At 68.7% G+C, this 57,671-nt stretch carries 48 protein-coding genes, 1 tRNA gene and 1 riboswitch (2 of these 50 running past the window's edge); of the genes, 24 read left to right on the top strand and 25 right to left on the bottom strand.

Going from position 1 to position 57,671, the window contains the following annotated elements; genetic code table 11:
- The 8 genes from ITJ49_RS06795 to ITJ49_RS06760 all read right to left on the bottom strand — a co-directional run.
- Nucleotides 1-1,225: the 5' portion of a DUF2142 domain-containing protein gene (locus ITJ49_RS06795; protein ID WP_194603155.1), read on the bottom strand. The gene continues 365 nt to the left of window position 1, outside the view; only the first 1,225 of its 1,590 coding nucleotides appear in the window; it begins with the start codon at nucleotides 1,223-1,225; its stop codon lies off the left edge, out of view.
- A complete protein-coding gene (locus ITJ49_RS06790) occupies nucleotides 1,215-2,156 on the bottom strand; it encodes a glycosyltransferase family 2 protein (RefSeq protein WP_194603153.1) in 942 nt (313 codons plus the stop codon). The genes ITJ49_RS06795 and ITJ49_RS06790 overlap by 11 nt, the downstream gene beginning before the upstream one ends.
- A gap of 117 nt (nucleotides 2,157-2,273) precedes the next feature.
- Nucleotides 2,274-3,398, bottom strand: coding sequence for a glycosyltransferase family 2 protein (locus ITJ49_RS06785; RefSeq protein ID WP_194603150.1), 1,125 nt, complete (start codon nucleotides 3,396-3,398; stop codon nucleotides 2,274-2,276).
- A gap of 51 nt (nucleotides 3,399-3,449) precedes the next feature.
- Complete coding sequence (locus ITJ49_RS06780) at nucleotides 3,450-4,331, bottom strand: glycosyltransferase family 2 protein (protein WP_370544403.1); 882 nt, start codon at nucleotides 4,329-4,331, stop codon at nucleotides 3,450-3,452.
- On the bottom strand, nucleotides 4,328-5,497 hold the full coding sequence (locus tag ITJ49_RS18165) for a glycosyltransferase family 4 protein (protein ID WP_370544402.1): 1,170 nt from the start codon (nucleotides 5,495-5,497) through the stop codon (nucleotides 4,328-4,330). The genes ITJ49_RS06780 and ITJ49_RS18165 overlap by 4 nt, the downstream gene beginning before the upstream one ends.
- A gap of 4 nt (nucleotides 5,498-5,501) precedes the next feature.
- Nucleotides 5,502-6,749 carry an ABC transporter ATP-binding protein gene (locus ITJ49_RS06770; protein ID WP_194603143.1) on the bottom strand — a complete coding sequence of 416 codons (1,248 nt, stop codon included), beginning with the start codon at nucleotides 6,747-6,749 and terminating at the stop codon, nucleotides 5,502-5,504.
- 15 nt (nucleotides 6,750-6,764) lie between these two features.
- Nucleotides 6,765-7,721, bottom strand: coding sequence for an ABC transporter permease (locus ITJ49_RS06765; protein WP_228514183.1), 957 nt, complete (start codon nucleotides 7,719-7,721; stop codon nucleotides 6,765-6,767).
- Nucleotides 7,722-7,837: 116 nt separating this feature from the next.
- On the bottom strand, nucleotides 7,838-10,408 hold the full coding sequence (locus ITJ49_RS06760; protein WP_194603140.1) for a glycosyltransferase: 2,571 nt from the start codon (nucleotides 10,406-10,408) through the stop codon (nucleotides 7,838-7,840).
- 152 nt (nucleotides 10,409-10,560) lie between these two features.
- Here ITJ49_RS06760 and ITJ49_RS06755 point away from each other — a divergent pair, with 152 nt between their 5' ends.
- The 3 genes from ITJ49_RS06755 to ITJ49_RS06745 all read left to right on the top strand — a co-directional run bounded on the left by ITJ49_RS06755 (nucleotide 10,561) and on the right by ITJ49_RS06745 (nucleotide 16,038).
- Nucleotides 10,561-11,583: a glycosyltransferase family 2 protein gene (locus tag ITJ49_RS06755; RefSeq protein WP_194603137.1), complete on the top strand. Its 1,023-nt coding sequence runs from the start codon at nucleotides 10,561-10,563 to the stop codon at nucleotides 11,581-11,583.
- A 265-nt stretch (nucleotides 11,584-11,848) separates the two neighbouring features.
- Nucleotides 11,849-13,930 carry a lysozyme gene (locus ITJ49_RS06750; RefSeq protein WP_194603134.1) on the top strand — a complete coding sequence of 694 codons (2,082 nt, stop codon included), beginning with the start codon at nucleotides 11,849-11,851 and terminating at the stop codon, nucleotides 13,928-13,930.
- Nucleotides 13,927-16,038: a hypothetical protein gene (locus ITJ49_RS06745; RefSeq protein WP_194603131.1), complete on the top strand. Its 2,112-nt coding sequence runs from the start codon at nucleotides 13,927-13,929 to the stop codon at nucleotides 16,036-16,038. The genes ITJ49_RS06750 and ITJ49_RS06745 overlap by 4 nt, the downstream gene beginning before the upstream one ends.
- A 211-nt stretch (nucleotides 16,039-16,249) precedes the next feature.
- Here ITJ49_RS06745 and ITJ49_RS06740 read toward each other — a convergent pair whose 3' ends face one another.
- Nucleotides 16,250-17,566, bottom strand: coding sequence for an exopolysaccharide production protein (locus ITJ49_RS06740; RefSeq protein ID WP_194603129.1), 1,317 nt, complete (start codon nucleotides 17,564-17,566; stop codon nucleotides 16,250-16,252).
- A 35-nt stretch (nucleotides 17,567-17,601) separates the two neighbouring features.
- On the bottom strand, nucleotides 17,602-18,978 hold the full coding sequence (locus ITJ49_RS06735) for an O-antigen ligase (RefSeq protein ID WP_194603127.1): 1,377 nt from the start codon (nucleotides 18,976-18,978) through the stop codon (nucleotides 17,602-17,604).
- Nucleotides 18,979-19,113: 135 nt separating this feature from the next.
- Here ITJ49_RS06735 and manA point away from each other — a divergent pair, with 135 nt between their 5' ends.
- Nucleotides 19,114-20,325: a mannose-6-phosphate isomerase, class I gene (manA, locus tag ITJ49_RS06730; protein ID WP_194603125.1), complete on the top strand. Its 1,212-nt coding sequence runs from the start codon at nucleotides 19,114-19,116 to the stop codon at nucleotides 20,323-20,325.
- Nucleotides 20,326-20,502: 177 nt separating this feature from the next.
- On the opposite strand, the gene ITJ49_RS06725 is transcribed toward manA, so the two are convergent.
- Nucleotides 20,503-21,456, bottom strand: coding sequence for a GlxA family transcriptional regulator (locus ITJ49_RS06725; protein ID WP_194603123.1), 954 nt, complete (start codon nucleotides 21,454-21,456; stop codon nucleotides 20,503-20,505).
- Nucleotides 21,457-21,577: 121 nt separating this feature from the next.
- Here ITJ49_RS06725 and galE point away from each other — a divergent pair, with 121 nt between their 5' ends.
- The 4 genes from galE (at nucleotide 21,578) to ITJ49_RS06705 (ending at nucleotide 27,683) form a co-directional block, all read left to right on the top strand.
- Nucleotides 21,578-22,540: a UDP-glucose 4-epimerase GalE gene (gene galE, locus ITJ49_RS06720; protein WP_194603121.1), complete on the top strand. Its 963-nt coding sequence runs from the start codon at nucleotides 21,578-21,580 to the stop codon at nucleotides 22,538-22,540.
- 506 nt (nucleotides 22,541-23,046) lie between these two features.
- On the top strand, nucleotides 23,047-23,325 hold the full coding sequence (locus ITJ49_RS17970; RefSeq protein WP_055962080.1) for a WhiB family transcriptional regulator: 279 nt from the start codon (nucleotides 23,047-23,049) through the stop codon (nucleotides 23,323-23,325).
- Nucleotides 23,326-23,422: 97 nt separating this feature from the next.
- On the top strand, nucleotides 23,423-26,257 hold the full coding sequence (locus tag ITJ49_RS06710) for a glycosyltransferase (RefSeq protein ID WP_194603119.1): 2,835 nt from the start codon (nucleotides 23,423-23,425) through the stop codon (nucleotides 26,255-26,257).
- Nucleotides 26,250-27,683, top strand: a complete 1,434-nt coding sequence (locus ITJ49_RS06705) for a DUF5719 family protein (protein ID WP_194603117.1) — start codon at nucleotides 26,250-26,252, stop codon at nucleotides 27,681-27,683. Before ITJ49_RS06710 ends, ITJ49_RS06705 begins: the two co-directional genes overlap by 8 nt.
- A gap of 145 nt (nucleotides 27,684-27,828) precedes the next feature.
- On the opposite strand, the gene ITJ49_RS06700 is transcribed toward ITJ49_RS06705, so the two are convergent.
- Nucleotides 27,829-28,326 (bottom strand): metallopeptidase family protein, encoded by a 498-nt coding sequence (locus tag ITJ49_RS06700; protein WP_194603115.1) that lies wholly within the window; start codon nucleotides 28,324-28,326, stop codon nucleotides 27,829-27,831.
- Between the two features lie 59 nt (nucleotides 28,327-28,385).
- On the opposite strand from ITJ49_RS06700, the gene ITJ49_RS06695 reads away from it, so the two are divergent.
- From ITJ49_RS06695 to ahcY, 6 genes are all read left to right on the top strand, one after another.
- Nucleotides 28,386-28,598: a DUF3499 family protein gene (locus tag ITJ49_RS06695; protein ID WP_194603113.1), complete on the top strand. Its 213-nt coding sequence runs from the start codon at nucleotides 28,386-28,388 to the stop codon at nucleotides 28,596-28,598.
- Nucleotides 28,588-30,009, top strand: coding sequence for a phosphomannomutase/phosphoglucomutase (locus ITJ49_RS06690; protein WP_194603111.1), 1,422 nt, complete (start codon nucleotides 28,588-28,590; stop codon nucleotides 30,007-30,009). Before ITJ49_RS06695 ends, ITJ49_RS06690 begins: the two co-directional genes overlap by 11 nt.
- 178 nt (nucleotides 30,010-30,187) lie before the next feature.
- Complete coding sequence (locus ITJ49_RS06685; protein ID WP_055959363.1) at nucleotides 30,188-30,484, top strand: metal-sensitive transcriptional regulator; 297 nt, start codon at nucleotides 30,188-30,190, stop codon at nucleotides 30,482-30,484.
- Nucleotides 30,485-30,509: 25 nt separating this feature from the next.
- Entirely contained in the window at nucleotides 30,510-30,752 is a 243-nt protein-coding gene (locus ITJ49_RS06680; RefSeq protein WP_194603110.1) for a heavy-metal-associated domain-containing protein, read from the top strand.
- The gene (locus ITJ49_RS06675) at nucleotides 30,749-33,073 is read left to right on the top strand and encodes a cation-translocating P-type ATPase (protein ID WP_194603108.1); all 2,325 of its coding nucleotides are present in this window, start codon (nucleotides 30,749-30,751) and stop codon (nucleotides 33,071-33,073) included. Before ITJ49_RS06680 ends, ITJ49_RS06675 begins: the two co-directional genes overlap by 4 nt.
- Nucleotides 33,074-33,150: 77 nt before the next feature.
- On the top strand, nucleotides 33,151-34,641 hold the full coding sequence (gene ahcY, locus ITJ49_RS06670) for an adenosylhomocysteinase (protein WP_194603106.1): 1,491 nt from the start codon (nucleotides 33,151-33,153) through the stop codon (nucleotides 34,639-34,641).
- A gap of 113 nt (nucleotides 34,642-34,754) precedes the next feature.
- On the opposite strand, the gene ITJ49_RS06665 is transcribed toward ahcY, so the two are convergent.
- Entirely contained in the window at nucleotides 34,755-35,651 is an 897-nt protein-coding gene (locus tag ITJ49_RS06665) for an RDD family protein (protein ID WP_194603102.1), read from the bottom strand.
- 18 nt (nucleotides 35,652-35,669) lie between these two features.
- Between ITJ49_RS06665 and ITJ49_RS06660 the strand changes: the two genes are divergently transcribed.
- Nucleotides 35,670-36,665 (top strand): stage II sporulation protein M, encoded by a 996-nt coding sequence (locus tag ITJ49_RS06660; protein WP_194603099.1) that lies wholly within the window; start codon nucleotides 35,670-35,672, stop codon nucleotides 36,663-36,665.
- Between the two features lie 80 nt (nucleotides 36,666-36,745).
- Here ITJ49_RS06660 and ITJ49_RS06655 read toward each other — a convergent pair whose 3' ends face one another.
- From ITJ49_RS06655 to ITJ49_RS06635, 5 genes are read right to left on the bottom strand one after another with little or no spacing between them, the layout of a single operon-like run.
- Complete coding sequence (locus ITJ49_RS06655; protein WP_194603096.1) at nucleotides 36,746-38,038, bottom strand: DUF58 domain-containing protein; 1,293 nt, start codon at nucleotides 38,036-38,038, stop codon at nucleotides 36,746-36,748.
- A 2-nt stretch (nucleotides 38,039-38,040) separates the two neighbouring features.
- Nucleotides 38,041-39,069 carry a MoxR family ATPase gene (locus ITJ49_RS06650; protein ID WP_194603093.1) on the bottom strand — a complete coding sequence of 343 codons (1,029 nt, stop codon included), beginning with the start codon at nucleotides 39,067-39,069 and terminating at the stop codon, nucleotides 38,041-38,043.
- A gap of 31 nt (nucleotides 39,070-39,100) precedes the next feature.
- Nucleotides 39,101-40,303 (bottom strand): DUF4350 domain-containing protein, encoded by a 1,203-nt coding sequence (locus tag ITJ49_RS06645; protein ID WP_194603090.1) that lies wholly within the window; start codon nucleotides 40,301-40,303, stop codon nucleotides 39,101-39,103.
- Nucleotides 40,300-40,938, bottom strand: a complete 639-nt coding sequence (locus ITJ49_RS06640) for a DUF4129 domain-containing protein (RefSeq protein WP_194603087.1) — start codon at nucleotides 40,936-40,938, stop codon at nucleotides 40,300-40,302. Before ITJ49_RS06640 ends, ITJ49_RS06645 begins: the two co-directional genes overlap by 4 nt.
- Nucleotides 40,935-42,179, bottom strand: coding sequence for a hypothetical protein (locus ITJ49_RS06635; RefSeq protein ID WP_194603084.1), 1,245 nt, complete (start codon nucleotides 42,177-42,179; stop codon nucleotides 40,935-40,937). The genes ITJ49_RS06640 and ITJ49_RS06635 overlap by 4 nt, the downstream gene beginning before the upstream one ends.
- A gap of 167 nt (nucleotides 42,180-42,346) precedes the next feature.
- Here ITJ49_RS06635 and mtrA point away from each other — a divergent pair, with 167 nt between their 5' ends.
- Genes mtrA through ITJ49_RS06620 form a run of 3 tightly spaced genes read left to right on the top strand, consistent with a single transcriptional unit; the run spans nucleotide 42,347 to nucleotide 46,372 of the window.
- Entirely contained in the window at nucleotides 42,347-43,027 is a 681-nt protein-coding gene (mtrA, locus tag ITJ49_RS06630) for an MtrAB system response regulator MtrA (protein ID WP_055962072.1), read from the top strand.
- Nucleotides 43,028-43,052: 25 nt separating this feature from the next.
- Nucleotides 43,053-44,657 (top strand): MtrAB system histidine kinase MtrB, encoded by a 1,605-nt coding sequence (gene mtrB / locus ITJ49_RS06625; RefSeq protein ID WP_370544401.1) that lies wholly within the window; start codon nucleotides 43,053-43,055, stop codon nucleotides 44,655-44,657.
- Nucleotides 44,654-46,372, top strand: a complete 1,719-nt coding sequence (locus ITJ49_RS06620; RefSeq protein ID WP_194603079.1) for an LpqB family beta-propeller domain-containing protein — start codon at nucleotides 44,654-44,656, stop codon at nucleotides 46,370-46,372. The genes mtrB and ITJ49_RS06620 overlap by 4 nt, the downstream gene beginning before the upstream one ends.
- Before the next feature lie 176 nt (nucleotides 46,373-46,548).
- Here ITJ49_RS06620 and ITJ49_RS06615 read toward each other — a convergent pair whose 3' ends face one another.
- Entirely contained in the window at nucleotides 46,549-46,986 is a 438-nt protein-coding gene (locus ITJ49_RS06615; protein WP_370544400.1) for a DUF2017 family protein, read from the bottom strand.
- Between the two features lie 32 nt (nucleotides 46,987-47,018).
- Nucleotides 47,019-47,297, bottom strand: coding sequence for an ATP-dependent Clp protease adapter ClpS (gene clpS / locus ITJ49_RS06610; protein ID WP_055965199.1), 279 nt, complete (start codon nucleotides 47,295-47,297; stop codon nucleotides 47,019-47,021).
- A 57-nt stretch (nucleotides 47,298-47,354) separates the two neighbouring features.
- Nucleotides 47,355-47,438, top strand: a riboswitch (ZMP/ZTP riboswitch).
- Between the two features lie 68 nt (nucleotides 47,439-47,506).
- Between clpS and glyA the strand changes: the two genes are divergently transcribed.
- Both glyA and ITJ49_RS06600 read left to right on the top strand, forming a co-directional pair.
- Entirely contained in the window at nucleotides 47,507-48,802 is a 1,296-nt protein-coding gene (gene glyA / locus ITJ49_RS06605) for a serine hydroxymethyltransferase (protein WP_194603077.1), read from the top strand.
- A complete protein-coding gene (locus ITJ49_RS06600; RefSeq protein WP_194603075.1) occupies nucleotides 48,799-49,713 on the top strand; it encodes a bifunctional methylenetetrahydrofolate dehydrogenase/methenyltetrahydrofolate cyclohydrolase in 915 nt (304 codons plus the stop codon). Before glyA ends, ITJ49_RS06600 begins: the two co-directional genes overlap by 4 nt.
- 245 nt (nucleotides 49,714-49,958) lie before the next feature.
- On the opposite strand, the gene galK is transcribed toward ITJ49_RS06600, so the two are convergent.
- Nucleotides 49,959-51,146, bottom strand: coding sequence for a galactokinase (gene galK / locus ITJ49_RS06595; protein WP_194603073.1), 1,188 nt, complete (start codon nucleotides 51,144-51,146; stop codon nucleotides 49,959-49,961).
- Entirely contained in the window at nucleotides 51,143-52,249 is a 1,107-nt protein-coding gene (gene galT / locus ITJ49_RS06590) for a galactose-1-phosphate uridylyltransferase (RefSeq protein WP_123945134.1), read from the bottom strand. The genes galK and galT overlap by 4 nt, the downstream gene beginning before the upstream one ends.
- An 86-nt stretch (nucleotides 52,250-52,335) precedes the next feature.
- On the opposite strand from galT, the gene ITJ49_RS06585 reads away from it, so the two are divergent.
- Nucleotides 52,336-53,181 carry a DeoR/GlpR family DNA-binding transcription regulator gene (locus ITJ49_RS06585; protein ID WP_370544399.1) on the top strand — a complete coding sequence of 282 codons (846 nt, stop codon included), beginning with the start codon at nucleotides 52,336-52,338 and terminating at the stop codon, nucleotides 53,179-53,181.
- Complete coding sequence (locus ITJ49_RS06580) at nucleotides 53,178-54,125, top strand: aldose 1-epimerase family protein (RefSeq protein WP_194603071.1); 948 nt, start codon at nucleotides 53,178-53,180, stop codon at nucleotides 54,123-54,125. The genes ITJ49_RS06585 and ITJ49_RS06580 overlap by 4 nt, the downstream gene beginning before the upstream one ends.
- Nucleotides 54,126-54,376: 251 nt before the next feature.
- Here ITJ49_RS06580 and ITJ49_RS06575 read toward each other — a convergent pair.
- Both ITJ49_RS06575 and ITJ49_RS06570 read right to left on the bottom strand, forming a co-directional pair.
- Nucleotides 54,377-54,449, bottom strand: a tRNA-Lys gene (locus ITJ49_RS06575).
- Between the two features lie 82 nt (nucleotides 54,450-54,531).
- Nucleotides 54,532-55,164 (bottom strand): DNA-directed RNA polymerase subunit beta, encoded by a 633-nt coding sequence (locus tag ITJ49_RS06570; RefSeq protein WP_194603069.1) that lies wholly within the window; start codon nucleotides 55,162-55,164, stop codon nucleotides 54,532-54,534.
- A gap of 575 nt (nucleotides 55,165-55,739) precedes the next feature.
- Here ITJ49_RS06570 and ITJ49_RS06565 point away from each other — a divergent pair.
- Nucleotides 55,740-56,339, top strand: coding sequence for a sigma-70 family RNA polymerase sigma factor (locus ITJ49_RS06565; protein WP_194603067.1), 600 nt, complete (start codon nucleotides 55,740-55,742; stop codon nucleotides 56,337-56,339).
- A complete protein-coding gene (locus ITJ49_RS06560) occupies nucleotides 56,336-57,169 on the top strand; it encodes an anti-sigma factor domain-containing protein (protein WP_194603064.1) in 834 nt (277 codons plus the stop codon). The genes ITJ49_RS06565 and ITJ49_RS06560 overlap by 4 nt, the downstream gene beginning before the upstream one ends.
- A gap of 80 nt (nucleotides 57,170-57,249) precedes the next feature.
- Here ITJ49_RS06560 and pstB read toward each other — a convergent pair whose 3' ends face one another.
- Nucleotides 57,250-57,671: the 3' portion of a phosphate ABC transporter ATP-binding protein PstB gene (pstB, locus tag ITJ49_RS06555; protein ID WP_055965229.1), read on the bottom strand. The gene runs 358 nt beyond the window's last position; the window shows 422 of its 780 coding nt (coding positions 359-780); its start codon lies off the right edge, out of view; the stop codon is at nucleotides 57,250-57,252.

Raw genomic sequence — 57,671 nt, 5'->3', positions numbered from 1 at the left:
TCGCGATGTAGAAGTACCGGCCCTGCACGCCGTAGACGAGGGCAGTTCGACCGTAGACGCGCCAGGTGTTGGCGATGAGGAGCAGCAGAGTCACGACGGGGAAGGAGGCGATCAAGAGCGCATCGCGGCGGAAGGGTCCGCGCCGGAACGCGAAGGCGGCGACGACGAGCAGCGACACCGCGGTCAGTAGATCGGTGAGGTACGGGGTCATGGGGTACTGCAGGCCGCCGAAGCGGCCCCAGAACGATCCCGTGACGGTGTCCCAGAAGGCCTGCATGTAGTTGCCGAGGTCGCGGCCCTCGCCCTCCGGCCAGGTGATGGTCGGGCGCTGGCCGGCGAGGCCGGACGGCTGGATGTCGTGGTAGAGCACGATGTTGCGGACGAACCACCAACCGCCGATGACACCGGCCACGGCGCCGCCCAGGAGTGTGTCGAGGATCCTGCGCCCCCACCCGACCGGCACCACGCGACGGGCGAACAGCAGCCCGAGCGCGACGAACGGCACCGCCGGCACCGCGGTGCCCTTGGTCAGGAGGAAGAGCCCGAGGGCGATCGAGACGAACACGACGTCGCGGACCCTCTGGGCGCCGGTCAGGAACCGGATCATCAGCCACGCCGTCACCGCGCCGAGGAGCACGGCCAGGGAGTCGTTGCTGACCGCCGAGACGATCTGCTGCAGCTGGGGAACGAAGAAGAGCGAGACGGCCCCGAGGAGGGCGATCTTCGGCGACTTCAGCACGCGCTTCACCGACGCGAACACGAGCCACGGCAGGGGGAGCACGAGCAGGATGTCGAAGTAGCGCAGGATCATCACGACGATGTCCCAGCGGAGGTCCATGAAGTGGACGAGCTTCAACACCACGGCGGCCATGAGGTAGAACAGCGGCGGATGCTGGGTCATCTGGTCGATGCCGGGCGAGATGCCGGGGCGATCGGCGAAGATCTCGGCGAAGGTCGAACGCTGGTCGTTGCGGAGCTGGAGCTCGCCGAACTTCGTGTAGGTGACGCCCGAGAGGTAGTGCGCCTCGCCCGGAGCGGGCCAGGTGTGCACCTGGGCGACCCTGATCGCGCTGTCGACGTGAGCGATCTCGTCGGGGGCCCCGTAGAGCGGCGTCAAGACGGCCCAGAAGACCAGCACGAGGCCGAAGGCCGCGGTGACGAGCCACATCGTGCTCGCGCGGTCGGCTAACGGTCGCTTGGCGGGCCGAGCGACCTCACTCGCCATAGCGCTGGAGCTTCTGGAAGTCGAGGGTCTCTTCGGCCAGGGTCCGGTTGATACGAGTCAGGTCGGCCACCACGCCTATGACCAGAGATAAGAGCGCGCTGATTATCAGCAGCAGGCCGAGCAGGAGCGACTGGATGTTCGCGCCGGCGTCGTGCGTGGCGAGCAGGATCAGATACCGCACGAAGGGGATGAGTCCGCCGACCGCCAGAATCGCGCTGATCCAGAGGAAGAGGGCGACCGGTCGGTACATGAGGTAGGCGCGGACGATGGCCGAGCCCGACTGGAACATGTGCTGGAAGATGTTCGAGAACAGCCGCGACTCGCGCGTCTTCGCGTTGGTGGTGATCGGGATGCTCGTGATGGCGAGGCGCTTGTAGCCGGCCTGGACGATCGTCTCCATGCAGTAGCTGAACTGCGTGACGATGTTCAGACGGATGAGGGAGTACTTCGAGTAGGCCCGGAAACCACTTGCGGCATCGGGCAGATCGAGCCCGGCGGCCTGGCTCACGACCCAGCTGCCGAGGCGCTGCATTGTCTTCTTGAACGCCGAGAAGTGCTCGATGGTCTTCGTCTGCCGGTCGCCGACGACGATCTCCGCCTCGCCGCGGATGATCGGCTGCACGAGCTCCGGGATCATCGACTGCGGGTACTGGTTGTCGCCGTCGGTGTTGACGACGATGTCGGCGCCGTTGAGCAGGGCGTAGTCGACACCGTCGCGGAACGACCGCGCCAGGCCCATGTTGGTCGTGTGCCGGACGAAGTGCGTCACGCCGTACGACTTGGCCACCTCGACGGTGCGGTCGGTGCTGCCGTCGTCGATGATGAGGATCTCGATCTTGTCGATTCCGTCGATCTCGGTCGGCATCGATTCGAGGACGGCCGGAAGCGTCGTCTCCTCGTTGAGGCAGGGGATCTGGATGAACAGTTTCACGCGGGTGGGAGTCCTGATTCAGTGCGAGCCGACGGTGCGGCTTCGAGTGGTGCCGGGACGAGGCTGGCGGGGCGAGCCTCATGGGGCGATGTAAACCCCGAGGAGTTTACATGCGGCTTACGAACGGAAACGCCGAGCGCGATCGCCCAGGGAATCAGCGAGTTTCACCACGCGACGCGCCTTCGTTCGAGCGAGTTCGTCGCGGATCCTGAAAAGTTCTCTTTCGAGGCCGAGGGCATGGCCCTCGAGTGCGGAGACGCGCGCGGCCGCTGCTGCGCCGATGGCCTCCACCTCGACGCGCAGCGCCTCGGCGTCACGATCACGCGTGGTGAGGAGCCCCCCGACCTCCGCGGCATGACGAGTCTCGTCGTCGGAGGCGCCGACGTCGGCCGGGTAGTCGCCCGTCAGCCCGTGCGAGGCGAAGAACTCGGGCAGGCTGCGGTCGAGGGTGAAAGGGCCGGTCTCGGCCTCGGCCTCGGTGACCATCCGCAGCGCGTAGTAGTAGTAGAGAGAACCTTCAAGATAGCGACGGTAGTCGAGCATGCCGTGGTGGTTCGGGCTCGGCTGGAGGGTGGGGTTGGCTTCGTAGGCCCGCCCGGAGATCTCGACCTTGTTGCGCAGCTGCTGCCAGGAGCGCCACGGCAGATGCAGCACCTCGAGGGCCAACTCAGGCGGCGGAGATCCCTGAGAAGCGATGCTGACGAAGTGATTGCCCTGGGCGACGTTGACGTCGGCACTGCCGACATGGAGCGCGTTGTGCGTCGGCTGCGCCAGGACGCCGCGCAGCTGGAGTTGCTCGTTGGTGCGTCCGTCTCGCCAGACGAGGCGCTCGAGACCCGCCCCGGAGGCGGCGACCGAGCCGACCAGGTTCACCGTCGGGGCCGTGAAGGATCCGAGACCCGGATCGATTTCGGAGAAGACGTCGTGCAGACGGCGGCTTCGATCGACGGGCATCAGGAACTCGTCGGCGTCGGCGTTGATCACCCAGTCGGCGCCGTAGCGCGCGAACGCCTCGCGAGCCATCGCCGTCACGACGGTGCCCTGCTGCTTGCGCTGAACCGGATCGTGACGCAGGTCGACGAGGCCACGCTCGGCGTAGCCGTCGAGGACTTCACTGGTGCCATCCACCGAGCCGTTGTCGGTGACGATGATCGCATCGGCGCCCTGAGCGACGTGATAGTCGACCCACTGCCGGATGATGTCGATCTCGTCACGGACCATCGCTGTGACGACGAGTTTCATCGGTACTCCTTGAATCCTGCCCACCGGGGTGCTCCGCCAGGCTCGATTCGCCTACGGAGTCGGGCGCCCGTGAATCCTCGCACGGATGCCGAGGCCTACCCGGAGGGCCCACCGGAGAGGCGCGAGATACCAGGCGCGATACTTCGAGGCGAGGAACCGGTAGGCGCTGCGGTGGTGCGCCCGACGCATGAGATCGGACGACTCCCTCGTCGAGTGCGCCCCGACGTGCGTGACGCGGGCTCGCGGCTCGTAGACGTTGGTGAATCCGGCCTTGCCGATGCGGTAGCCGAGATCGACGTCTTCGAAGTACATGAAGTAGCCCTCGTCGAACCCACCGAGCGAGTCGAAGAGCGAGCGCCGCACGAGCAGGCACGCCCCCGACAGCCAGCCAGCCTCGCGGCGGTTCTCGTGATCGCCATCGCTCCGGTACGACCGGCTCCAGGGATTCGACTTCCAGACATTGGCGAAGAGCGCGTGGCCGAGACCGGTGCGGAGCGAGGGGACCCGGCGTGCCGAGGGGTAGAACTGCCCATCGAGCTCGAGGATCCCGGGGCCTACGGCTCCGACGCGGTCGCCGCTCAGTGCGACCTCGAGAAGCGTGTCGACCGCCCCTTCCCCGACGATCACGTCGGGGTTCGAGATGAGGATCCAGTCGACCGCGCGGGGAAGCGTCTCGACGGCGCGGTTAATGGCCGAGCCGTAGCCGTCGTTCGAGCCGAGTTCGAGGAAGACGCCGCCGACGGCCTCGGTGGAGCGACGGGCGGCGTCGGGGTCACGGGAGTCGTTGTCGGCGACGACGATGATCGGCGCGGACACAGAGTCGGCCGGAGTGGCCGCGGCAGGGCTCGAGGCTCGAGCGGCTGACGCCAAGAAGTCGTCGAGGTACTTGCCGGAGTTAAAGCTGACCGTGACGATCGCCACGGTCGAACTCACGGTGTCGCTCCCTTGGCCTTGTCGGGCCTCTCGTAGGCCCGGAGATGCTCGTCGGCGCAGGCCTTCCATGTGAACAGTCTGGCACGGTCGCTGCCGAGACCCGACAGTTCGCGGCGCCGTGCGGGATCCTGAACGAGTCGGAGGATGCCTTGCTCGATCCCGTCGACGGTCGGTTCGGCGTAGTCGACGGCATCGCCCCCGACCTCGGGGATCGCGAGTCGCGGAGCGGTGAGGACGGCCCCACCCGTCGACATCGCCTCGAGCACGGGCAGGCCGAAGCCTTCGGCGCTCGACGGGTAGACGACGAAGCTGGCACCGCCGAGGAAGGCGGCGAGGTCGTCGAGATCGAGGTAGCCGAGGTAGCGCACGGGGGCTCCCGGAGTGTTTCCGGCCGCAGTGAGGAGCGCGGCAGCCTCGTCGTCCCAGCCGAGGCCTCCCGCGACCAGGAGCGGCGGAACCGCGGTGTCGATGCTTCGGGCTCTCTCATGGGCCCGAATTAGAGCGGTCACGTTCTTGCGCGGTTCGACCGTGCCGAGGAAGGCGATCCAGCCGTCCGCGGTCGACGCGTCGAGCCGTCGGGCGAACCGCGTCACCTCATCGTGCGACGGGAGGTGGAAGACGTCGGGGTCTACGCCGTGCAGGGCTACCCGGGTGGCCCGGGCGCGCCCGGCGAAGCGCTCCATCTCGTCGGCCGTGGCCCGGCTCGGGGTCACGATCACGTCAGCGAGGCGACGGGCCAGGCGCATCCACGACGTGAAGAAGGCGCGCTTGAGCGGGGAGTGGTCGGCGGGCCGACTGAAGAACGTGGCGTCGTGGACGGTCACCACGCGTCGGCCGGTGAAGGCCAGCGGAAACGTGTAGTGCGGCGAGTGCAGGGTCGTGGCGCCCAGTCGTTGGGCGAGCAGCGGAAGCCCGAGCTGCTCCCAGAGGAATCGGAGCGGGCGACTGGAGGCGATGCCGGGTGCCGTCACGTACTCGTGGTCGGGGGCCTGGGGCGACAGCCACGCCAGGTCTTCGGCCTTGACGACCACGTGGATACGGGCGCCGGCATCTGTCAGCCCCGAGAGCAGCCCCGCGAGGTAGCGGGCCACCCCACCCTTGTTGGGCGGGATCGACGTGGCGTCGAGGAGGATCGGGAGGACGGCGGAATCGGTGCGGTCGCTCACCGGCTCAACCGGCGATCTGCCGCATCGATGCCGCGACGCGAACGGTGCCCTCGCCGGTGGGATCGTCGGCCATCACGAAGCGCGCGGCCTCTCGCTTGATCGCGATGTGGAGACCGTTCGGCTCGGCGAAGTAGGCGTGCAGGAAGAAGGCGCCGCCACCGAACTGGATGTCGTCGAGCCGGTACTCGACGGTCGCCGTGCCGTGGAGGGGAGCGTGCGTGATGCCGAGGTGCTTGCTGTGGGTGCCGAAGACCGGCTGGCCCAGGTTGTTCTCGATCTTGAAGCCCGAGATCCAGCGCTCGAGAGGGGTCTCGTGGCTGAAGGTCATCGTGATCACCAGGTTGTCGCCCGGCTGGAAGTCTTCACCGGGGGCGCGGCCCTCGGCCCGGATCGTGCCGGACAGCACCTTGCCCGGGGTGATGGCGGCATCGGCCTCGCCGAGAGCGGTTGCCTCGGCCACACGGCGGTCTTCGAGGATGTCGCGGAAGTTCTTGACGGCCTCGCGAGCCGTGCCCTCGAACTGCACCTCGCCCTTGGCCAGCACGACTGCCCGGTCGCAGAGTTCTTGCACCTGGCCGAGAGAGTGGCTGACCAGGATGATGGTGCGACCCTGCTCTTGGAACTCGTGGATCTTGTCCATGCACTTTCGCTGGAACGCCTCGTCGCCGACCGCCAGCACCTCGTCGACGAGGAGCACGTCGGGGTCGGTGTGGATGGCCACCGCGAACGCGAGACGCACGTACATCCCCGATGAGTAGAACTTCACCTGCGTGTCGATGAAGTCGCCGATGCCGGCGAAGTTTAGGATGTCGTCGAACTTCTCCTCGGTCTCTTCGCGCGACATGCCGAGGATGGCCGAGTTGAGGAAGACGTTCTCGCGACCGGTCAGATCGGGGTGGAAGCCGGCGCCCAGCTCTAGGAGCGCGGCGAGGCGACCTCGGCGTTTGATGGTGCCGGTCGTCGGCTCGAGGATCCCGCCGATCGCCTTGAGCAGGGTCGACTTACCCGAGCCGTTCGGGCCGAGCAGGCCGATCGTGGAGCCCGCGGGGATCGTCAGGCTGACGTTCTTGAGCGCCCAGAACTCTTCAGAGTTGCGGCGCCCGGTACGCCCGAGAGTGACGATGCGCTCCTTGAGACTGTTGTCTTTGCGGATCACGAACTTCTTGGAGACGTTCTCGATCGTAACGACGGTGGGAACGTCCGCTTCGCCGCGGGTGGTGCGAACCGTTGCCCGGGAGGTGTCGATGGTCATGCCTGGTCCGTTCGGTTACAGCTCTTGCGCGAAGTTGCCCTGCAACTTCGAGAAGACCCGGTGGAAGACGTAGACGAGCACGAGGCCGATGAGGCCCGCGACGCCCATCTTGATCAGCATGTCGGAGGGGTAGTCGCTCTCGGAGCCGCCGAGCCAGAAGGCGCGGTGGAAGCCGAGGACCGCCAGTGTGATCGGGTTGTCGGTATAAATGTGCAGCAACCACTCCTTCGAACCAGTCGCGCGGGTAGCGACGGCCGACCAGGCGTAGACGATGGGAGAGCCCCACATGAGCAGCATGAGCAGGACCTCGACGAGGTAGCCCATGTCGCGCAGGTACACGTTGGCGGCGGAGAGGAGAAGCCCCAGAGCGGTGCCGTAGATCAGAATCAGAATGGTCGACGGGAAGAAGTAGAGCAGCTCAGCGTGGGCGGGGAACTTGCCGAACACGACGGTGGCGACCAGGAGGACGACGAGCTGGATGCCGAAGTTGAACAGCGCCGAGCCGATGCTGGCCAGCGGGTAGATCTCGCGGGGGACGTACACCTTCTTGATCAGACCGGCATTGGCGACGATCGACCCGGTCGAACCGGCCACGATCTCGCTGAACAGGTTGTAGATCGTCAGACCACAGAAGACGTAGACGGCGAAGTTCGGGATGCCCTTCGCCGCCCCGAGGATCTGACCCAGGATCACGAAGTAGATGACGAGCTGAGTGATGGGGCGGATCAGGGTCCAGACGAAGCCGAGAGCCGAGTCTTTGTAGCGCGACTTCAGGTCGCGTCGGATCAGCAGGTCGAGCAGGCTGCCGTGCGCGATCACATCGCGGATGGTGCCGAAGAAACCGGTGAAGGCTCCGATCGGCTGGCCGGCGATCTGCATCGGCTCGTCTTTGAGTCGCTCGAAGCGCGCGGCCGCCTGCGTCGCTGCCGCCTGCGTGACGGAATTCACCGTCGGTGGCGTCGTGGTGGTCATGGCTCGTACCTCATCCTTGGAAAACCTGGAAACTATACCCCGGCCTCCTGGATCGGGCGGGGCATGGCAAACGCACTGAGGGGCGCGTGGGGGCCGCTGGTCGTCTTTTTTGGAGACTACTTGCCGTACTTGCTCGCTCGGCTCGTCGCGAGGCGAGTCTGCACCTTGGTGCGGAGGCCGCCGATGCCACCGTCGGTGAGGTAGAAGCGTGCGAGAGCGATATCACGGCCGACGCCGTGCCGGCGGTTCGCGATCGCGTGGAACTTCTCTTCGCTGGTTTGCGGCGAGCGACCGCGGGGGTTCCGGACGACGCTGCCGCGGGAGGCCCCGAGCGGCTCGCCGACCAGAGCGGCCCGGTCGGGGGCCACGTGGGGGTCGCGGCAGAACTCGACCAGCGGTGCAAGCGCCCGCTCCCAGGTGAACTCCTCGCGGATCCTGGAGACGTTCTTTCGGGCTTCGGCGATCGCCTCGTCGTCGTAGAGCATCGACTCGAGGGCGTTCGCGAGGGCGTCGACGTCGCGCTCGGGCACGGAGACGCCCATGCCCTCGGCGCCGACGAGGTCGCCGAAGCTGTCGCCGCGCGTCGTGACGATAGGGAGGTTTGCCCACATGTAGTCGAGGATGCGGGTGCGGAACGAGAACGTCGTCTCGATGTGGTCGTAGTGCGTCGAGACACCGGCGTCGGCCTCGAGCAGGTAGTTCTGGCGGTCGTCGAGCGCCACCCACTGCTCGTTGAAGAAGACGTTCTTGCCGCTGACTCCGAGCTGGGAAGCCAGCTCGCGGGTCTTCGACACGATCGCCATCTCGGGAACGTCGGGGTTCGGGTGCGCGACCCCCAGGAAGAAGAGCCGCACGTCGGGGCGGCGCTCGGCCAGCTGGGCGATGGCGCGCACCAGGGTCTGGGTGTCGAACCAGTTGTAGATTCCGCCGCCCCAGATGACGACCTTGTCGGTCTCGGAGATTCCGGGAACGACGCCGCGGATCGCCTTGCGGGTCTTCTGCGGCGGCGTGCTGTCCATGCCGAAGGGGGCGATCGCGATGAGGTTCTCGAGGTTTTCGTCGGCCGCGTAGTTTTCCGGGTTGATCCGGCCGAGACCCGCGAGCTGCCCGAGCCAGAAGAGGCGCTGACGCTCGGAGGCGCAGAGGAAGAAGTCGCCGCGGAGTAGCTGCTCGTTAAGCACGTCGGTCGACGACTGCACCTGGTTCTTCCACTGGGCGAGACCCCACTCGCGGCCCTGCTCGAGCTGCTCGAGGTGCATCGGGTCGTAGAGGTCGGCGACCATGATCTTGTTGGAGTGCTTGAGCGTCGTGAAGTGGTGCAGGGCGTGACCCTGGAAGAAGATCACGTCGGCCCACTCCTCGTGGACCTTCATCTCGCGCTCGTTCTGGAGGCGGACTCGCTCGACCTCGAACTTGTCGGACTGGCGATTGGCCACGTTCCAGGTGAGGAGGCGGACGTCGCTGTGCTCGGAGAGGGCCTCCGAGATCTTCCAGGCGCGCATGGCAGGCCCGGCCATCTTCTCGCCGATGGCATCGCCCGTGATCACCAGGATGTGGCGACGCTGGGTGTGCTCGACGATGCCGAAGGCATCGACGATCGAGTGCAACCCGTCAAGGAAGTACGAGTCGGAGAAGAGCGGCTTGAAGATGTCGCCGAACAGGCGGAACAGGTCGCCGTCAGTGCGCTGACGCTGCGACTGCAGCTCGTCGCGGGTCTGCTGGAGCGACGGGAGCTCTTGCACGAACTGGTCGAGGGCGAAGAGGCCGGCAACCGTGTCTTTGTTGACGGGGGTGTCGCGTTCGAACTCGTCGGCAGCACCCGTGAAGCGCCGGATGTCGAACATCTCGGAGTCGAGGCCGCTCTTGGCGACCGCGCGGCGAGCGAGCAGGGCGAGGGCCCCCGGCAGGAACTTGGCGAGGCTGTTGTCGTCGAGGTTCTTGAAGAGCAGGATCAGGGCGTTCCGCTCGAGGAGGTACATCTCGCGGTACTCGCCGAAGCTCTTCATCGAGCCGTGGTGCTTGTGGTAGACGACTGACTCGGGGGCGAAGCGCACCCGGTAGCCGAGCAGGTTGAGACGCCAGCCGAGGTCGACGTCGTCGTAGAACATGAAGAGGCGCTCGTCGAAGCCGCCGACCTCGTGGAAGATCGCCTTGCGCACGAAGAGCGCGCTGCCAGTACCGAAGAGGATGTCGCGCGGGGTGTCGAACTCGCCGGTGTCGATCTCGGTGACGCGGTCTTTGTAGCCCATGCCGAACCAGGTGAGGCTGCCCTGGACGAAGTCGATCGCCTTGCCCTCCCAGTCGAGCACCTTCGAGCCGACGGCCGCGACCTTGGGGCTCACGGCGAACTGGCCGAGCGCGGCGCGGATCCAATCGACCGACGGCTTGGCGTCGTTGTTGAGGAACGCGACGAACTCGCCGCGAGCCTTCTTTGCTCCGAGGTTCGACCCGCCGGTGAACCCGAGGTTGTCGGGGGAGACGATCAGAGTGACGTTCTTCTGGTCGCCGAGGGCGGCGCGGAGACGGGTCTCGCTGTCGTCGCCGGAGCCGTTCTCGACGATCACGATCTCGAGCTGGTCGGTCGGCCAATCGACATCGTTGAGGCGGGCAACGCACTCGAGGGTGTCGTCGGTGCCTCGGAAATTGACGATGACGACGGAGACGACACTCGACGTGGATACTGACAAGAAGATGCTCCAACACGTTGGCGATAGGTGGTTCGGCCCCGGGAGGCGGTCTCACTATAGCCATGCGATCTTTCGAGTCGGTGGCGACCTCCCCAGGCTTCTGGAATACCTCACAGTCGTGTGAAAGATTCGATGTCGGGCAGACTTGGCGCATGCGCGCATCCGTCATCGTGGTCAACTGGCGGCAGCCCGAGCTGACACTCCGGGCGCTCGACGCCCTGGCTCGGCAGGTTCCCTCGAGCGGCTTCGAGGTCGTGCTCGTCGAGAATGAGGCGAGGCCGGGCGGCACCGACGTCATCCGGCGGGCCCACCCCGAGGTGATCGTGGTCGAAGAGCCCACGAACTCGGGCTTTGCCGGGGGAGTGGCGCGGGGCATCGCGGCGGCGACCGGCGACGTGATCGTGCTCGTCAACAACGACGCCGTGCCGGATCCTGGATTCGTCGCCGCGGGGCTTGCCGCCCTCGACGCTGCCGGGCCCACCTACGCGGCCGTGAGCGCGGCCGTGATGCTCGAGGGGCTGTTCGCCTCGACCGGCACCCCGGGCCCGCACGCGCTCGTCGGTCTCGACGGCGCCCTCTGGGCGAGAACCGAGGATCCGACGCGCGGCACCGCCGTGATGAACGGCACCGGAATCGAGATGACGCGTGACGGCAACGGCTACGACCGTGACTGGCTCGCGCCGGCCAACGACGTCTCGTTGCGCTCCGACCCCTTCGGATTCTCAGGCGGAGCGGCTTTCCTCCGTCGCGACGCGCTCGACGCGGTCGGCGGATTCGACGACGACCTCTTCATGTATTACGAAGACCTCGATGTCTCGTGGCGATTTCGACTGGCCGGGCTCCGCATCGGCTTCGCTCCCGAGGCGCGGATCGTGCACCGGCATGCGGGTAGTTCGTCGAGCGGCTCGGAGCTCATTCGGCGCCAGAGTATCCGCAATCGGCTCGCCGTCGTGCTGCGGAACGGGAGTGCGACGTTCATCATTCGAGTTGTGCTTCGAACGCTCGCACGACTCGTAAGAGACACGCTTAATCCCGGTCAGGCCTATCTTTCGCGGGACGCGTGGCGCGGGGTGCTGCGCGAGCTGCCCGGGCTGGTGGCAGGGGCTCGGCGCAAGCGGCGGGCGGACCGGATCCTCGGTTCACGCCGTCGTGAAGTAGAGAATCTGCTCGGCTGACCCTTGGCGAATCCTGAGTGCGACCTTGATGCGAGCCGAAGAATCGTCCCCCATCGCGCCCCTATCGGGGGACATTCGCGCCCTGGTGCATGTGACTCGTGTGACTTACGGTGGAGAAGTCGAGTGCTCGTGAGCACCCTCCACGCGGACGTTCGGGCGTCCACGATCAGCGTGGAACCGCCAATGGCGGCGGGTTCAGCGGGGTTCGATCCATAGCCAGATGCCATACGGGAGGCACCCCTTTGCTTACGTACCCCACCGTCGCGTGCGCGACATCCGCGCGCGCCACGGCGCCGACGTCCGGCCGCCGACGATGACCGCCCCGCGCCGCGCCACCCTTCGGGCTGTGGTCGGGGTGACCGCCGTTGTCGCCATCGCCGCCTCGGGCGTGCTGCTCGGCACCGCTGCCGTCGCCGCGACCCCCACCCCGGCGCCGACTGTCGCAGCCACGGCCCCTGCCGCCGCGAGCGGCAGCACCACCGCCGACGCTGCCGCGACCGCCGAGCCGACCCCGGCCTCGACCACCGCGCCGACCGCAGCCCCCGCCGCGCCGTCCTCGGGCGGCGCCACCTCCGACGCCGAAGCCAACGCGGCTGACGTGGTCGACGGCTCGGCCGCCGACACCGACCCGTCGCTCGCCGTTCAAGACGCCTCCGGCAACCACACGATGGGCTCGTCGCTCGCCGAGACCGAGGTCGCGCCGACCCAGCAGTTCCGGGTGCAGTCGAATGCCGCGACGACGAAGTCGGTCTCGGGCGCCTCGTCGTCGAACATCAAGGGCATGGACGTCAGCGGCTGGCAGACCAGTGTCAACTGGGCCTCCAGCTACAAGCAGGGCGCCCGCTTCGCCTACGTCAAGGCCACCGAGAACACCAGCTACAAGAGCTCGCTGTTCAGCTCGCAGTACAGCGGCGCGCGCAAGGCGGGCATGTACACGGGGGCGTATCACTTCGCGCACCCGGGCGAGACCTCGGGAGCCGCGCAGGCCGCCTACTTCGTGAACAACGGTGGTGGCTGGTCGGCCGATGGCAAGACCCTGCCGCCGCTCCTCGACCTCGAGGCGGGCTGCTGGGGCCTCAGCCAGGGTCAGATGGTCTCGTGGATTAAAGCCTTCTCCGACAAGGTGAAGAGCATGACGGGCATCACCCCGGCCATCTACACCGGCTACTACTGGTGGCAAGACTGCACCGGCGGAAGCAAGGCGTTCAGCGCCAACAAGCTCATGATCGCGAACTACGGCCGCGAGCTGTCGCAGGGCCCGTTCGCCGTGCCGGCCAACTGGAGCGACTGGACGATCTGGCAGTACTCCTCCACCGGTCCGTTCGCCGGCGACTCGAGCGTCTTCAACGGCTCGGCCGCGGCGCTCAAGGGCTTTGTGCTTCCGTCGTCGCTCGTGACGGCCGCTCATTCGCCGAAGGGCAATGTCGACGAGATCAGCACCGTGCCCGGGGGTATCCGAGTGCGGGGATGGACCCTCGACCCCGACAGCAAAAGTTCCATCACCACTCACATCTACGTCGGCTCCAAGGTCGTCTCCGTCAAGGCGAACAAGACCCGGAACGACGTCGCGGCCCAGTATCCGTCATGGGGCGCCGCGCACGGATACGACACCGTCATTCCGGTGGCGAAGGCCAGCTACAAGGTGTGCGTCTACGGGATCAACGTCGGCACCGGCGGCAACACCCTGCTCGAGCCTTGCGTGACCAAGAAGTCGATGGGCCTCAACCCGGTCGGCGTCATCGACTCCGTCACGACCACGCCGACGACCGTGCGGGTCAAGGGCTGGTCGTTCGACGGCGGCACCGCGTCGTCGATCAAGGTCAAGGTCGCTGCTGACTCCGTCTCGAAGACCGTCACCGCCTCCGTCGCGCGCTCCGGGGTGGCCTCGGCCTACCCCGCTTACGGCGGCAAGCACGGTTTCGACGTCACGCTCACCGTTCCGCAGGGCACGCCCAAGGTCTGCGTCACCGGCGTGAACGTGGGCAGCGGGAAGAACGCCACCGTCGGATCCTGCGTCCGCGCCACAGTGAACAACCTGCCCCGGGGCAGCGTCGACAGAATCGTCGCCGGCAAGGGCACCGTGACCGTGTCGGGCTGGATGGTTGACACCGACACTCCCAAGACGGCGATCCGCGGCGCGCTGCACGTCGGCAAGATCCACTCCTACTTCGCTGCCGGGAACACCCGCAACGACGTCGGGCGCAAGTACCCGGCCTACGGGGCGAAGCACGGATTCTCGTCGACCGTGAAGATTCCGAAGGGCAAGAAGCACGTCTGCGTGTACGGGATGGACTCCAGCAAGGGCAAGAACCCCGTGCTGAAGTGCGCCTACGTCACCGTGAAATGACCACCGCCGCACGACGCCTCGTCGCACTCGCCGTCGCCGCGAGTGCGGCGGCGGCGCTGCTCACCGGCATCCAGTTCGTCTCGGCGCCGAGCCCCGCCGAGGCGCTCTCCGGGTCGCAGTTCGATGCCGGAAACATCGTGAGCAACGCGGTTTTCTTCGACTCGGATGCTCTGAGCGAGGCGCAGATCCAGACGTTCCTCGCCGGTAAGAGCGGCACCTGCTCGAACACACGGTGCCTCGACATCCTGACGACCACGACGACCAGCCGCGCCGCCGACGCCATGTGCGCGGCGTACGCGGGCGCGAAGAACGAGACCACCGCGCGCATCATCGCGAAGGTCGGCCGGGCCTGCGGCATCAATCCCGAGGTGCTGCTCGTCTCCCTGCAGAAGGAGCAGGGGCTCGTCACCTCCACCGCGCCCTCGACCTACGCCATCGATCGCGCAATGGGATACGCCTGCCCCGACACGGGCAGCGGCTGCGACCCGGCCTACGCCGGCATCTACAACCAGGTCTACCGCGCCGCCTGGCAGTTCAAGCGCTACGCGAACCCGGCCGGCACCTCCAAGTCGTTCACGACCTACACCCCGGGCACGACCGTCGCCGTGCGCTACAGCCCGAGCTCCCCCTGCGGCACCAAGAAGGTGACGATCGCGAACCAGGCGACCGCGAACCTCTACTACTACACGCCGTACACCCCGAACGCCGCGGCCCTCGCGAACCTCTCCGGCACCGGCGACAGCTGCTCCGCCTACGGCAACCGCAACTTCTGGGTCTACTTCTCGAACTGGTTCGGTTCACCGACCGCGGGCACCCCCGCCAGCGGAACTCCCGCGGCCCCCGTGGCGACCACGACCGGGCACGTCGACAAGGCCGTCGGCGGCATCGGAACAATCACGCTCAGCGGGTGGGCCCTCGACCGCACGAGCACCGCGTCGATCTCGGTGTCGGTGGCTTATGGGGCGTCGACGAAGACGCTCGTCGCCTCGGCCGTGCGGGCCGACGTCGGCAAGGTGTACCCGGACTCCGGCTCGAAACACGGCTTCTCGACGACCCTGGCGGCGAGCCCCGGCAGCTACGACGTCTGCGTCACTGCGATCGGCGTCAACAAGGCTGCAAAGCTCGTCTCCTGCACGCCGGTCACGGTAGCCGACCCCTCGCCCTTCGGCGCGGTCGACGTGGTGCGAGCGGCGCCGGGCGGGATCCTCGTCTCCGGATGGGTCGCCGACCCCGAGACCACGTCGTCGATCCGGGCGCGGATCGCCGTCGACGGTAAGACGGTGCACACGATCACCGCGGCCAACTCGCGCCCCGACGTCGCCAAGGCTCACCCCGCGGTCGGAGCCCTCCACGGCTTCTCGACGGTCGTGCCCGCCACGGAGGGAGCGCGCCGGGTGTGCGTGACCGGTGTCAACACCGGACGAGGATCCGATACCCCAGTCGACGACTGCACCACCGTCGCGGTCCTTTCGTCGTCGCCCCGCGGAACGATCGAGAAGGTCACCACCACGCTCCGAACGATCACCGTCTCGGGCTGGGCCATCGACGCCGACACGGCGAAGTCGATCGCCGTGTCGATCGGGGTCGACGGTACGCGTCTCGCCAAGGTCACCGCCTCGGCTGCGCGCCCGGGCGTCGCGACGTCGTACCCGGCCTACGGGGCCGCGCACGGCTTCTCGGCCACCGTCACGGTGAAGCCCGGCACGCACACGCTCTGCGTCGGCGGGATCAACCAGGCGGGCACGGCCGGTACGAGCGGACACATCGCCCCCTGTCGCACGGTGACGACCGACACCAAGCCGAAGGGTGCGCTCGACTCGGTCACGGTGTCGAAGAAGGCCGTCACGGCGAAGGGCTGGGCGTTCGACCCCGACTCGCTTACCACCTCGATCAAGGTCGACGTCTACATCGACGGCAAGGGCTACCGGGTGCCGACGTCGGTCGCACGGGCCGACGTGGCGCGCGTCTACAAGCTACCCGGAGCGCTGCACGGGTACACGCTGACGAAGACCCTCGCCAAGGGCAAGCACACGATCTGCGCCTACGGAATCGGTGCCGACAAGGGCGCGAACACGAAACTCGGGTGCAAGGCGGTCGTGGTCAAGTAGTGCGGCCGGGCGCTCGATCGGCTCAGACCCGTACGCTCGGCTCAGACCCGATCGATCGGCTCAGACCCGCATACTCGGCATAAACAGCGCGCCTAGGAGGCGGGTTTTGGCCGGCTGTGCGGGTCTGTGCCCGTGTGGCGGGTCTGTGCCGATGTGGCGGGTCTGCACGGACGCGATGGTGCAGCGCAACGGGCCCGGGTCGCGCCGGGGATCAGCGGGTGCGGCTGGATCCTGTGTTCGCAGCGAGGTTCTGCCGCCACGAGCGCTTGCGGGCCGAGATCGTCGCGATCGCGACGAACAGCATCAGTGTCCCCTCGAACAGCGGGTAGCTCTCGGCGATCGCGGTCACGGCGACGAGCAGCAGCACGAGCGCCGGCCAGGTGTACGCGACGATCGGGTGCGCCGACGCGGTCAACCAGGAGCGGGTGAAGGCCAGCGCCCCGGCGGCGAGGAGCATGACGAGACCGGCGAGCCCGAGCTGGAACCAGGTGTCGAAGAACGCACCGAGCCCGGTCTCGGAGACACGGCCGCTGACGTTCGTCAGAGTCGAGAACGGGAAGACCTCGGTCGGCCACTGACCGGCGAAGCCCCAGCCGACGAGACTGTGCAGCGAGATGAGCTCGCGGATCTTCGCCCAGAGCTGCAGCCGCACGTCGAGGTCGGAGGTCGCGCCGATCGCCGAGATGAGCCGGCGCCTCGCGAGGTAGGCGAGTACGAGACCGAGCACCACGAGGACCGCCAGGATCACCTGCAAGAGTGCGCGGCGCTCCGGCGGGCTCTGCCGGAGGCTCCGCAGCGCGATTGCCGCGATCACCAGCGCGAGGACGGCGATCGAGGTCACCGGCGAGCTCGCAAAAGTCAGCGTAAGCAGGGCGAGCACCCCGGACGCGACCCCGACGCCGAGCGTGATCGACCGGGTGAACCACTCGACCGCGAACGTCACGAGGGCGAGCGCCGCCAGGAACCCCAGATAGTTGCGGGTGCCGGCCACGCCCTGGATGGGCCCGCCCTCGGCCAGGTTGCCCTGAATGCCGAGGATCGCGATCGGCTGATCGATCAGGATCCCGGAGAGCACTTCGAGAGACAAGGAGACAGTCAGCAGGATCCGCAGCGCATCGCCGGTGGCGCGGATCAGCTGAACCAGGTCGCGCCCCAGGGCCAGATACATGCCGAGCGCCCCGAAGGCGAGCGCGTAGATGACGCCGCCGATCGTGACCCAGGTGTACTGACTCCAGAACGACGAGAGGAAGAAGTAGCCGAACAGCGCCATCAGCGACACCGGCAGGATGCCGTGCCACTCGATGTGGTGCCGAGCACCGAAGAGCGACAACCCCGCCAGGAGCACCAGCGTGACCAGGATCGCGATGGAGCCGGGCCAGCCGATCAGCGCCCGGACGGTGTGGATGCCGAGGGCATACAGCAGGATCGCGACGGTGAGCACCTGGCTGAACGATCCGCCGGCGGAGAAGCCGATCCATGCCGACAGGTAGCGACGCAGGGGGTCGCGGGTCGAGCCGGGCATGGTCACGCCCTCATTGTCTCAGGTGGAGCGGCCGACCCTGATCAGTCGGCGGCGCGGACGACCGTGGCATCGGCGGGGACGACCGCCTCGCCGGGGCGCGTCCACCAGCGGAAGTTGTCGACCCGGGTGGCGTAGCTGACCAGCACGAGCAGCGCCCAACCCCACTCGACGTTGAGCCGCGACTCGCCGATCCCGTGCACGATCAGGATCGAGAGCAGCAGGAGCGGCAGCAGGTCGAGGGTGTTCCACGGGGCGGGCTTGCCGACGCCGAGCATGCGTCGATCGGTCGCCCACCACCACGAGCGCGCCGCGGCCGTGACCAGCACGCCGACGAAGAGCGCGAGGCCGATCCAGCCGAGCTGGAAGAACATGTCGAGGTAGGCGTTGTGAGCCTGCAGGTAGACGACGCCCTTGATCTTGGCGAGCCCCTTGAACGGTTCGAGGTACGGCTGCCACCAGCCGGTCCACCCCCAGCCCACGACCGGGTGCTCGACCGCCAACTCGTAGACCCTCGACCAGATGTAGCCGCGGCCCGTGAGGTCGCTGCTCTTGCCGAGCAGGCGGAGGAGGAGCCCCCAGCCGAGCGAGAGGGCGAGCGCCGCCACCCCGGCAAGCGCGAGAGCCAGGACGCCGACGAGCCAGCGTCGACGGAGGGGGACCCTCCGGGCGAGAACGGCGAAGCCGAGCACCACGGCCACGACCGCGAGGCAGGCGAGCACGGTGGACGACCGGGTCAGGGCGAGGGCGAGGATGGACGAGGCGAGGCCGTACCAGGCCGTGCGCCGGTCGATGACGCGGCCGTGCGCCTGAACGGCGGTGACAACGAGGGCGTACAGCGCGAAGATCGCCAGGAGATTGCTGTTGCCGGGCAGCCCCTGGATCTGGCCACCGGAGAAGAGGGCGTCGCGAGTCCAGAAGAACGCGGCGGGGTGCGGGGGAGTGCAGTCGACGTAGATCGGGCAGAACGGCTGCCGGATGAACACCGCGACAACGAGCTCGAACACCAGCGAGAGCACGACGACCGTGCGCAGGGCGCGGCCGAGGGCCTTCACGATGCCCGTCCACGACGTGGTCGCGACGATGGCGACGGGGGCGATCGTCGTCGCCAACTGGGTGCCGACGCCGAGCAGCGAGCCCACCCGGTACTCCGACCAGACGAGCGAGACGACCATCCACAGCAGCAGGAGAGCCAGGAGAGCGGGCACGCGCGAGAGGCGGGGCGGGTGACGCACCAGGATCACGACGGCCCACGCTACGAGCGCCGCGCAGACGACACCCCAGCCGGCCCAGTTGATCGAATTACGCAGCGGATCGCCGCCGAACAGCACGAGGAAAGCGGCGGTCGCGAAGGCGGTCCGCTCGGTCGCCGGCTTGGCGAGACTCGAGTCGACGCGAGGAAGTGGGCTAGCGACGGCCATGGCGGTAAGGCTAGTCGTTCAGCGCCGCCCTCTGCGGCGTTGGTACCGTGGTCGAACCGCCCGGTGGGCACGCTCGCGTCTGTGAAGACGAGGAGCCAGCGGATGCACCGCCACGAGAGCCACAAGAGGAAAGCCATGTTTCTAGCCATCACCAACGTTCCGCGCGACTACGCGTGGGGTTCGACGACGGCGATCTCGACGCTGCTCGGCCGCAAGCCGTCCGGCCGCCCGGAGGCTGAGCTGTGGCTCGGAGCCCACCCCGGTTCGCCGAGCGTCATCGTCAACCCGGCAGTTGTCGACGGAGCCGACACGCTGGCCGACTGGATCGCCGCGCAGCCTGATCGGACTCTAGGATCCGGGCGCCGCTCACTCCCCTTCTTGATGAAGGTGCTCGCCGCCGCCAAGCCCCTCTCGATCCAGGCGCACCCGACCCCGGAGCAGGCTCGTGACGGCTTCGAGCGCGAGAACCGTGCCGGCGTGCCACTGCAGGCGAGCGAGCGCAACTACAAAGACCCCTTTCCGAAGCCCGAAATCATCTTCGCGCTGAGCGATACCTTCGACGCGCTGTGCGGCTTCCGGGCGCTCGCCGAGACCCGCGCCGACGTCGACGTGCTGGCGGGGGCCGGCGCGTCTGCCGGCGGTGCTGGGTCTGACGCCTTCGACGAGCTCCGCGCCCACCTCGCCGAGTCGCTCGAGGCGACCGTTGCCTGGCTCTTCGACGGTGAGGCCGCTGCCGGCACCGTCGCCGCGGTCGGTCATGCCGCAACCGCCGCCGTGGCCCACGAGTCGGAGTCGGGCGTGCCCGTGTCTGCGACCATCCACACCATCGCCGACCTCGCCGTCGAGTATCCGGGCGATCCGGGCGTCGTCGTCGCGCTCCTCCTCAACCGGGTCACCCTGCAGCGAGGAGAAGCGCTCTTCCTTCCCGCCGGCAACATCCACGCCTACCTCGGCGGCCTCGGCATCGAGCTCATGGCGCCGAGCGACAACGTGCTGCGCGGCGGGCTGACCCCGAAGCACGTCGACGTGCCCGAGCTCCTCCGCGTGCTCGACTTCGACGAGCTCCCCCTGCCGTACCTGAAGCCCACCGAGGCCGGCGCCGGCGTCGAGCGCTTCGACCCGACCGGTGTCGGGTTCGCCCTGCTGCACGTGCAGCCCGGCGAGGCGGGTGCGGTCGTCCAGCTCGGCGGGCCGTCGATCGTGCTCGTGACCAGCGGAGAGCTGCACCTCAAGGGCCAGGACGGCAACATCAAGGTCGGAGCGGGCGAAGCGGTCTACGTCACGCCCGACGAGTGGCGCCTCGCCGTGACGGGGTCGGGCGAGGCGTTCGTGGCGACTGCCGCGTAACGGACCGCGGCGTCGGGCTGGTAGCGGCCGGGCCGGATCCTGACCTCTGCACTGCTCTCTAGGTACAACTGCTCCGTTTGCAAATTCGAAGGAAAAACGTGCGGCGGGCAACGAAGACAGCAGGATCCGGCGGGGTCGGCTTCGCAAATCACCTTCAGATTTGCAGCGGCCGCACGCCTACGACGCCAGCGCGGAGGCGAATGTCCGCCGGTACGCGGTCGGCGTCGTCTGCAGCACGCGCGCGAAGTGGTGCCGGAGCACGGCCGCCGATCCGAACCCGGTGGCCTGCGCGATCGACTCGAGCGTGTCGTCGGTCGCCTCGAGGAGCTGCTGAGCGCGCAGCAGCCGCTGCCGATTGAGCCATGCCCCGGGCGTCGTGCCCACGTCGGCGCGGAACCGCCTCGCGAACGTGCGCGGTGACATCAGCGCGCGCCGGGCGAGTTCGTCGACGGTGAGCTCGCGGTCGAGGTGCACGAGCATCCAGTCCATGACGCCCGCGAGCGAGTCGGAGCAGCGCTCGGTTATCGGCGCCGCGATGAACTGCGCCTGGCCGCCGTCGCGCTGTGCGGGCGTGACCATGCGGCGGGCGATCGCGTTGGCCGGCCCGGCGCCGAGCTCGCGCCGCACGAGATGGAGGCACGCGTCGATCCCGGCCGAGGTGCCGGCGCTGGTCACGATCGAGCCCTCGTCGACGTAGAGCACATCGGGGTCGACTGTGACGGCCGGGTACTGCGCTCGGAGCTCCTCGGCGTGCATCCAGTGGGTCGCCGCCCGCCGCCCGTCGAGCAACCCGGTCGCCGCCACCACGAAGGCTCCGCTACAGATGCTGAGGATGGTCGTGCCGGCCGCGTGGGCCCGCCGGAGAAAGTCGAGGTAGGCCGGATCGACTGCTCCCGTGCCGTGCGCCGGAACGACCACGAGGTCGACCCCCTCGGCCCGCTCCAGGCCGTCGTCGACGACGAGGTCGAAGCCGAGGCTCGTTCGAACCCGCCCCGGGTGCGCGGTGACGACCCGGAAGTCGAAGGCGGGGCCGCCAGTGTCGCGCCGGTCGATGCCGAAGACCTCGCACGCGACGCCGAACTCGAACGGCGGCAGACCCTCGACGGCGAGGACGGCGACGGAGCGGAGCATGGTGCCTCCAGGTTCATGAAGCGGGAAGTGGCGGATTCTCGATGACACCACGAATCCTGCCACAGGACACCCCTCGCCCACAGCAAAGGATCCGATAGCTCGTCACGATAGGTTGGCCACCATGGCTTGGTTGGTTACCGGAGGATCCGGGTACATCGGTTCGCATGTAATTCGCGCGTTGGCAGGGGAGGGGCTGGATCCTGTGGTCCTCGACGATCTGTCGAGCGGAATCGAGTCGTTCGTGCCGGACGGCGTGCCGTTCGTGCGCGGGACGATCCTCGATCAGGCCCTGGTCGAGAAGACCATCGACGACTACGGGGTCACCGGCGTTATTCACGTCGCCGGCTACAAGTACGCCGGGGTCTCGGTCCAGCGGCCGCTGCACACCTACGAGCAGAACGTGACCGGCACGGCGGTACTCCTCGCCGCGATGGCCGCCAAGGGCGTCGACCGGATCGTCTTCTCGTCGAGCGCCGCCGTCTACGGGGTGCCGCCGACCGACGTCGTCACCGAAGACACACCGAAGTCGCCCGAGTCTCCGTACGGCGAGTCGAAGCTCATCGGCGAATGGTTGCTGCGCGACCAGGGCGTCGCGACTGGCCTGCGCCACACCAGCCTCCGCTACTTCAACGTGGTCGGGTCGGGTGAGCCCTCGCTCTACGACGCGAGCCCGCACAACCTGTTCCCGCTGGTGTTCCAGGCTCTCCTCGACGGCCGGGTGCCCAAGATCTTCGGTGACGACTACGCCACCCCCGACGGCACCTGCGTGCGTGACTACGTGCACGTCTCTGACCTCGCTCTGTCGCACGCCGTCGCGGCGCGCAAGCTGGATGCGGGCGAGACTCTCGAGCCGGCCTACAACCTCGGGTCGGGCGACGGCTCGAGCGTGAAGCAGATCATGGACGCCATGGCCGAGGGAACGGGCATCGATTTCGAGCCCGAGATAGCCACGCGCCGCGCCGGGGACCCCGACCGGATCGTGGCCGAGGGTGTGCTCGCGGGCCGCGACCTCGACTGGAAGATGCGCCACACGCTGCTCGAGATGGTGCAGAGCGCCTGGGCGGCACGTCAGGCGGCCGAGTAGCGGAGGCTGTGGGGCTTGGCGGCTGGGGGCTGGCGGCTCCTAGCTCGCAGCCCGATGGGCTCGCGCGCACGGCCAATCGGCCCACAGAGACGCGAAAGGGCCCAAAGTGGCGCCGACAGGCCAATCAGACGCCCTTTTGGGCACTCTCGCAGGCAACCCCGGCAGCCTTGCAGACGTACCCCGGCGTGTCCCCGCAAATGCGGATCGCGACACGCCCGAGACACAAATGACCCTCATTCAGCGGTCGAGCCTTTTATGATGCTCGACTTGACGTACCCCTAGTTACACCGGTGTAATTACGTTGTTGCGACCAACCGGGAAGCAACAGCACCGAGGGGAGATGCGCAGTGGCCATTCACAATGGGGCACACGACTTCGAGTCGCCTGACCAGCGACACCTCGACGCCCAGCGTCACCTCGACAGCCAGCGGCACCTCGAGGCAGCGGCCGACGAACTCCTCGCCGGAGGGCGTGCGTCCGGCTCGATCGTTCCCGACAACTGGCACATCGACCCGGTTCAGCTCGGCGTTCCCGGTGTTCGCCGTCCCGTCGTCGACGAAGAAGAGAACCCTCTCGCCTGGCAGGCCGACTCTCTCTGCGCCCAGACCGACCCCGAGGCCTTCTTCCCCGAAAAGGGCGGATCGACCCGCGACGCCAAGAAGATCTGCGCCACCTGCGACGTCAAGTCGCAGTGCCTCGAGTACGCCCTGCAGAACGACGAGCGCTTCGGCATCTGGGGCGGCCTCTCTGAGCGCGAGCGTCGCAAACTCCGCAAGCGCGCGTAACCACACGCCGCGGTTGCAGAACCGTACCTATGAATCGCTGCGGCGCGCCCACCGGGTGCGCCGTCTCGCGTTTCCGGGCTCGTAGAGTCTCACCGTCATGCAGCCGAGAGTCACAGCGATCCTCGTCGCCCCCAGCGGAGCGACCACCCTCGACAGAACCCTCGACGGGCTGTCGCGTCAAAGCCGTCCGCCCGAGGCGCTCGTCGTCGTCGATGCCGGTGGCGAAGGATCCGCGGCAGGTCGCCTAGCCCTCAGCGGTGCGGCGCAGGTGACGCAGGCAAAGGGCGTCGACACGATCGGCGCCGGGGTCGCCCACGCGCTGCGGGTGGTGGGCCCGGCATCGGCCGAGTCGAGCGACGAGTGGCTCTGGATCCTCGGGGCCGATAACGCTCCGGAACCCCGCGCGCTCGAGTATCTGATGGCGACGGTCGAGGTCGCACCGTCGGTGGCGGTGGCCGGACCGAAGCTCATGCGGGCCGACGAACCGGGGGTCATCTCGGAGTTCGGCGAGACGGTCACGCGATTCGGCTCCTCGATCGCGCTCGTCGCCGGGGAGCTCGACCAGGGGCAGCGCGATTCGCGCACCGACGTGCTCGCGGTGGCCGCTGGCGGCATGCTCGTGCGGAGATCGGTCTGGGAGGCGCTCGGAGGATTCGACCCGGCGCTGCCGCACGTCGACTCGTCTCTCGACTTCTCGACCCGCGCGCGTCTCGCCGGGCACCGTGTCGTGCTCGTTCCGACCGCCCGGGTGCTCTCAGACGGTTACCCCGAAGACTTCGGCCGGAAGCCCGGCGGTCACGCCCGCCGCGCGCGACTCCGGAGGGCCGCTCAGCTGCATCGCCGCCTCGTCTACGCGCCCGCCGTCGCGCTGCCGTTCCACTGGCTGAGCCTCGTTCCACTCGCTCTGTTCCGATCGATCTGGCAGTTGCTCGTCAAGAACCCCGGAGCCGTGGTCGGCGAGTTCCGCACCGCGTTCGGCACCGCGTTCGGTCGTTCTCACATTCGCCAGGCGCGGGTCAACTTCGCCCGGACGAAGAAGGTGCCGTGGCGGACGCTCCGCCCCCTGCGGGCCACGTTCTCCGATCTGCGTGAGCGGCGCATCAACGAGCGCGACGCCCAGCTGGCCGGCATCGAGGACTCGACCGAGCCGCGCGCGAGCTTCATCGGATCCGGTGGGCTGTGGATCACCGTTCTGGTCGCCGTCGTCGGAGTGGTCGCGTTCTTCACGCTCCTCGGCTCGCCGGCCGTCACCGGGGGAGGCCTGCTGCCCGTCAGCACCACCGTGTCGTCGCTCTGGCACTCGGTCGGATTCGGCTGGCATGAGATCGGCACCGGCTTCGTCGGGCCCGCCGACCCGTTCGCGGGAATCGTGGCCGTGCTCGGCAGCATCACGTTCTGGTCGCCGTCGACCGGCATCGTCCTCTTCTACTTCGCGGCTCTGCCGCTGTCGGCTGTCGGCGCCTGGCTCGCCGCCCGCCGCATCACGTACCGCTCCTGGGTACCCACGGTCGCGGCCCTCGTCTACGCCGTCTCGCCTCCCGTGCTCGCCGCCCTGCAGGCCGGCCGCCTCGGCGCGGTGGTGACGCACGCCCTGTTGCCGTTCCTCGTGCTCGCGATGATCAAGTCGCACAGCCGGTGGTCGTCGGGAGCTGCTGCATCGATCCTCTTCGCCGTGATCGCTGCCGCGACCCCCTCGCTCATTCCGGCCCTCGTGATCGGCTGGCTCGGCTCGATCGCGGCGCGGCCCCGCGGCACACACCGCATGCTGGCGGTCCCCCTTCCCGCCATCGCGCTGTTCGTGCCCCTGGCGATCGCGCAGATCTCGCGTGGCACCTGGTGGGCGATCTTCGCCGATCCGGGCGCTCCGACGCGTGCCGAGGCGGCTTCACCCCTTCAGCTGGCCCTCGGCTCACCCGAGACCGGCCTGAACGGCTGGACCGACCTCGTAGCCCAGCTCGGTATCACCGGCTCGACCATGGCGATCGTCGTGGTCGTGGCCCTGCTGCCCCTCGGCCTTCTTGCGATCGTCTCGGTGTTCCTCCCCACCCGTGGACGGGCGGTCGCCTGCCTCGCACTCGCACTCGTCGGCTACCTCACCGCAGTGGCGGCGACGCATCTGCAGATCACCGGCGTGGGCAGCTCCACTACCGGGGTCTGGGCCGGCGCCGGCCTCAGCCTCTACTTCGTCGGAATGGTTGGCGCGGCCGCGGTGAGCCTCGACCGCATTCCCCGCTTCACACCGCCCCTCGGATTCCTGTTCGCCGTGCTCGGCATCGCCGCCTCGTTCCCGCTCATCATCGGGATGGTGCTGCAGACCTCTGCGATCGAGGCGTCGAGCGGTCGGATCCTCTCGGCCTACGTCACCGCCGAGGCCGTCGCCAAGCCCGACGTGGGCACTCTCGTGCTCACCCCGCAGCCTGATGGCTCCCTCGCGGTCTCGCTCGAGCGCGGCCAGGGCGAGACCCTCGACCAGCAGTCGACCCTCGACTCGACGCAGCAGCAGCTCTCGTCGACGAGCCGCGACCTCACCACTCTCGCCGGCAACCTGGTCAGCCGAAGCGGCTACGACCCGGCTCCCGTCCTCCGCGAGCTCGGTGTGGGCTTCGTGCTCCTCCGCGACAGCCGAGGTGACGACGCCCGAGCTGCGCTGTCGCAGCGGGCGAAGGAGGCGCTGGACGGAGAAGCGGTGTTCCTGCCCGTCGGCGACACCACGAGCGGCCAGCTGTGGCGCTACGTCGATGCGACCGAGCGCGGTGCGAACCACCCGGGCGATTCGATCGTGCGGCCGATCGTGCTCGGATCCTGGGCTCTGATCTTCGGGTCGGCGCTGCTGCTCGCCATTCCGACGACGCCACGGCGACGCCGGGTGCGCACGGGTGCCCCCGAATCCGAGCAACCCGCCACGACCTTCGACGAGGAGCGAGATGAGTAAGCGTTCGATGGTCTCCGCAGGAGTCCGCACCGGCGTCGGGGTGGTCGCCGTGGCCATCGGAGCGGCAGTGGTCGCGGGAGCGACGCTGCTGCCGCTGCCGACGTTGAGCGAGACGCCGGCCGGCAGGGTCGTCACGCCCGTCGCGCTCGATCAGCAGCGGGTCTGTGCCGGATCCTTGCTCCAGTTGAATGGCGACTCGGGTGCGTCGGCGACGTCGGTCACCGCCGGGTCGGCCGCGCGAACCGTCACCGCCGCCGGATCGGCAGGGTCGGGTGCGGTGCAGAAGCCCACGACCGACTCTCTCAAAGGATCCGACGGCGCGGCCTCCAAGCCCCTCCTGGTGACTGCCGAGGCGAAGGGGTCGACCACGGTTCCCGCCGTCGCGGCGGCCCAGAGCGCGGCCTCGTCGACGTCGGCCCTCAAGGGTTTCGCCGCCTCGCCCTGCGCCGACCCCACCTCGTCGACCTGGCTCGTCGGCGGATCGACCGAGACCGGCCGCACCAGCCTGATCAACCTCGTGAACGCCTCCGACGTCAACTCGACAGTCGACCTCGCGGTCTACGGCGAAGACGGCAAAGTCGAAGGACCGGGGCTGACCGGCATCGTCGTCGCCCCCGGCAGCCAGAAGGTCGTGCCCCTGTCGGGCTTCGCCACGGGCCTCGCCTCGCCGGTCGTGCACGTCGTGAGCCGAGGCGGGCAGATCTCGTCGAGCCTGCAGGTCAGCGTCGTCCGTACCCTCAAGGCTGGCGGCCTCGACACCGTCAGCGCCTCCGCGGCGCCCTCGCGGTCGGTGACCGTTCCCGGCGTCATCGTGCACAGCGACAACGCTCTGCAGACGGCGACGGGCAAAGACGGCTACGGCGATCTGCTGCCGATCCTCCGCACCTACGTGCCCGGCTCTGTGAACGCCCGCATCGCCATCGAGATGCGCACCGCCGACGGCACGGGCGCGACGTTCTCGGTCACGGCGCAGGCCGGGCAGGTGACCGACATTCCCCTCGACGGCTTGGCGACCGGTCAGTACACCGCTTTCGTCACGTCGAACGTGCCCGTCGTGGCCGGAACTCGCACGTCGACGCTGGCGCGTGACGGTGACATCGACCTGGCCTGGGCGGGGGCTGCTCCGTCGCTGAGCGGCTCCACGCTGTTCGCCGTTCCGGCGGGGCCTTCTCCTCGGCTGGTCGTCGCCAACCCCACCTCGAAGGTGGTCAGCGCGACGTTGTCGGTTCGCGGCAAGAGCGCCAAGAAGTTGCAGGTTCCGTCGGGCGGTTCGGTCGCGGTGGCGCTGTCGCCCGACGCGGTCGCATCGCTCTCGAGGGCGAACGGACTGCGCGCGGGCCTCAGCTTCAGCTCGTCGAGCCAGGTCGCCTCGTACGCGCTCTTCTCGCCCACCGCCGTGTCGACGCCGGTGACGGTTTACCCGTAGCGCTGGGCCGCGTTGAGACGCGAGACTCCACGAATGGCCGGTAGAGCGGGGTCACCATGGGTAATTAGTGAAGTCTCGGCGATCAGCGGGCGGCGAGCCGCGGCGAGCGGCGTCTAGCGGCCGAGAGGCCGGGGAGTGCGCGGCGCTAGCGGTCGCGATAGCGGTCGGGTGCCAGCTCCCAGGGATCCTTGCCGAGAAAATCGCCGACCGCCCGAAACACGTAGCCCTCGACGAGCATCCGGTGCTGCCACGGGTCGTCGCCGACCGAGCGGGTCTCGTGGGGACGCGCGAGTCGTTCGATGGGAAGACGGTAAAGAAGGATCCGCCGCCTCACCACATCCACGCGCCACCGATCGAGGCGGGGTGCTCCCGCTGAGCCGAGCGCCCTTGACCGTTCGTCTGCCGTCAGCTCGGCCGTCACTCCGGCCGGCAGCCCGGCCACTTCGAACACGACCCCCTCGAGCTCGTCGGGCCAGAGCTCGCGAAGATACTGGGCGGCGGAGGCGACGATGTCGTCGAAACGATCGATGCGTGTCTCGAGAAAGGGGAGGTGCGGGCCGGCGACCGAGGAGCGCGGGCCGCGGCCGTGGCGATCGCGGAATCCGGATCGGCCGCTGACGCGCGCACTTCGGGATCGAGCCATTCGCTCATGGTAGTCGCGCCTCGGGGAATCCTCCGTTTGTCGGGTTAGGGTGACTCGAGATGAACGCGCGACCCTGCAGCAAGGCCACCTGCCGTGACGAGGCGGTGGCTACTCTCACCTACGACTACGGCGATTCGATGGCCGTTGTCGGCCCTTTGTCGATGGTCGTGGAGCCTCACGGATACGACCTGTGTGCCCGTCATGCCGAGAGCCTGTCGGCCCCGAAGGGGTGGCAGGTCGTCCGCCATGTAGTTTTGGGGCATGACTTCTGACTCGCCCGTTGACCTCACCGCCTTCGTCAAGACGTACGACGTGCGAGGTCTCGTCGGATCGCAGCTGACCCCCGAGGTCGTCGAGGCCTTCGGCGCCGCCTTTGCCGACGAGATCGGCGGTGACGCCACTGAGATCGTGGTCGGGCACGACATGCGCGACTCGTCGCCCGAATTCGCCGACGCCTTCGGTCGCGGAGCTACCGCTCGCGGTGCCAACATCACCCTGCTCGGTCTCTGCTCGACCGACGAGACGTACTTCGCCTCCGGGTCGCGCAACGCCCCGGCCGCCATGTTCACGGCGAGCCACAACCCCGCGACCTACAACGGCATCAAGTTCTCTCGCGCGGGTGCCCAGGGCATCTCGCTCGACACCGGCCTGTCGTCGATCCGCGATCGTGCCTCGGCGTTCCTCGCCAACGGCATCGACGCGGCCCCGACCCCGGGTTCCGTTACGCCCTTCGACGCTCTGCCGTCGTACGCCGCGTACCTGCGCTCGATTGTCGACCTCGCGAAGATCCGCCCGATCACGATCGTCGTCGACGCCGGCAACGGAATGGGCGGGCTCACCGTCCCGGCCGTCCTCGGCACGGCCGCCGGCCTCCCCGAGCTGCCGATTACGATCATCCCGCTCTACTTCGAACTCGACGGCACGTTTCCCAACCACGAGGCCAACCCGCTCGAGCCGTCGAACCTCGTCGACCTGCAGAAGGCCGTCGTCGAGCACGGAGCCGATCTCGGTCTCGCCTTCGACGGCGACGCCGACCGCTGCTTCGTGGTCGACGAGAAGGGCGACGCGGTCACGCCTTCGGCCGTTGCCGCGATTGTCGCCGTGCGCGAGATCGCCCGCGTTCACGCGGCATCGCCCGACGAGCACATCAGCGTGATCCACAACCTCATCACCTCGCGCGCCGTGCCCGAGGCGATCGAGGCCGCGGGTGCCACCCCCGTGCGCACCCGGGTCGGCCACTCGCTCATCAAAGACGAGATGAAGGCCACCGGCGCCATCTTCGGCGGCGAGCACTCGGCGCACTACTACTTCCGCGATTTCTGGGGTGCCGACAACGGCATGCTCGCGGCCCTGCATGTGCTGGCCGAGTTCGGGTCGGGCTCGACGCCTCTCTCTGAGCTCACTGACCACTACACGCCCTATGCCGCGTCGGGCGAGATCAACTCGACCGTGACCGACGTGCCGGCGGCCTACGCCCGGATCGTCGAGGCCTACACGGGCAGCGGCGAGTTCGACGAGCTCGACGGCCTGACCGTCTCGGGCACGTTCGACACCGGCGAGTTCTGGTGGTTCAACGTGCGGCCGTCCAACACCGAGCCGCTGCTTCGCCTGAATGCCGAGGCGGCGACGCCGGGTGGCATGGTGCAGGTGCGGGACGCCGTTCTGGCGCTGATCCGGGCCTAGCGCGCACGGGGCATCTTCCAGGAGATTCTCGCCTTTTCCCTCCCGATTCGTCTCACTTTCGGGGGCCGGTGGGAATCTCCTGGTTTTTGTCCACGCAATACCCCTCGGGGGTACCGTTGGCGGCGGCGGCGGCGTAGGGTTGTGGTACCCCCTAGGGGTATAACCAGCAGGGAGCGGCATGGATCACAGCGCACACGTCGGCTACAGCGGCGACAAAGACCTCATCATCAAGCGCCTCCGCCGTGCCGAGGGGCAGGTTCGCGGCATCCAGCGAATGGTAGAAGACGACACCTATTGCATCGATGTGCTGACCCAGGTCTCCGCAGCAACGAAGGCCCTTGAGACGGTAGCCCTGCAGCTGCTCGACGACCATCTGGCGCACTGTGTCGCCGAGGCCGCTCGCGAGGGTGGCCCGGTCGCCGACGAGAAGATCCGTGAGGCGTCGGCGGCGATCGCCCGCCTCGTCCGCTCCTGATGTCTCCGCGATCGAGAGGAACCCGATGACACCCAGCGACAACACGACCAGCACCACCTTCCTGGTGGACGGGATGACCTGCGAGCACTGCGTCCGCGCCGTGACCGACGAACTCAACGCGGTGCCCGGTGTGACCGGGGTGTCGATTGACCTGCGCCCGGGAGCTTCGAGCTCCGTCACCGTCGCGAGCACCCGCCCGCTGGCTGAGCCCGAGGTGCGCGAAGCCGTCGACGAGGCCGGCTACGACCTGCACCCGGCCGCCTCATGAGTGAGAGCGGTGCCGGCGGCGCGCCCACCCGGATCCTCGACCTGTCGATCGAGGGAATGACCTGCGCAAGTTGCGCCGGGCGGGTGGAACGCAAGCTCAACCGAATCGCCGGGGCAGAGGCGTCGGTCAACCTCGCGACCGAGCGCGCTCGTGTCTCGCTGCCCATCGATGCCGACGATTCCGTCGCTCTCGACGCGGTCTCGGCGGCCGGCTACACCGCGCGAGTCGCCGAAGATCGGCACACCCCGAAACCGCAGGATCCGGCCCACCGCCCGGCATTGCCGACGCCCGCGGGCGCTACCGCTGACGCTCCCGCCGATCACCCCGACCACGATCACGGATCGGCCGACTCGCTTCGGCAGCGCCTCCTCGTCTCGGCTGTTCTCGCTGTGCCCGTCTTGGTGCTCTCGATGGTGCCGGTGTTGCAGTTCACAAACTGGCAGTGGCTCGTCTTCGCCCTGGCTAGCCCCGTCGCCGTGTGGGGGGCTTGGCCGTTCCACACGACGGCGTTCCGCCAGGCGCGACACGGCGGTGTGGGCATGGACACCCTCATCTCACTCGGCGTGATCGCCTCGTATGCGTGGTCGGTGTACGCGCTCTTCTTCGGCGATGCGGGGCTACCGGGGATGCGCATGACCCTGCAGCTCGTGGGGCGGGCCGACGGAGCGTCGAGCGACACGTATCTCGAGGTGGCCTCGACCGTGACGGTCTTCTTGCTCGCCGGGCGATACTTCGAGGCCCGTGCCCGCACGAGCTCGGGGCGAGCGCTGCACGCGTTGCTGTCGCTCGAGCCCCTCGAGGCACGCCGTCTCGTCGACGGGATCGAGACTCGGGTGGCAGTCGCAGAGCTCGCCGCGGGCGACGTCTTCGTCGTGCGCCCGGGCGAGCGGATCGCGGCCGACGGGGTCGTCACGCGCGGTGCCTCGGCCATCGATGCCAGCATGCTCACGGGCGAATCGGTGCCCATCGAGGTGGGCGTGGGTGACACCGTCGCGGGCGGCACCCTGAACGAGGGCGGACATTTGACCGTGCGGGCGACTCGGGTGGGAGCCGACACCCAGCTCGCCCACATCGCACGCCTGGTCGAAGACGCCCAGACCGGCAAAGCCCGCGTGCAGCGTCTAGCCGACCGGGTGTCGGCAATCTTCGTGCCCGTCGTGATCGGCCTGGCGCTCGCCACGCTCATCGGCTGGCTCGCCACGGGACACCCTCCTATCGAGGCGTTCGCCGCCGCGGTCGCGACCGTGATCATTGCCTGCCCGTGTGCACTGGGATTGGCGACGCCCACGGCCCTGCTCGTCGGCACCGGCATCGGCGCGAGCCGGGGCATCGTGATCCGCGGGCCCCAGGTCATCGAGCGAGCCGGAGCGGTCGACACGGTCGTCTTCGACAAGACCGGAACACTGACGACCGGCTCCATGGCACTTATCGAAGTCGTCGCTACGACCGGCGAGACACGGGCACACGTGCTCCGGATGGCGGCCGCCGTCGAAGCCCTGTCGGAGCACCCGGTCGGCCGGGCCATCGTCGCCGGGGCCGTCGCCGAGGGGCAGTCGGACGGCATCGCTCGGGCCGATGATTTCGAAGCGTCGGGTGGATCGGGAGTGCGTGCCCTGGTCGACGGCCACGTCGTGTTCGTCGGTCGACGCGAGTGGGTCGCGAGCGAATGGGCCGTCGACACCGCGAGCGTCTCTGCGGCCGTCGAGGTCTCGGAGGCTTCGGGCCGCACCGCCGTCGTCGTGGCCTGGGACGGCCGTGCTCGCGGCGTCGTCTCGGTGGCTGACACCGTTCGGCCGACCAGCGCTGCCGCTCTCGCCCGTCTGCGTGAGCGCGGTCTCGAACCGATGATGGTCACGGGCGACAACGCGGGTGCGGCCGCCGCAGTGGCCTCCGACCTCGGCATCGAGAGAGTGATCTCTGGAGTGCTGCCCGGAGGCAAGCTCGACGTCATCCGCGCGCTGCAGGCCGAGGGACGCGTAGTCGCCATGGTCGGCGACGGGGTCAACGACTCGGCGGCGCTTGCCGGCGCCGACGTCGGCATCGCCCTGGCAGGGGGATCAGACGCCGCCCTCGAAGCCGGAGACATCACGGTGTTGCGCGACGACCTCCGCCTCGTACCCGACGCTCTCGACCTCTCGCGCCACACCCTTCGCACGATCAAGGTCAATCTCTTCTGGGCATTCGCGTACAACGTGGCGGCTCTGCCGATCGCCATGCTGGGCCTCCTCAATCCGGTCGTGGCGGGCCTCGCGATGGCGCTGTCGTCACTCATCGTGATGGGCAACAGCCTGCTGCTTCGACGCACCGCCCTGCCGAAGTAATCCACAGGTCGCTCGACACCGCTCACAGCCCAGGATCCCAACCCGCGTATTCCGCTTCCCGGTGCGAGAATGGACACATGTCACTCGTCACAGCCCCTCGTCCCGACGCCGCTTTCCGCTATCGCGTGCGCGATCTGTCCCTCGCCGAGTCCGGCCGCCACCAGCTGCGTCTCGCAGAGAACGAGATGCCCGGTCTCATGGCCCTCCGCGACGAGTTCGCCGAGTCGCAGCCGCTCAAGGGCGCCCGCATCGCGGGGTCGCTGCACATGACCGTGCAGACCGCCGTGCTGATCGAGACGCTCACCGCGCTCGGCGCCGAGGTTCGCTGGGCGAGCTGCAACATCTTCTCCACGCAAGACGAGGCCGCGGCCGCCGTCGTCGTGGGCCCGAACGGCACCGTCGACGAGCCCGCCGGCGTGCCGGTCTTCGCCTGGAAGGGCGAGACGCTCGAAGAGTACTGGTGGTGCGCTGCCCAGATCTTCGACTGGAGCGCCGAAGCCGCCGAGTCCGGCGAGACCTTCACCGGTCCAAACATGATCCTCGACGACGGCGGCGACGCCACCATGCTCGTGCACAAGGGCCGCGAGTTCGAGGCCGCGGGCGTCGTTCCCGAACCGGCTGCTGGCGACTCGGCCGAGTGGAAGGTCGTGCTCGAGCTGCTCCGTGCCTCCCTCGACGAGTCGAGCGACCGCTACACGAAGGTCGGCGAGGCCATCCTCGGTGTGACCGAAGAGACCACCACCGGCGTCCACCGCCTCTACGAGCTCGCCCGCGACGGCCTGCTGCTCTTCCCGGCCATCAACGTCAACGACTCCGTGACCAAGTCGAAGTTCGACAACAAGTACGGCATCCGTCACTCGCTTCCCGATGGCCTCAACCGCGCCACCGACGTGCTCATCGGTGGCAAGGTCGCATTCGTGGCCGGCTACGGCGATGTCGGCAAGGGTGCCGCCGAGGCTCTTCGCGGCCAGGGTGCTCGCGTGATCGTCAGCGAGGTCGACCCGATCAACGCTCTGCAGGCGGCGATGGACGGCTACCAGGTCGCCAAGCTCTCGAGCGTGATTGGCGACGTCGACATCCTGGTCACGGGCACCGGCAACGTCAACGTGGTCACGGTCGACGACCTCCTCGGCCTCAAGCACCTCGCGGTCGTCGCGAACGTCGGCCACTTCGACAACGAGATCGACATGGCCAGCCTCGAGTCGCTCGCGGGCGCCGAGCGCATCGAGATCAAGCCGCAGGTGCACGAGTGGCGTCTGCCCACCGGCCGCAGCATCCTCGTCCTCTCCGAGGGCCGCCTCATGAACCTCGGCAACGCCACCGGCCACCCGTCGTTCGTGATGAGCAACTCCTTCACGAACCAGGTGCTCGCGCAGATCGAGCTCTTCACCAAGCAGGAGCTCTACCCGGTCGGCGTCTACACGCTGCCGAAGCACCTCGACGAGAAGGTCGCGCGCCTCCACCTCGATGCCCTCGGCGTTGAGCTCACGACGCTGACCCCCGAGCAGGCCGCCTACATCGGCGTGCCGGTCGAGGGCCCCTACAAGGTCGACCACTACCGCTACTGAGCGGCAGCACGAACCCTCAGGCGCCGAAATCGGGCGGATCCGCGAGTTTCTCGCTGGTCCGCCCGATTTTGTCGCGTGACGGTACGGCAGAGACCACAGCCGAGCCCGGGGGCTCAGCGCCGCGGAAAGCCGCTGGGCAACCCCTCGAGCGCCGGCGCCAGGCGCAGCAGGTTGGCCGCCTCGGCGTCGAGCGCCCGAGCTTCGCGCTCCCGGCGGACCACCGACACCGCGGCCACGAAGGTCTCGGCGTCGACAGCAGGCAGGGGAGAGACGTACCGCGACGCTTCGCCGGCGAGCGAGGTGGCCACCCGGATCCTGGAGTCGGGTGTCAACGACCCGGACTGCTGCACGAACGACGACAACCGCCGCGCCAGCGAGTCGGGCAGCCGGGCCACGTCGGCCGTGCGCGCCCACTCTTCGAGCGCGGGAGGCACCGCGTAGACGATCCGCCCCGCTTTCGGCGGACGCTCGTTCAGCGCGTAGGTGCCGGCCATCAGATCGCCGAGCCGCTGGGACTTCGAGTTGAGCAGGCCGACCACCACGGCGATTCCGCCGACGGTCATGACGATCTCGAGCACTCCGACGAGCGCGCGGATCACAGCGTGCCGAAGGCTGATCGCTCCACCGTCGAGCCGGACGACGCGGGCTCCGACAGCGAGTTTGCCGAGCGACTTGCCTCGGCTGGCCGTCTCGATGGCGACCGGAGCGCCGACGAGCGCGATGACTATTGAGGCGATCGAGAGAGCCTGGGCGGTCGAGCTGTCGACGAGACCGCGCGAGCTCGCGAGCGAGAGCACGACGAGCAGGCCGATCAGCAGCAGCACGTACGCGACGTAGTCGATCACCACGCCGGCCATCCGCAACACGAACGGCGCCGAGCGGATGTCGAGGCCGACCGCCTCGCCGGTGACGAGCTCGTCGTCGTCGGCCGCAAAGGTGTCGAAGGCGACGCCCTCGCCTCCGAAAGCGGCACCGCGACCGGTGCGGGGGAGCGCTCGTCGACCGGCCATGCCTAGTATCTAATCAGAATGGACATCGACGCCTACACCCGCGCCCACCAGGAAGACTGGTCTGAGCTCGACCGGCTCGCCAAGCGTCGGCGCCTCGAGGGCGACGACACCGACCGCCTCATCGAGCTCTACCAGTCGGGTGCCTCGCAGCTGTCGGCTCTGAAATCGAGCGCAGGATCCAGCGCGGTCGGCGAACGCCTCTCCCTTTCGCTCTCGAGAGCGCGGCTCCGCTTCACCGGCACCGGGCGCAACCTCGCGGGTCAGGTGCCGACCTTCTTCGCCGTGCAGCTGCCGGCCGCGCTCTACCGGGTGCGCTGGCTGTCGCTCGTGGTCGCGGCCGTGACTGTCGTCGTCGCGGTGCTCTTCGGCGTCTGGGCCGCCACCAGCCCGGCCGTTCTCGCCAACTTCGGCTCGCCCGAGTTCCGCAAGCAGTTCGCCACTCGCGACTTCGTCGACTACTACTCGAATAACGCTCCGTCGTCGTTCACGGGCCAGGTCTGGACCAACAACGCATTCATCGCCGCGCAGAGCGTCGCGTTCGGCATCACCGGCATCTACGTGCCCTACCTCCTTCTGACGAATGCGCAGAACGTCGGGATGAGCGCCGGGGTCCTCGCCGAGCAGGGGCGCCTTGAATACTTCTTCCTCTACATCGCGCCGCACGGTCAGCTCGAGCTGTACAGCCTCTTCGTCGCGATGGCAGCCGGGTTGATGATCTTCTGGTCGTGGATCGCCCCGGGCGCCCGCACCCGGGGGCAGGCCCTGGCCGAAGACGGCCGTGCGCTGGGCAGCATCGCCATCGGCCTCGTTATCTCGCTGCTGGTGTCGGGCGTGATCGAGGGGTTTGTCACCCGGCAGCCGTGGCCGTGGGCGATCAAGATCGGCATCGGAACGGTCGCTTTGGCAGCGTTCCTGATCTACCAGTGGCTGGTGGGCGGTCGGGCGTTCCGCGCGGGCCAGACCGGTGACCTCGATGAGTTCGAGGCGGGGGCGCGCCAGCTCGTCTCCGGTTAGCCGGGCGTCGCCCACGCCGAGATCGCAGTTGGGGTCGGGTGCGAGCGACCAGAAGTGCGATTTCCGCGAGCCAGCCCGACCTACAGCCTCCCCGCCGCCTTCAACGCGAGGTACCGGTCGGCCAGCGCGGGCGGCAGATCGGCCGGCGATCCAGTCACTACCTCGGCGCCGAGCTGCCGCAGCGCCGCGGAGACGCGGGCGACGTCGAGGAGCGCGCGCTCGGCGGCCGCCGCCCGATAGACCTCGTCGCGGTCGGTGCGAGTCGCCGCGAGCTCGTCGAGCACTGGGTCGACGACACTCGCCACGACCACCAGGTGCCGAGCGGTGAGCTGCGGGATCGCGGCCAGGAGTGCCCGAGCTGCCCCGGGCGAGTCGAGCGTCGTGGCGATCACGACGAGCGATCGCTGCGTGCTGATCGACCGGACGAGACCCGGCACGAGCGCCCAGTCGGTCTCGACGAGCTCCGGATCGATCGGCGCCATGGTCGTCACCATCAACGAGAGGAGGTCGGCGCCCGTCGCCCCCTGCACCCGGCCTCGCACCCGTCGGTCGACGACGGCGAGATCGACACGGTCGCCGGCCCGCGAGGCGAGGGCGCCAAGCAGAAGAGCCGACTCGAACGCGGTGTCGAGGCGGGGCTCGTCGCCGACCCGCGTGGCGGAGGTACGGCCGGCGTCGACGATCAGGACGACGCGGCGGTCGCGCTCGGGCCGCCAGGTGCGCACCATCAGGTCGGTTCGTCGGGCGGTGGCACGCCAGTCGATCGAGCGGATGTCGTCGCCCCGGACGTATTCGCGCAGACTGTCGAACTCGGTGCCCTGACCGCGGATCATCACGCTGGTGCGACCGTCGAGCTCATGGAGCCGAGCGAGGCGCGACGGCAGGTGCTTGCGCGACGAGAAGCGGGGGAGGACCCGGATCGAGCCGGGGAGCGGATGCGTGGCCTGCCGGCCGGCGAGCCGCAGAGGGCCGAGGGTTCGGATCGTCACGGCCGACGCGCGGCGCTCACCCCGGCGGAAGGGGGCGAGGGCGGTGGTCGCCCCGTGGCGCCGACCCGGAGCGACGGCCAGGCGGAAGCGAGCGGGGGAGGCGCCCGCGGAGGGTTCCCAGGCGTCGCGGGCGAGTCCGCGGATCCTTCGCTTGCCCTCGTTGACGATCGACAGCGACGCCGTCGTCGACTCGCCGAGACGGATCGCCGAGGGCAGGGTGCGCGTCAGCCGCACAGCGCGCGGGGATGCCGCGAGCACGACATCGATCACGAGCACCAGCAGGCAGAGCCCGAGCCAGCCGACCAGCGCCCAGGGGCTCGACGTCGCGACGACGGGGACGACGCCGAGGACGACGACGAGCACGAACCATCCGGTGACGACCACGGCTACAGCGGCACGCGAACGGTCTGGAGCACGGAGCGGAGGATCCCGTCGGCGTCGACACCCTCGAGCTCTGCCTCGGGTCGGAGCTGGAGACGGTGACGCAGCACCGGCAGAGCCATCGCCTGCACGTGGTCGGGCGTGATGTGGTCGAGGCCGGTCAGCCAGGCCCAGGCCTTCGACGCCGCGAGCAACGCCGTCGACCCCCGCGGGCTCACGCCGATCTTGACCGACGGGCTCTCGCGGGTGGCGCGGGCCAGATCGACCATGTAGCCGAGGACGTCGGGTCGCACGCCGACCTCGCGAACCGACCGTTGAGCCGCGAGGATCTCGGCCGATCCGAGCACGGGGGCGACTCCCGCAGCGGTGAGATCGCGGGGCGAGAAGCCGGCCGCGTGGCGGGTCAACACCTCGACCTCGTCGTCGCGAGCGGGGAGGTCGAGGGTGAGCTTCATCAAGAACCGGTCGAGCTGTGCCTCGGGCAGCGTGTAGGTGCCCTCGTATTCGACCGGGTTCATCGTCGCGGCGACGAGGAACGGCACCGGCAGCTGCCGCGAGACGCCGTCGACCGAGACCTGGCGCTCTTCCATCGCCTCGAGGAGGGCCGACTGCGTCTTGGGTGGCGTGCGGTTGATCTCGTCGGCCAGGAGGATGTTCGTGAAGACCGGTCCGGAGCGGAACTCGAACTCGCCCGCCTTGGAGTCGTACACGAGCGAGCCGGTGATGTCGCCCGGCATGAGGTCGGGGGTGAACTGCACGCGGGTGGTGTCGAGACTGAGGCTGTGGCTCAGCGCCCGCACGAGGAGGGTCTTCGCGACCCCGGGAACACCCTCCAGAAGTGCGTGCCCGCCGGCGAGGAGCGTGACGATCAGGCCCGAGACGGCACCGTCTTGCCCGACGACGGCCTTGCCGACCTCGTCACGAACGCGCGAGAAGGCCTGCTGCAGGTCGGCGGACGACAGCTCGGCATCGGACGCGGGCGGGTCGGCGGACAACGGCTGGGCGGCGTCGTGGGGCGGGGGAGCGTCGGTCATAGGGAGTCTCTCCAATGGTCGGAATAGGGAGTCATCGAGTGGCCACCGCGCGAGCCGTGGCGGATTCGAGGTCGCGGAGGGCGTCGCTGAGCAAGACGAGGTGCTTGTCGTCGCGGGGAACGGTGTCGACGAGCGTGGCCCGGACTTCGGCGGGGTTCGCGCCCATCAGACCGGCGACGCGGAACACGACGTCGTCCACCGTCGAGGACCGCGACAACCCGGTCAGCCTTTGGAGCCGACCGATGGTGCCGATGCGGATCTGATCGAGCGCGTGCACCCGCGCCGACGATCTCTCGTAGAGCCGAGCACGGCCCTCCGTGGTCTCGGTGGAGCGGACCACGACGGGTAGCCGCTCGACGACCAGCGGCCCGAAGCGGCGGCCACGCCAGACGCCCGCCGCGATGGCGGCAACCGCGAGCAGCGCGATGCCGGGGGTGACCCAGCCGGGTGTGAGCGACGCGAGCGTGCCCGAGCCCTTCGGCAGATCTGCGAGCGAGGGCTGATACCAGACCAGGGTGGAGGAGTCGCCGAGGAGGGTGAGCGCGAGAGCGGCGTTGTCGTCGTCGACGATGCTTTGGTTCGTGAGGGCCGCCGAGGCACCGAGAATGGTGATCGAACCCACCTGCACGAGCCCGAACGCCTTGCCGCCCGAGACCGGCAGGCAGGTGGTGGCGCCCAGGGTCTCGGAGGCGCCGGAGGTGACCGTATAGCCGGTGCCGCTCCCCGTCACCCGGCTGATCTCTGCCAACGCGGGAAGATCGCATCGCGGCGACAGCGTGCCATCGAGTTCGGGGCCTGCGCTGACGCCCGGGGCGATCGCTTCGAGCGCGGCCTGGCCCGGGTCGACCACGACGGTGTGCGCCGACAGCGGAGCCAGTGCCTTCCACGACGCGGCCGGAAGGTACTGCCCCGAGTCGTAGGCGAACACCGTAGTGCCCTGAGGATCCGCGGCGGCGGCCTTTCGAGTCGCCGCCAGCGAGTCGGTGGTCACCACCCGGACGCCCTGCTCGCGCAACACGCTGACCAGAGCTTTGGCGCCATCGGGCTGGGTGCTCGTGGGGCCGAGCGGCTGACCGCCGGATCCTCCGAGACCCAGCACGAACACGCCCGCGATCACGGCGATGACGACGGCCGCGACCACGCCGATCGTCACGCGTGCCCGGCGGGCCGCTCGTCGCGCCTCGTCGGCGGGAGCCCGCGTCGGGCGCCGCGGCCGCAGCAGCGTGTCGCTCACGCGAGCACCTCGGTCGAGGCGGGCCGAGTCGGCGTCGCGGCCTCCAGCTCGGCGTCGAGAGCCCGCAGCGCCTCGAAGTCGGTGGCCGTGCCGGGCCGGTCGAGGTAGCGAACCTCATCGAAGACGCGAGACGAATCGAGGATCCGAGACGCGAACGCGGCAAACGGCACGCCCGCTTGCATCGCAACCGCGTGCGCCGTCGTTCCCGGCGACGTCGTCACCAGGTCGCGCTCATCGAGGGCACGCGCCACGGCGCGGAACTGCTCGATGATGGCCTGGGCGTGATCGCCGGAAGCGGCGGCCCGCGCCGCCGAGGTGCGGAGGTCGTCGGCCGAGCGGGAGTCGTCGACGCCGAACAGGGCGCCGTCGGCGACGCCCCGGCGGTTGAGGCGCGGCAGACCGTAGACGACGAAGACCACGACGAGCACCGCGGCCACGACGACGAGGAGCACGACGAGCACCAGCGCCGGCGCTCCTTCGACCGACCCGAAGCGCAGCGAGGTGACCCAGTCCCAGAACGCGCTGGCGGCCCGGTCGAGCAAGCCGGGCCGCGAGGCGGCATACTCGCTCTTTGCCAGCTCCTCCTGGAGGAGTCGGCGGGCCTCGTCGGGCGACGGGGTCAGTGGAGCGCTCACGGGGCTCCGGGGGAGCGGTACGGGTCGGGCAGCGGCGACGTGCCATGGGCGCGCAGCTCGACGTAGCGGACGAGTTCGAGGTCGAGGGCCTCGCGGCGGATCCGCAGGTCGATATAGAGCAGCGCGATAGTGGACGCCTGAACGACGGCGCCGATCGCCCCGATCACGACGGTGATGAGCTGCCCGACGAGGTTGGCCACGAGGTAGGTGACGATCGCGCTCGTGTCGCCGACCGAACCGTTGGGCTCGACCAGCCCGCCGCCGATCTGCGACAGGAACGAGACGGGGGCGCTCGCGACGCTCGACGCCGCGCTCACGATGACCGCGACGAGCGCGATGATGCCGAAGGTCTTCCAGAAGCTGTGCCGAGTCAATCGCCACGACCTGGCGATGGCACCGCGGAGGGGGAGTCGCTCGAGAAGGAGGACGCTCGGCACGAGACTCGTCTTGGTGCCGATCCAGGCGGCGACGACCGCGATGCCGGCCAGCCCGACGAGGCCGACGAGCACGCCCGACACGATGCCCGCGGGATTGCCGATCAGCACGAGCAGCGTCACGACGCCGCCGACGAGGGCGAGCCCGACCACTGTCGCGGCCATCAGTAGAAAGACCCAGCCGATCAGGGCCCAGATGCGACCCCGAGCCTGGCGCAGGAGACCGCCGAGCCGCATCTTCTCGCCGACCACCTGGTGGCTCGTCTCGAGGACGAAGACGCCTTGAAGGATCGCCTGCGTCGCGATCGTGAGGAAGAGCGGTACGAGCAGCGCGCCGATTGCGCCGGCCACCGTGCCGGGAAGGATGGCGTCGCGGTTCTCTGGCAGGGCACCCGTGACGCGGTCGATCGCGACGTAGGCGACGCCCGCGGTGATCGCCGCCGACACCACGAACGACACGAGCGAGAAGAGAAGCGACGTGCCGAACGTCGTGCGCGGATTGCGTCGGAACACGCGGAAGGCGGCACCGAGCATGTCGCCCAGAGTGAGAGGGCGGAGCGGAATGAGGCCGGGCTTCGGCGGTGGGGCCCACCCCGGTGGAGGGCCGACCTGCGGCGGGCCGAACGACTGCGGCGGCCCGAATTGCGGGGGCGGCCCGAACGACTGGGGTGGCCCGAAATGCTGGGGCGGGCCGAGCGGCGCGGGCGGGCCGACGGGCGGAGGTGCAGGAGCGGCCTGGCCTGGATCCTGAGGCCGTCGCTCGTCGGCATCTCGCCCCGGAGTCGCCCACGCATTGTTCTCGCTCATGTTCCCCCGGATCGGCATCGCTTTCGCATGAATGATTCCACACACCGCCGACAACCAGCCAGAGGTACTCCCAGAGTCGTCCCATGAAGGGGGACGCGCCCGTTCCCGGGGCCGTTCGCTACTGTGGTCGCATCAGCACCGACCGGTGCCGCCGACAAGTGGAGACCATGAACCCGCGCATCCTCGTGGTAGATGACGATCCTGCCCTCGCCGAGATGATCGGCATCGTCCTCCGCGCCGACGGCTTCGAGCCCTCGTTCTGCGCCGACGGTTCGGGCGCTCTGCGCGCTTTCTCGGAGGCCCAGCCCGATCTCGTTCTCCTCGACCTGATGCTGCCGGGAATCGACGGCATCGAGGTGTGCCGGCTGATCCGCGCCGAGAGCGGCGTCCCCATCATCATGCTGACGGCGAAGAGCGACACTTCCGACGTGGTGCGCGGCCTCGAATCCGGTGCCGACGACTACGTCGTGAAGCCGTTCAACCCCAAAGAGCTGGTCGCCCGCATCAAGACCCGGCTCCGCCCCATCGCCGAGACGACCAGCGAGAGCCTCGCCGTCGGCGACCTCACCCTCGACGTCGCCGCCCACGAGGTTCGCCGCGGCTCCGAGGTCATCAATCTCACGCCGCTCGAATTCGAACTCCTGCTCGCACTGGCCTCCAAACCGCAGCAGGTCTTCACCCGCGAGATGCTGCTCGAGCAGGTCTGGGGCTACCACTACAAGGCCGATACCCGGCTCGTGAACGTGCACGTGCAGCGGCTCCGCGCCAAGGTCGAGCACGACCCCGACAATCCCCGCATCGTGAGCACCGTGCGCGGCGTGGGCTATCGCGCCGGCGCGTCCGCCTAACACCATGCGGCTGAGCCTGCCGTCCGTGGGCAGCTGGCGTCGCTGGCCGTCGGGTGTGCTGGGCCTGTGGCGGTCGTCGCTCGAGTTCCGCACCATCGCGATCACGGTCATCCTGTCGGGCATCGCCGTGACAGTGATCGGCGCCTCCATCTCGATCTCGATCGGCAACAACGTTTACGACCAGCGCCGCGCGCAGATCGAATCGGAGTCGCAGCGCGCGACCGTTCTCGCCCAGGGGATCTTCGACTCGGCGACCTCCACCGAAGACAACAACCAGGTCGAGCTCGACTCCCTGCAGAACCAGGCGCAGAGTGCGATCCTGAGCTCCACCTCCAGCCCGGGCGGCACGAGCATCGCGATCCTCCGCACGCCGGGTCAGTCGACCTCGCAGACCATTCAGAACATCGCGAGCCCCGACTTTCCGAACTCCTCCATCTCTCGGGAGATGCGCTCGGCGGTGGCGCGCGACTCCGATCGGCTGCACTTCCAGCCGGTTTCGCTGACCACGAGCGCCGGTCGCGCCCCCGGCATCGCAGTCGGATCGACCCTGCAGGTGCCGACCGCCGGCCAGTACGAGCTCTACCTCGTCTACGACCTCAGCGACGCGCAGAAGACTCTCGACTTCATGAAGCAGACCCTCGCCATCGGCTCCATCGCCCTGGTGCTGCTGATCGCGGTCATCACCTACGTCGTCGTGCGCCTCGTCGTGGCGCCGATTCGGCAGGCGGCGGAGACGAGCCAGCTGATCGCGGCCGGGCACCTCGAAGAGCGCATCCCCGAGGCCGGGCGAGACGTCGTGGCGACCCTTGGCCGGTCGTTCAACGGCATGGCCGACGTCATGCAGCGTCAGATCGAACAGCTGGCCCACCTGTCGCGCATGCAGCAGATGTTCGTCTCCGACGTGTCGCACGAGTTGCGCACGCCGCTCACCACGATTCGGCTGGCCGGAGACGTGCTCTACGGCAATCGCGGCGATTTCGACCCCGTCTCGCACCGGACCGCCGAGCTGCTGCACACACAGATCGATCGATTCGAGATGCTCCTCGCCGACCTGCTCGAGATTTCGCGCTTCGACGCCGGTGCGGTCGAGCTCGAGACGGAGCCGGTGCCCTTCGTGAGCCTCGTCACCGACAGTCTCGCTGAATTCGAGCCACTGGCCGCGGAAGCCGGGAGCACGATCACCCTGAATGCGCAGGGGGGCTTCTTCGAGGCCGAGGCGGATCCGAGACGGCTCCGTCGGATCCTGCGCAACCTGGTCGGCAACGCCATCGAGCACGGCGAGGGGCGGCCGATCACGGTTACGATCGACAGCGACGCCGACGCGGTCGCGATCGCTGTGGACGACCACGGTGTCGGGCTTCGTGCGGAGTATGCCGAGCGCGTATTCGACCGCTTCTGGCGGGCCGACCCGTCACGCCGGCGCACCATCGGCGGAACCGGGCTCGGGCTCTCGATCAGCCGGGAAGACGCGATCCTGCACGGGGGCCAGCTCGAAGTCGCCTCCGAGCTCGGAGTCGGCACTCGCTTCGTGCTCACGCTTCCTCGACGGCGGGGAGTTACCATCACCTCGTCTCCGATCGCACTGGCTGTTCCCCAGCCGGGCGTCGACACCGAGGGAGGACCGGCATGACGCGTGGCAACCGGTCCGACCCCTCCGGCCGCAGGCGGCGCTCCTCGGTCTTTCGATCGGTCGCACTCTCGATGGCGGCTCTCGTCGCGCTCGCCGGGTGCGCCAGCATTCCCTCGACGGGCCGAGTTCAAACCGGCGACCCCATCACGAACAAGATCGAGAGCGACATCGAATACCTCCCGTCGGGGCCGGTAGCCGGAAGCGACCAGGAGCGCATCCTCCGCGGCTTCATCGAGGCGGGCACCGGGTCGCAGGGCGACTACGAGGTGGCACGCGAGTACATGACGGAGGCCGCGGCGAAGAAGTGGAATCCGCAGACCGGGGTGCTCGTCCGCCAGGGCTCGGGCGCGTTCACCAGCGCGGGCCAGGACGCGGGCACCTACACGATCCAGGTCACCGCCCGGGTCGATGCGTCCGGCCACTACAGCGAATCGCAGCCGACCACCGCCCAGCAGCTCGACTTCGCGTTCGAGAAGGTGTCGGGGGAGTGGCGCATCAGCTCGGCACCGGCCGGAATCGTGCTGTCGACGGCGAACTTCGACCTCGTCTTCCGCCCGCACGCGCTCTACTTCTTCGACCCGACGCACACGTATCTCGTTCCCGACGAACGCTGGTTCCTCGCCCGCTCGTCTCCCACCACCCGCATCGCCGAGGCTCTTCTCGCCGGCCCGTCGCCGTGGCTCTCCGGGGCCGTCTCATCGGCTTTCCCCGCGGGCACACGCCTCGACGACTCGGTCGTGCCCGTCTCGTCGGGGACGGCGAAGGTCGACCTCACGAGCGCGGCCTCCGACGCCAGCGCGACCGATCTCGCCCGGATGCGGGCTCAGCTCGTCGCGAGCTTCTCCACGATCTCGACGGTCAGCGCCGTCGACATCAGCGTTCAGGGGTCGCCCGTCTCGATCCCCAACGACACCGGCGCCGAGGCGATCACCGACCCGCCGGTCGACGCCCGCCCCCTCGTCATCGCCGACGGCAAGTTCGGCTTCGCCAGCACGGCAACCGTGTCTCCGATCTCGGGCCTGTCGAAGACGGTCGTCGGCCTCAACCCGACCTCGGTCGAACTGTCGACGAAACAGACGCTGGCCGCGGTGGGCACGGCGTCGGGCGTGTACGTCGCTCGGAACGACGGCTCGTCACGCCGACTCGACGACCGGAGCAGCCTCACCGACCCCTCTCTCGACGACCTCGGTTTCATCTGGAGTGCCCAGGAGCGAGCGCCGCAATCGCTGACCGCCTACGCGGCCGACGGGACCGCCCATCCGATCGAGAGCGCTCTGCCCTCCGACGAGCAGCTCACCGCGTTCAAGATCTCGCGCGACGGAACCCGCATCGCGCTGCTGCTCGACGCCGACGGCACCACGCACCTATATGTGGCCGCCATCGTGCGCGACGACGATCTGGTGCCGGTCAGCCTCGGCGTGCCGATCCAGCTCACGCCACCCGCCGGCACTCCGGTGTCGGTCACCTGGGTCGACGAGCTGACGGTCGGCACCCTGTCGACGAGCGACGACGGCGACTCGCTCGTGTCCGAGCACGATGTCGGCGGCGAGACCACCGACCTCGGCAGCCCGAACGACGTCGCCGTGGGGCTCGTCGGCGGCAACGGCGCCGACCGCATCCGCGTGCTCACCGTAAGCGGCAATCTGCTCGAACCGCGCGGCAGCGGATGGGAAGACACCGGCATCGCCGCCGACCTCCTCGCGACCCAGCGCTGAGGCTGGTCGTGCGGCGCCGACCTCACGGTGCGTCGGTCGGTCGGTGTCGGCGGGTGCTAAGAGGTGTAGGAGGGTGTTGTGGGGCGTCGGCGGGTGCTGCAGCACCCGCCGACTCTCAATAACACCCGCCGACTCGCGGCACCGCCGATCCGCTGCCGCGTCAGGGGCCGCACAAGCTAGCGGTCGACCGCACGCACCAGCGATTCCTGCACGAACCCGAGCCACTCGTAGACGTTCTCGAGCATCGCGCGGTCGTCGGAGGCCCCCGCCGCGAAGCCCTCGTCGGTCAGGCCGAGCCGGCTCGCGAGCGTGAGCCGCAGGTCGGTGAGACTCCGCAGCCACGCCTGTTCGGCCTCGGGCGTCAGCGGCGCCTTGGGGTCGGCCGACGCGAGGCTCTCGCGGACCATCTCGGCATTGCGGATCTTGCCCGCCGTCAGATCGTCGATCGTCAGCCGCCGGAACTCGGCATTCGCCTCGTCGTCGTCGGCGTACCCGGGCGGAAGAAGGCGCGACACCGCAGGATCCGACTCGTCTCGCCCTTCGAGCAGGGCCACGAGTTGCCCGGAGAGTTCGGCGATCAGCGACCTCTCCTCCTCCCCGAGCCCCACGTGCACGCCATCTCGTCTGCGGTGAAACGGCAGGAGGCTCACTCGTCGGCCTTCGACACGGTGGCCCAGAGTCCGTAGCCGTGGAGGGCGTCGACGTGCATCTCCATCTGCTCGCGGGCACCCGTCGCGACGACGGCCCTGCCCTTTGTATGCACCTGCATCATGAGGCGTTCGGCCTCCTTTCGGTCGAAGCCGAAGTAGCTGCGGAAGACGTACGAGACGTACGACATCAGATTGACGGGGTCGTCCCAGACCAGCGTCACCCAGGGAACATCGGGGGCGACGCGCTGCCGAGTGTCGGTCTCGTCGAGGGTCATTCTCACCCCTCCAGGGTGGCACGACTCATTGAGTGCTGTCGGTGGGAGTTGGTATGCTCGACGCGTCGCGACTGGCGTTCGGGTGGTCTACCACCGGGGAGCGACTGACACGGTTGGTGGCCGTACGCCTGGGCTGCCGCTGGCCCCCGACTGAGCCCAAATCGGCCCCGTCGGATCCTGCTTTCTATCCGTGTGCATTGGAGTCTTCTATGACCACCGTTTCCCCCCAGAACACAGTCAATCGCCAGCCCTCCACCTTCAACTCCCCACTCTCCGAGGTCGACCCCGAGATCGCGGCGGTCCTCGAGCAGGAGCTCGGCCGTCAGCGCGACTACCTCGAGATGATCGCCAGCGAGAACTTCGTTCCGCGTGCCGTGCTCGAGTCGCAGGGCTCGGTGCTCACCAACAAGTACGCCGAGGGCTACCCGGGGCGTCGCTACTACGGCGGCTGCGAGTTCGTCGACATCGCGGAGAACCTCGCCATCGAGCGCGCCAAATCGCTGTTCGGCGCCGAGTTCGCCAACGTCCAGCCGCACTCGGGTGCGCAGGCCAACGCGGCCGTGCTCGCCGCGATCGCCACTCCCGGCGACACGATCCTCGGCCTCGAGCTCTCGCACGGTGGCCACCTCACGCACGGCATGAAGCTCAACTTCTCGGGCAAGCTCTACAACGCCGTCGCCTACGAGGTGGACCCGAAGACCTACCTCATCGACATGGAGATCGTTCGCCAGCAGGCGCTCGAGCACAAGCCGAAGGTCATCATCGCCGGCTGGTCGGCGTACCCACGCCAGCTCGACTTCGCCGCGTTCCGCGCCATCGCCGACGAGGTCGGCGCGTACCTCTGGGTCGACATGGCGCACTTCGCCGGCCTCGTCGCCGCCGGTCTGCACCCGTCGCCGCTGCCTCATGCCCACGTCGTCTCGTCGACCGTGCACAAGACGCTCGCCGGTCCCCGCTCGGGTGTGATCCTCTCGAACGAGGAGTCGCTCTTCAAGAAGCTCAACTCGGCTGTCTTCCCCGGCCAGCAGGGCGGGCCGCTGATGCACGTGATCGCCGCCAAGGCCACCGCGTTCAAGCTCGCCGCCGAGCCCGAGTTCAAAGACCGCCAGGAGCGCACCATTCGTGGCGCCAAGCTCCTCGCCGACCGCCTCACGCAGGCCGACGCCAAGGCGGCCGGAGTCGACGTGCTCACCGGCGGAACAGACGTGCACCTCGTGCTGGTCGACCTTCGCGCCAGCGAGGTCGACGGCAAGCAGGCCGAGAACCTCCTTCACGAGGTCGGCATCACCGTCAACCGCAACTCGGTGCCGTGGGATCCCCGTCCGCCCATGACGACGTCCGGCGTGCGCATCGGTACCCCGGCTCTCGCGACGCGTGGCTTCGGCGACGAGGAGTTCGCCGAGGTGGCCGACATCATCGCGCTCACACTGATGCCGAACCCCGATGTCGCGGCCCTCGCAGCCCGCGTGAAGGTTCTCACCGACGCGTTCCCGCTCTACGCATGACGACTGCCCCCCAGGCGGCGGCCGAGAGCGTTCAGCAGGCCGTGAAGATCGACGGCACGGCATTGGCTGCGACCGTGAAAGAAGACCTGCGGGTGCGGGTGGCGGCGCTGAAGGCCACGGGCATCCACCCGGGGCTCGGCACCATTCTCGTCGGCTCCAACCCCGGATCCTTGTCGTACGTCGCGGGCAAGCACCGCGACTGCGCCGAGGTGGGGATCGAGTCGATCCGGCTCGACCTGCCCGAGACGGCCTCCGAGAGCGACATCCGCGACGCGATCCGGTTCATGAACCAGAACCCGCTCGTCACGGCGTTCATCATCCAGCTGCCGTTGCCCGAGGGCATCGACCCGACGGCGATGCTCGAGCTGATGGATCCCCTCAAAGACGCCGACGGCCTGCACCCGGTCAACCTGGGTGAGCTCGTGCTGGCCGTGCCGGGCGGCAAACGGTCCATCGATACGCCGCTCCCGTGCACGCCGCGGGGCATCGTCGCCATGCTGCGCGCCTACGACATCCCGATCGCCGGTCAGCACGTCACCATCATCGGCCAGGGGCTGACCGTCGGTCGTCCGCTCGGCCTGCTCCTGACGCGCCTCGAGGCGACCGCGACGCTGACGCACTCGCGCACAGCCGACGTCGCCGCCGAGGTACGCCGCGCCGACATCGTCGTGGCCGCCGCGGGAGTGGCGGGGCTCGTAAAACCCGACTGGGTGAAGCCGGGTGCCGCCGTGATCGACGTCGGCATCACGCGGGTGCTCGACGACGAGACGGGCAAGTACCGGCTCCGCGGCGACGTCGACCCCGAGGTCGCGGCGGTGGCGGGCTACCTGTCGCCGGTGCCGGGCGGGGTCGGGCCGATGACGCGGGCCATGCTGCTGGCCAATGTGGTCGAGGCGGCCGAGCGAAAGTAGCGGGCGCCCCCGCTGGTCTGCAGTCGTCGAGTGTGCAGAAACGGCCGTGGCGCGGTCGGCCCAGGGCCTTTATCGCGCTCTCAGTGCGACTGGCCGACCCTCCGCCGCGCCGAGAGTACGTAAATGGGCCCCTGACGCGTTGTCAGGGGCCCATTTGGCTACCCTCGGCGCCGGGCGGCCGGGCCGCCGGGCCGCCGGGCCGCCGGGCCGCCGAGCCGCCGGGCGAGCTGAGCATCGAGAGCGGATCACCCCTCGAGGCGGTGCGCCCCGTCGGCCGCATGCACGGCGAAGATCGTCGGCTCGCGGTACCCGGCGGCGGCGAATGCCTCCAGCACGGCCGCGGTCACCGTCTCTCGCGAGTCCGACGGCACCAGCGCGATCGCTGCGCCGCCGAAACCACCGCCCGTCATCCGCGCGCCGACAGCGCCGGTCGACTGCGCGGTCGAGACAGCGAGGTCGAGCTCGGGCACCGAGATCTCGAAGTCGTCGCGCATCGACACGTGCGAGGCGTCGAGCAGCGCACCGATCGCGCCCGGGCCCGATTCGCGCAGGGTGCGGACGGTGTCGAGCACGCGCTGGTTCTCGGTGATCACGTGGCGCACGCGGCGGTACGTCTCGTCGTCGAGGAGCGACTCGGCGCGTTCGAGGTCGGAGACGTCGAGGTCGCGGAGGGAGGTGACACCGAGCGCTGCCGCCCCCTTCTCGCACGAGGCGCGGCGCTCGACGTAGCCGCCGGTCGCGTGCGCGTGCTCGACGCGGGTGTCGATCACGAGCAGCTCGAGCGAGGCCGGAGCGAAGCCGAGGTCGATGACCTCGGCGTCGAGACTGCGACAATCGAGGAAGACTGCCGAGTCGGCGCGACCGAGAAGCGAGGCGGACTGATCCATGATTCCGGTGGGTGCGCCCACGGCGTGGTTCTCGGAGTACTGCCCGACCGAGGCCAGGAACGGTCGCGTCACGTCGAGGTTCCAGAGGTCGGCCATCGCGACGGCGACGGAGCACTCGATCGCGGCCGACGACGAGAGGCCGGCGCCGACGGGCACGTCGGAGTCGACGAAGATGTCGAGACCGAACGCCTCGGAGAGGTCGATGGCGACGTCGTCGGAGGTCGTCACCTCAGGCAGCTTTTTGGCCAGTGCCCAGGCGATACCGAAAACATAGGCCGACCAGCCGTCGAGGGTGGCGGGATCGAGCGCGTCGAGCGAGGCTTCGTGTACGACGCCGGGCTCGAACGACGACGAGGCGCGCAGGAGGCGGTCGTTGCGGCGCCCGACCGTGATGGTCGTCGCCCGGTCGATCGCGAGCGGCAGCACGAAGCCGTCGTTGTAGTCGGTGTGCTCGCCGATCAGGTTGACGCGGCCGGGAGCCTGCCAGCGCCCCACGACCTCGGTGTCGAAGATGCCGTCGAATGTCGGTGAATCGGTGGTGCTCATGCTCGGTCGATGGCCTCTCGGATCAGTTCGGCGCTCTTCTCGGGAACGAGGTCGCCGATCCAGGCTCCCATCGCCGCCTCGGATCCTGCCAGGAATTTGAGTTTGCTCTCAGCCCGCCGCGGCGAGGTGATCTGCAGCATCAGCCGCACGGTGTCGCGCCCGACGTTCACCGGCGCCTGGTGCCAGGCGGCGATGTAGGGCGTCGGGTCGTCGTAGAGAGCGTCGACTCCGCGAAGGATCCGACGGTACATCAGGGCGAGTTCGTCGCGTTCGTCGCTCGTCAAACCCGCGAAGTCGGGCACGTGGCGGTGGGGCAGCAGGTGGATCTCGACGGGCCACCGGGCCGCGAAGGGCACGAACGCGGTGAAGTGCTCACCGGCGAGCACGACCCGGGGGCCGCTCCGCTCGGTGTCGAGGATGTCTTCGAAGAGGTTCGGGCCGTACGACTCGATGCTCTGCAGCAGCCGGGTCGTGCGGGGAGTGACGTAGGGGTAGGCGTAGATCTGGCCGTGCGGGTGATGCAGCGTGACGCCGATCGCCTCGCCGCGGTTCTCGAACGGGAAGACCTGCTGAATGCCGGGCAGGGCGCTCAGTGCCTCGGTGCGGTCGGCCCAGGCTTCGACGACGGTGCGGGCACGCGACTCGCTGAGGCTCGCGAACGAGCCGTAGGTCTCGGGGCTGAAGCAGACGACCTCGCAGCGGCCGATCGAGGTGCGGGTGCGCCCGATGCCGATCTCGGAGAGGTCGTCGAGGCTCAGCGGTGCGTTGTCGGCGTCGTCGGGGAGGAGCGGCCCGAAGGAGGGCGACCGGTTCTCGAAGACCGCGACGTCGTAGATGTCGGGGATCTCGGAGGGGTTCGTCTCGGTCGCGGGTGCGAGCGGGTCGAGCTCGGCCGGGGGCAGGAACGCGCGGTTCTGGCGCGAGGCCGCGATCGACACCCACTCGCCGGTCAGCACGTCTTGCCGCATGGTCGCCGTCTCGGGGCGCGGGTCGAGGGGGCGCCGGTCGGGCTTCCGCTCGGCCGGCAGGGTGGTGTCGGCGTCGTCGAAGTAGATGAGCTCGCGACCGTCGGCCAGGACGGTCGGGCGTTTGACGATGGGCATGCCCCTCCTTGGGATTGCTCTGTGCCCCCGAGATTGCTCGATGCTTTCTCTTGCGAAGGCAAACGAAAGTATACGAAGCTTGAGGGGTGGATTCCACCCCTCGCCCATCGCAATCGTCCGGCATTTTCTCGCCGCGCCGCCGGGAGGGCATCGTGTCGGTCGTCGAGGCGCACGGTTTCGCCCGCACGACCGATCTGGCTCGCGAGTTCGGCACCTCCGAGGTGACGATCCGCAGCGACTTCGATGCTCTTGCTCTGGCTGGTCGTCTGGTCCGTGTGCACGGTGGGGCGATGAGCGTCGAGCAGTCACCCGTCGAGCGGCCGTTCGAAGAGGTCGCGGCCGTCGGTGCGGCAGCCAAGCGGGCCATCGGCGTGCAGGCGGCCTCGCTCGTGGGCAGTGGCCAGTGCATCGTGCTCGATGTCGGCACCACGACCACGCAGATCGCCGAGGCGCTGCTCGAGCGCACCGACCTGGCCGGGGTCACCATCGTCACCAACGGCCTCACGATCGCCCTCGCTCTCGAGCGGGCTGTTCCGCGGTTCACCGTGATCGTGACCGGCGGCACGCTCCGGCCCCTGCAGCACTCGCTCGTCAATCCTCTGGCGACCACCGTGTTCGAGAGCCTCACGGCCGACCTGGCCTTCATCGGCTGCACGGGCGTCGACGTGCGGCACGGCGTCACCAACGTCAATCTGCCCGAGACCGACCTCAAGCGGCTGATGGCCCGAACAGCCCGGCGGTCGTTCATCGTCGCCGACGGGGGCAAGATAGGTGAGGCGCATCTCGGCGTGATCGGGCCTCTCGAGTCGTTCGAGGGCTTGATAACGGCGGGTGCCGCGGCTGACGACGTCCGGGGGCTCCGCGAGGCGGGGCTCACGGTGCTTGAGGCCGACGAGACCGACCGCACTTCCTCTGAGAGAGACTCCCTGTGACCGATACCTTCTCGCCCACCGGCGATCAATATGCCCTCCGTCTCGAGGGCGACGGCCACGTCGTCACAGCGATCGTCACCGAGCTCGCCGCGGGACTCCGGGGCCTCGAGGTCGACGGCAACGCGGTCGCCGAGACATTCGCCGAGCACGAGAGCCCTCCTTCGGCGTGCGGTATCACGCTCGTCCCCTGGCCGAACCGGGTCGATGGCGGCATCTGGCACCTCGACGGCGCCGAGCAGAAACTCGACATCACCGAGGTCGCCAAGGGCAACGCGAGCCACGGCCTCCTGCGTTACACCGCATATCGCCCCGTGTCGGTCGAACCGCACGCGGTGACCCAGGCTGCTTCGGTGTTCCCCCAGCACGGCTACCCGTTCCGTCTCGACACCACTGTTCGGCACGAGCTCGTGGTCGACGGGCTGATCGTCACGCACACGGTCACGAACCGGGGCCCCGGTCGTGCACCGTTCGCCGTCGGATCCCACCCGTTCTTCCGCGTCGGCTCACACGACCCCGCCACGCTCCGGGTGACCCTCGACGCCGCGACGCGGTTCGAGACGAACGTGCGCAGCATTCCCGTCGGCACGTCGCCCGTCGCGGGCACCCCGTTCGACCTCGCCGGTTCGCCCTTGGTCGGCGACCTCGACATCGACACCTGCTATCGCGACATCGCGCAGGATCCCTCGGGTCACCGGGTCACGACCCTCACCGCGCCCGACGGCTCTACGACTGCGATGTGGCAAGACGAGTCGTTCCCCTACGTGCAGGTCTTCACCCCACGGAACTTCCCGCGCGACGGCGTCAAGGGCCTCGCGATTGCCGCCGAGCCGATGACGGCGCCCGCCAATGCCCTGGCCTCCGGCGAGAGCCTGATCTGGCTCGACGAGGGCGAAACCTGGACCGGCTCGTGGGGTGTGCGCTACTCGGCTGCGGTGGCTGCCTGAGCTGTGGTCGGCGCTGCTTCAGCGAGACTCCACGAAGTGCCCATCTGTGGTGCCCACATCGGCACTTTGTGGAGTCTCGCCGACGCTGCGCTGCAAAGGTGGGCCCCGTGGGGCTCGATCCCTCGGCGCACGGCCGCCACGCCGCTGGCGCGTCGCGTCGGAACCGGCTTCGGGGGCCACCACGAGTGCGCTCTCGCCGACACCGGGCCCACAACGACAAATGGCGCCCCGGGGGGCGCCATTCATCATTGTGGGCCCCGTGGGGCTCGAACCCACGACCAACGGATTAAAAGTCCGATGCTCTACCGACTGAGCTAGAGGCCCGTGCAGCTACCGATTGTAGCAACAGCGCGAGGTCGTTCCGGCCCACGCCCACCGGAAGCCGGAGCCGAAGCCGCAGCGCAACTCAGTCAAGGCTGCCGTCGCGCCACCGCCCGGCGCACGCCGCCAGGTCGGTCGCGAGCTCGGTCAGCCGCAGGCCCCGCCGCGTGAATTCACTGGATCGTTCCGGCTCGAGCACGTCGAGGTCGTCGGCCACGGCGGTGGCACCGGCCGACGCCAGCCGGGCGAACGCGGCACCGCGGTCGAGAGCGAGGGCGAAGTCGCCGTCGAAGACACCCCGAAGGATCCGATCGGCCAGCTCGAGGATCTCCTCCGGCGTCGCGGGAGTGGGGGCGCCCGCGACCACGGGGTCGATCGTCGACGAGATCGCGGCGCCCCGCTCGAACAGGTACGTGATGTCGTCGGGGCTCTGCCGAATGACAGCCCGGAGCAGATAGATGCGCCAGAGCGCACCGGGCAGGCTGTGCGCGGTCGCACCCGCCCACAGCTCGGCGAGGGCATCGATGCCGTTGGAGTCGGTGAACGCGACGAGTCGGTCGAGGATCTCGGGGCTCGGGTCGTTTCGGACACGGGCGAGCAGCGCGCCCGCTGACTCGTGGGCGACGCGATGCATGACTGCGGGATCGTCGCCGCCCTGGAAGGCCTCGAACTCGTGGCCGGCGAACTGGGCGGGGCGGTGATAGTGACGCTCTGACATTGGGCCCAGAGTACGCCCCGCCACCGACATGCAGGGTGACCGTCCCCGAGACCGCCGCAGTCAGAACGACACTGCTTTGCGGCGACGACACCGGCCAAAAACAGTGCCTGCATCGAAAGGCGGTGTCAGAGTCACCGCAGCCGTTCGCTCTCTGCGGACGCCGAGCAAGACCGACCATGCCGCCTGTACAGTGGACGACGCCGGGCCGCAGTAAACCCCGGGCTCCAAATTTAGCCGCTCCGAGCGGCCTCGCGCCGAGAGGCGTTTCTGCGGCCCGGCGCTTCTTTGTTAAGGGCGCCTGCGACGCCGTGTCGAGCGGCGTCGGGCCGGATCCTGAGCTCGTCGATCTGCTGCCTGAAGAATCCTCCAATCCACTCGGACGACCGCGCCGAACATAGTGCAGAGAGAAAACCCGCCGATCACCCTCGATCGCCGGGTCGGTCACGACTGACCGGCCCACCGCGGCGGCTCTCTCGCACTGCCGGGCTTTTGCCATCCCAGACGGTCCGTGCGAGAGGGCCACCCCGGTAACAGCGCCGATTTCCCTACCAGTGCGGACGGAGGTGCGACCTGACATGCTGGAGCTTGTGAGCCGCGATATGGAAACACCCGGGCGCGACATCGGCGCCGAACCCACCCCCGACGAACTCCTCGGGCGTGTTGCCGACGGCGATCGCGCGGCTTTTGCCGAGCTCTACGACCAGACCGGAGCCCGTGTGCTCGGCCTGATCAAAAGGCTCTTGAAAGACCACTCGCAGTCGGAGGAGGTCACGCAAGAGGTCTTCCTCGAGATCTGGCAGACGGCGACCCGCTTCGATCCGGCCAAGGGCAGCGCCTCCAGCTGGATGCTCACCATGGCTCACCGCCGTGCGGTCGACCGGGTGCGGGCCAGCCAGTCGAGTCGTGACCGCGACACCAAGATCGGCATCCGCGACTACGAGACGTCGTACGACTCGGTCACCGAGCAGGTTGAGATCCGCATCGAGCACGAGCGGGTCGAGCGAGCGCTCGGTCGCCTTACCGAACTGCAGAGACAGGCCGTGCAGCTCGCCTACTACGGCGGCTACACGCACAACGAGGTCTCTCAAATGCTTCACGTGCCCATCGGCACAGTCAAAACCCGCTTACGAGACGGCATGATCCGCCTTCGCGACGAATTAGGAGTGGCGTCATGAGCGACAACCGCAACGGCTCCGGCCCCTCGACCCCCGACATCGACGCTCTCTCCGGTGCCTACGCACTGAACGCGATCACCGACGAAGAGCGCAACACCTTTGAAGCTCGCCTCAGCGAGTCACCCGAACTCAGACAGGAGGTAGCCGAGTTGAACGACACCGCTCTGCTGCTCGGTCGTGCGGCGACGCCCGTCACCCCCTCTGCCGGTTTGCGTGCCAGCATCCTCGACCTCATCGAGTCGACGCCCCAGCTTCCGCGCCTCGAGACCCCCGCAGCGCAGGATCCGGCTCCCGCCACGACCTCGACCGAGGCCGAGAGTGGTGGCAAGCTGCTCGAGCCCATCCCGCTCGCCCGGCAGCGCTGGTTCATGCGACCCGGCGTCTTGCTCATCGGGGCTGCCGCCGCGGTGGGTCTCGTCTTCGGCGGGGTCGGCGTAGCGAACCAGTTCGCCCCGAACCCTTCGATGTCGCAGCCAAGTGCGCAAAGTCCCGACCTCCAGCAGATCCTCACGGCCAACGACGTGCAGCACGCCGCGACCGACATCTCGTCGGGCGGCAAGGCGACGCTGTACTGGTCGAACGGCCTCCAGCGCTCGGCCGTCATGCTCACCGGCCTGACCTCCCTGCCGAGCGACAAGACCTACCAGCTCTGGTACATCAAGGGCTCCGACATCAAGTCGGCCGGCACCGTCTCGGTCACCTCGAACTCGGTCACCCAGGTGCTGCAGGGCGACATGCAGGCGGGCGACACCGTCGGCATCACGGTGGAGCCGGCGGGCGGCTCGAAGCAGCCGACCACGACGCCGGTCGCCGCGCTGCAGAGCGCCTAGCGCCCCGCGAATCACAAACGGCTCAGGCCCCGGTCTTTCGACCGGGGCCTGAGCCATTTCTGCGGGTTAGCGCTGGGGGATCAACCGAAGCGGCCCGAGACGTAGTCTTCGGTCGCCTGCACCGACGGGTTCGAGAACATCGTCGCGGTGTCGTTGAACTCGATGAGCTTGCCGGGCTTGCCGGTGCCCGCGATGTTGAAGAACGCCGTCTTGTCGCTGACACGCGACGCCTGCTGCATGTTGTGGGTCACGATCACGATCGTGTACTCCTGCTTGAGCTCCTCGATGAGGTCTTCAATCGCGAGCGTCGAGATGGGGTCGAGGGCCGAGCAGGGCTCGTCCATGAGGATCACGTCGGGAGACACCGCGACGGCGCGCGCGATGCAGAGACGTTGCTGCTGTCCGCCGGACAACCCGGATCCTGGCTTGTCGAGTCGGTCTTTGACCTCGTTCCAGAGGTTCGCGCCCTGGAGCGACTTCTCGACGAGCTCGTCGGAGTCGG

The organism is Frondihabitans sp. VKM Ac-2883, from assembly GCF_015350875.1.
GTDB lineage: Bacteria > Actinomycetota > Actinomycetes > Actinomycetales > Microbacteriaceae > Frondihabitans.
The sequence above is the reverse complement of the archived record's forward strand: the minus strand, read 5'-3'. Positions and strand labels throughout refer to the sequence as shown.

Coding starts and splice junctions, on each gene's coding strand:
- manA (WP_194603125.1), top strand. CDS start 19,114: ATGTTTCTAGCCATCACCAACGTTCCGCGCGACTACGCGTGGGGTTCG.
- ITJ49_RS06570 (WP_194603069.1), bottom strand. CDS start 55,164: ATGTCAGAGCGTCACTATCACCGCCCCGCCCAGTTCGCCGGCCACGAG.
- galE (WP_194603121.1), top strand. CDS start 21,578: ATGGCTTGGTTGGTTACCGGAGGATCCGGGTACATCGGTTCGCATGTA.
- glyA (WP_194603077.1), top strand. CDS start 47,507: ATGACCACCGTTTCCCCCCAGAACACAGTCAATCGCCAGCCCTCCACC.
- ITJ49_RS06705 (WP_194603117.1), top strand. CDS start 26,250: ATGAGTAAGCGTTCGATGGTCTCCGCAGGAGTCCGCACCGGCGTCGGG.
- ITJ49_RS06675 (WP_194603108.1), top strand. CDS start 30,749: ATGAGTGAGAGCGGTGCCGGCGGCGCGCCCACCCGGATCCTCGACCTG.
- mtrA (WP_055962072.1), top strand. CDS start 42,347: ATGAACCCGCGCATCCTCGTGGTAGATGACGATCCTGCCCTCGCCGAG.
- ITJ49_RS06635 (WP_194603084.1), bottom strand. CDS start 42,179: ATGAGCGAGAACAATGCGTGGGCGACTCCGGGGCGAGATGCCGACGAG.
- ITJ49_RS06690 (WP_194603111.1), top strand. CDS start 28,588: ATGACTTCTGACTCGCCCGTTGACCTCACCGCCTTCGTCAAGACGTAC.
- ITJ49_RS06765 (WP_228514183.1), bottom strand. CDS start 7,721: ATGACCACCACGACGCCACCGACGGTGAATTCCGTCACGCAGGCGGCA.
- ITJ49_RS06785 (WP_194603150.1), bottom strand. CDS start 3,398: ATGAAACTCGTCGTCACAGCGATGGTCCGTGACGAGATCGACATCATC.
- ITJ49_RS06650 (WP_194603093.1), bottom strand. CDS start 39,069: ATGACCGACGCTCCCCCGCCCCACGACGCCGCCCAGCCGTTGTCCGCC.
- ITJ49_RS06680 (WP_194603110.1), top strand. CDS start 30,510: ATGACACCCAGCGACAACACGACCAGCACCACCTTCCTGGTGGACGGG.
- ITJ49_RS06700 (WP_194603115.1), bottom strand. CDS start 28,326: ATGGCTCGATCCCGAAGTGCGCGCGTCAGCGGCCGATCCGGATTCCGC.
- ITJ49_RS06695 (WP_194603113.1), top strand. CDS start 28,386: ATGAACGCGCGACCCTGCAGCAAGGCCACCTGCCGTGACGAGGCGGTG.
- ITJ49_RS06755 (WP_194603137.1), top strand. CDS start 10,561: ATGCGCGCATCCGTCATCGTGGTCAACTGGCGGCAGCCCGAGCTGACA.
- ITJ49_RS06710 (WP_194603119.1), top strand. CDS start 23,423: ATGCAGCCGAGAGTCACAGCGATCCTCGTCGCCCCCAGCGGAGCGACC.
- galT (WP_123945134.1), bottom strand. CDS start 52,249: ATGCCCATCGTCAAACGCCCGACCGTCCTGGCCGACGGTCGCGAGCTC.
- ahcY (WP_194603106.1), top strand. CDS start 33,151: ATGTCACTCGTCACAGCCCCTCGTCCCGACGCCGCTTTCCGCTATCGC.
- ITJ49_RS06735 (WP_194603127.1), bottom strand. CDS start 18,978: ATGGCCGTCGCTAGCCCACTTCCTCGCGTCGACTCGAGTCTCGCCAAG.
- ITJ49_RS06685 (WP_055959363.1), top strand. CDS start 30,188: ATGGATCACAGCGCACACGTCGGCTACAGCGGCGACAAAGACCTCATC.
- ITJ49_RS06565 (WP_194603067.1), top strand. CDS start 55,740: ATGCTGGAGCTTGTGAGCCGCGATATGGAAACACCCGGGCGCGACATC.
- galK (WP_194603073.1), bottom strand. CDS start 51,146: ATGAGCACCACCGATTCACCGACATTCGACGGCATCTTCGACACCGAG.
- ITJ49_RS06560 (WP_194603064.1), top strand. CDS start 56,336: ATGAGCGACAACCGCAACGGCTCCGGCCCCTCGACCCCCGACATCGAC.
- clpS (WP_055965199.1), bottom strand. CDS start 47,297: ATGACCCTCGACGAGACCGACACTCGGCAGCGCGTCGCCCCCGATGTT.
- ITJ49_RS06665 (WP_194603102.1), bottom strand. CDS start 35,651: ATGGCCGGTCGACGAGCGCTCCCCCGCACCGGTCGCGGTGCCGCTTTC.
- ITJ49_RS06745 (WP_194603131.1), top strand. CDS start 13,927: ATGACCACCGCCGCACGACGCCTCGTCGCACTCGCCGTCGCCGCGAGT.
- ITJ49_RS06770 (WP_194603143.1), bottom strand. CDS start 6,749: ATGACCATCGACACCTCCCGGGCAACGGTTCGCACCACCCGCGGCGAA.
- ITJ49_RS06600 (WP_194603075.1), top strand. CDS start 48,799: ATGACGACTGCCCCCCAGGCGGCGGCCGAGAGCGTTCAGCAGGCCGTG.
- ITJ49_RS06725 (WP_194603123.1), bottom strand. CDS start 21,456: ATGCTCCGCTCCGTCGCCGTCCTCGCCGTCGAGGGTCTGCCGCCGTTC.
- ITJ49_RS06620 (WP_194603079.1), top strand. CDS start 44,654: ATGACGCGTGGCAACCGGTCCGACCCCTCCGGCCGCAGGCGGCGCTCC.
- ITJ49_RS06660 (WP_194603099.1), top strand. CDS start 35,670: ATGGACATCGACGCCTACACCCGCGCCCACCAGGAAGACTGGTCTGAG.